This is a genomic window from Sporomusa sp. (assembly GCF_035561255.1).
GTDB lineage: Bacteria > Bacillota > Negativicutes > Sporomusales > Sporomusaceae > Sporomusa.
In genome coordinates this window covers 1-41,821 of sequence record NZ_DATMXX010000149.1, presented here as the reverse complement: position 1 = coordinate 41,821, position 41,821 = coordinate 1, and the positions used below count along the sequence as shown (strand labels likewise).

Sequence of the window (41,821 nt, the reverse complement as noted above, 5' to 3'; positions counted from 1 at the left end):
ATACATATATATGCTTTAGCAAAGACGCTTTTGTACAGTGACAGCAATGCTGACTTAGAAGCGTTTTTTTTATATATGGATATTTCAGGCTGGGGGAGATGCACATGGTACTTAGAAAATTGCGAATAGGTGCTAAAATCAGTCTAGGGTTTGCTATCATGCTCGGCTTGATTATTATGTTGGGGGGCATAACTTATGTGTCCCTGAATTCATTCAGCAAGACCCTGGCTTCCATTGATGCTGCCAATAAAAGATTGCAGCTGGCGATGCAAATTGAAGGAAGTTTTGTTACCGGAGTAGCGGCTGCCCGCGGGTTTATCGCTTACGGGGACGAGAAGTTTGCCAAGCTGCAGGATCAGGCCATGAGCAACACCGTAGTGCTGGAGCATCAGCTTGTCGATGTTGTGGACGACAACTCCCGGCAGGATGTACAGAAGCTTATCCAGTTGACAAGCAAACATGCGGATGGTATTGTCAATGATTTGGCACCGGTTGTTCGCTCCTATCATAAACAGCTGGCTGCGGGAAATGCTGTAGAGGCGCAGCAGCTAAAGTCTGAGGCCTATGCCATTAATGCCCGGATTACTCCCTATTCTGAACAGATTGCCGATATTTTAACAAAAGTGGTTAAAGATAATAAAGAAATTGTCGATGAACATGCCAATAGTGCTTACATAAGTATGGATAGAATCCTGGGCATCACTGCCCTGGTCGCGCTGGTTGCCATCGTTGTTGGTGGTGTGCTCAGCGTACTGCTCACCCGGATGGTGTGCCGGCCGATTGAAAGTATGCTTACAGTTGCCAATAGTTTAGCCGACGGGGATTTAAGTACTCCGGTCAGACAGGTAGCTGATGGTGATGAATTGAGCAAGCTGGCGGCGGCGCTCAACACCATGCAGCACCGTTTTAAAACAACTATCAGGGAGATCCTGGGTTCTGCCGGTCAGGTGGCTGCCGCGTCAGATACCCTGGCGGCTGTTGTGGAGAACTCGGCCCGTGCCGCCAGTCAGGTGGATGAATCAATTGCCCATGTGGCCTCTGATGCCGAGACTCAATTAGCAGCAGCTAATGATGCGCTGGCTGTTGCCGGCCAGATGGCAGCAGGCATTCAGCAGATTGCTGCCAATGCCGGCGCCGTAGTGGCGGCATCGCAGGATACTGCTGCAGCCGCTCAGTCAGGCAGCCAGACCGTGGGTAAGGCCGTAACCCAAATGGAAAACATTGAATCAACAGTGAACAGCTTAGCTGATGTGGTAGGCAAACTGAGTGGCTATTCGCACCAGATTGGTGAAATCGTTAACGCTATATCCGGGATTGCCAGTCAGACTAATCTATTAGCCCTGAATGCTGCGATTGAGGCGGCCCGGGCCGGCGAGCAGGGGCGGGGTTTTGCTGTTGTTGCCGAGGAAGTGCGCAGGCTTTCTGAACAAGCCAGCCTGTCAGCAAAACAGATTGCCGGATTGATTGGTGAGATCCAGGCTGAGACCGGTTTAGCGGTTAAGGCGATGGAATCAGGAACACGCGAGGTCCGGCTGGGGGCTGAGGTCGTTAGTACGGCCGGTGGCGTATTTACTGAGATTGCCACCCATATCGATTCGATGTCGGCAGAGATACGGGAAATATCAGCCGCTATCTCGGAGATGGCTGGTGGCAGCCAGCGAATCGTCACTGCCGTCGAGTCTTTTTCGGCCAGCAGTAAAGATATTGCCAGCCAGACCCAGACGGTAGCCTCAGCCAGCCAGGAGCAGTCCGCCTCCATGCAGGAAATCGCGGCATCAGGTCAGGGGCTCCAACAGATGTCACAGGAGTTGCACGCATCTGTAAGTAAGTTCAAGTTATAATAATTGGCATTTACAGTTCCCCGTGATGAATGCGGGAACTGTTTTTGCTTTTTTTCCTATACTATCCTATAATTAAATATAGGCATTTTTAGCATTTTGTCCTAAACAGCAGGGTTTTACAGCCTGTTAGCGAAGATAAGGGGAGGAAAAGTTGAGGTGTTCACGATGACGATAGATAACTTCCGTCTGGTAATCATCACTGGCATGTCGGGGGCCGGCAAGTCTCAGGTGGTACGGGCCATGGAGGATTTGGGCTACTTTTGTGTTGATAACCTGCCGCCGATGTTGATCCCCAAGTTTGCTGAGCTATGCGCTCAATCAGGGGGGAAGGTTTCAAAGATTGCCCTTGTGGTTGATATCCGTGGCGGGGAGTTTTTCGACACGCTGGCCCAGGTGCTTGAAGGCATGGAAAAACAGGGCCACCTCTATGAGATTTTGTTTCTGGAAGCCTCTGACGCGACTATTATCCGTCGTTATAAGGAGACACGCCGGCGTCATCCCATGGCACCGCATGGCCGTATCAGCGAGGGAATCAGCCGGGAACGTGATCGTCTGGAGCAAATCAGGGGGCGGGCTACTCATATCATTGATACCTCCGGCCTGGCAACACCTGAGCTTAAAGGTAAAATAACGGCATTATTTGCTGAAGAACGCGAGCTTGAGCGCATGACAGTGACTGTCGTGTCTTTTGGGTTTAAATATGGCATGCCGCTTGACGCTGACATGGTGATGGATGTCCGCTTTCTCCCCAATCCATTTTATGTGGAGTCGCTCCGGCGTAAGAGCGGCCAGGAAGCTGTGGTGGGCGAGTATATCTGGAAATGGCCTGTGACCCAGCAGTTTATGGAAAAGCTGTCCGGTCTGATTGATTTTCTTGTTCCCCATTATGTTAAAGAAGGAAAAAGTCAGCTCATCATTGCCATCGGCTGTACCGGCGGTCTTCACCGCTCAGTATTTATTGCGGAGAAGATGTTTGAATATCTGAAGGCAAAAGGCTTTAAAGTCAATGTCGAACACAGGGATATTAAACACAACGTCATTGAATGATAGGGGCTTAGGTGTACCAAATGATTGAATTGATGCAGGTGATTACATGCACTTTTTGAAATGGTTATATCCGGGTATGAAGTTCAAGCGATGGCTGCTGCTGTTTTCGGCAGGTGTAATTTTAGTCAGCTTAGGCTTGGCTATTGTTTTTAACTATAAATACATCGGTGTAGTGGAAGAAGCTATATTCCGGCTGTTTTATCTAACGACAGGCAACTATTATTATGCCGTCACTACTGTCGCCGGAATTACCATTGTTGTCCTGGGGATCGGTATTATGCTGGCGGCCACGCAACAAATCATAAAATCGGTCATCAGTGTGCTGGTACCGGAAGGCTCAGACAAACTTGTTGAAATTATTTTTGAAAAACGTAAGCTTAATCGTGGGCCGGCCATCGCTGTCATCGGCGGCGGCACCGGCTTGTCGGTACTGCTAAGAGGGATCAAGAGCATCACCAGCAATATTACTGCCATCGTAACCGTCGGGGACGACGGTGGGTCATCCGGGCGATTGCGCAAAGATTTTGGCATAATCCCGCCTGGCGATTTGCGCAATTGTTTGGTGGCGCTGGCCGATACCGAGCCACTGATGGAGAAGTTGTTCCAGCACCGCTTTGGCGGCAGTGGCGAGTTGGCCGGGCACAGTTTTGGCAACCTGTTTATTGCGGCCATGACCGAGATTGTTGGTGATGTTGAACTGGCGCTCAAAGAATCCAGCAAGGTATTGGCCGTGCGGGGGCAGGTGCTGCCCTCCTCCACTGAGCCGATACTGCTGGTAGCTGAAATGACAGACGGCACCCTGGTGCATGGCGAGTCACAGATTCCGCTGTCAGGTAAGAAAATAAAAAAGGTATCGATCAGCCCTGAGAATGTAATGCCTGTTAAGGGCGCCATTGAAGCCATCCGTGAGGCTGATGCCTGTATCCTGGGTCCTGGCAGTTTGTATACCAGTGTAATCCCTAACCTATTGGTAAACGGTGTTGGCGATATGCTGCGCGAGAGTGACGCTGTTAAGATTTATATCTGCAATGTAATGACCCAGCCGGGTGAAACCGACGGTTACAGTGCCTCTGATCACATTAAGGCCATTATCGACCATGCCGGACCAGGCTGTATTGATATGGTTGTTGTCAATGTGCAGGAAGTAGCGCCCGAACTCCGGGAGTTCTATGCTCAGCGGGGTGCCCACCCGGTTGTGCCTGATATTGATATCATCGAAGCGCTGGGGGTCAAGGTCGTTAAGGCCAACCTTATCAGCGAAACTAACCTGGTTCGTCATGATCCGGCGCGGTTGTCGCGAACAATTATGTCAATGGTATATGACCTTAAGATCAATTCTGATCGCATGCGGCTGTTAGACTACTATATTATGGCCGAAAGCATCAAAAAATTAAAAGACTAACCAAAGGACTGAAGGCCTTGTCGTTTTCTGCTGAAGTAAAAAATGAAATTGCTCGTATTATCGGCGAGCAAAGCTGCTGCTTAGCCGCTGAACTGGCGGCTTTAATCCGGATGGGTGGCGCTATGTCGATTGGCGGCAATGCCAATCTGGGAATTAATTTCAGCAGTGAAAATGCTGCTGTTACCCGGAAGGTACTTAGCCTCATCAAACGCTACTCGAATGTAAAAACCGAAGTGGTGGTCACCCGCGGCCGGCGGCTTAAAAAAAGTAATACATATCATGTGCGGGTTGTACCCTCGCCGGGTGTTAACGAACTGCTGGCCGCACTGGGCATTATGCGTGGAGATGCTCTTAATGTCCAGTCAGACAGTGGCATTCTCCGGAAAGTGTGCTGTCGCCGGGCGTATCTGCGTGGCGCGTTTTTAGGCGGCGGTTCAGTCAACCGTCCCGAGGGCTCTTATCACCTGGAATTAGTCACAGGCAATGTTGAACTGGCCAAGTCGCTGGTTAGAATCATGAAATCGCTCAGCCTGCCAGGCCGGATGACTGACCGGAAGGACGATTACATTGTATACCTGAAAGACGGTAATGCTATTACCGCTTTTCTTCAGATTATCGGTGCTCATAATGCGTTGCTGATGTTTGAAAATGTCCGGGTGGTCAAAGACATGCGCAACCAGGTTAACCGCCTTGTTAACTGTGAGACCGCCAACCTGCAGAAAACCGTTAATGCCGCCGTGCGGCAGGTCGACAGTATCAGGCTGATTGCCCAGCATCTGGGGCTCGACAAGCTGCCGCCGCCACTGCGGGAGGTAGCCGAGGCGCGGTTGGCGTACCAGGAAGCGACCTTGTCAGAACTGGTAGAGGCTTTGGAAGGGCGGGTTGGCAAATCAGGCATTAACCACCGTCTGCGTAAGCTGGGAGAGATTGCCGACTCGTTGCGGAGCCGCCTGCCACAAGCCGAGCTGGATCGTGATGACTAGACTGTTAAAAATAGCTGCCATTGTGGCGCTTGTAATTATGGTGTGGCTGATGACGCCTGGTGGCGGTGTTCCAATACTGGCTTACCATCAAGTCAGCAGCGTGCCTGAAGTATATAGTATTGACTCCGGACAATTTGAAGAACAGATGCGGTATCTGGCCATTCAGGGCTATACCGCCATCTCTTTTGCCGACTTGTTTGCCGCCAGGGCTGGTACACAGTCGCTGCCACCCAAACCGGTTATTATTACGTTTGATGATGGTTATGACGATAATTACCTGACAGCCTTGCCGGTTATGGCGAGGTATGGCCTGAAAAGTACTGTTTTTGTCATCGCCGGTCAGGTCGGTCAGCCGGGGTATTTAACATGGGATCAGATTAAAAATATGCAGTCTGCCGGGACCGAGTTCGGGTCCCATACTTTCAGCCATGTTGCCTTAAATGAGATCAGCCAGCCTCAGCTTATGGACGAGCTGACGCGTTCCAAGCAGCTGCTGGAGCAAAACCTGGCAAGGCCTGTTGACTTTTTTGCCTATCCCTATGGGCAATACAACTTAGATACGATAGCGGCCTTAAAACAGGCCGGCTATACCGGTGCCTGTACCGGCTTACCGGGTTTAGGCACAACCACAGATGATGCCTATCAGCTCAAAAGGGTTAATATACCCCGGCCTAAATACGGCCTGTGGGAGTTTCGGCTCCGGCTGGTCCGGGCACACCTCTATGCAAAACTGTCGCTGCTCCGGGACCGGGTGATTTGGTAAAATACCCCTGACGGTTGATGGACAGGCCATAGTTTGTTATAATTGCCTGGAAGGCGATTGGCCTGTTAGGAGGTATGCTATTTGTTTAATTGGTTTCGTCAGGCAGGTATTGCAGTCGCTGTCACGATTGCCGTCAGTGTTGTGTCAGATCCCCAGGTTGTCCTGGCTAATCCCGGTCTGCCGGTAAACATGGATGTTCATAATATCACCGAACTTCCGGTTACCATGAGCGAGCAGGGCGGAAAGTTAATGCTTTCAGACAGCCCGGAGATGGTTCCGGCAGATGGTATTATGTACCAGGACACAGTAATGGGTGATGTTCGCCTTTTTTTCCATCATGTCAATGCGACTAAGGAGCTAAAAAAGGTTGTTGTGCTGCTTGTTAATGAATCACGCACTGCGATTGACGTTGTTGTTAATCAGTATGGTTTGGGTGGACCCAGTCTTGACTATTTAGCCGTTGGCAAGCTTGCTCAGCTCAACTATCTGAATCAACAAGAGGTAGAGCTGATTGAAGTACCGGCTAAAGGTACGGCGCTGCTGGAACCTGTGCTTAATGAAACGGTTGTTGCCCCAGATGCGCTGGTCAACGGCATTTATGATTTCCAGACCAAACAGCCGCTGAAAGTGGTTGTTATGATGCTGCCGGTTGATACCGATCCGGCTGAGTTTATTAAGAATGCCAAGGTATTGCCAGCCGATAGCCAGCGGCTGCGGGGAACTTTCCCCGGCCGGGACCGGCTGATTGTACCAAGCCAGGTGTATAACTCATCCCGTGATGGGGTAATGGGTATAACGCTGGCCGACCATAAGCTTGACACCTTCGTGGCCGGCATTGATGCAACTGACGGCTCCCCAACCCTTAATTATGGCAATTATGGTGTTTTGTACAGGGTGTTTCTGCCGACAGCGTTTGAGCAAAAATACGCGGTCTATCTAAATCCCCGGGGTGGGGAATATGCCGGCGGGCTAAAGGTTAAATACCGGCGGCAGGAAGAAGCGGCGGTCGGAACCCCGGCAGACAAGCTGTTTTTTGGCAGCAAAACTGTCACCGATATGGCCCATCTGGGTGATTTTGCCGGTGGTCAGTCGCTGTGGCTGACATTCTCGCCACCTGGTGCTTCCAATTTGCCGGTAAAGCTTATTCTGGCTCCGGTTACGAAGTAATATTAAGGGGGACGGCTCTGCTGACATTATGTCCGTAGAACCGTCCCCCTTGACAGCGCGTTTTTCTATTGCTTCCTGCCGGTAAAACAGCTAAAATAGTATAGTAGCACTTTAACCACATATTGCGTAGGCAAGGAGGGAATTAACTATGAAAAAGCATGTTGTAACAATCAATAAAGCATCACTGGCTCAAACTGTACATACAGGCGGGTGCGGGGAATGCCAGGCTTCCTGTCAGTCGGCTTGCAAGACTTCCTGCACTGTCGGCAATCAGGTCTGCCAGAAGTAGGCCGCAGCATAGCCCCTTGCCCCGAAAGGCCAAGGGGCTATATTTTTGGAGAAGCATTTTTAAGACGTTTCCGTTAGAAAGAGGAAGATAATGCAGGTTCACAAATTTTATTTAAACGGTCTTTATATTGTCCTTGATATTAATAGTGGCGCCGTACATCTTGTCGATAATCTGGCGTATGATATATTGGATATTTATGACGGTTCAAACGCCGATGAGGCCGTTGCCGCACTACAGCATAGATATGACCGGGCCGCAATCAGTGAAGCAGTAAACGAGCTGCAGGAACTGATGAAAGCCGGGCAGCTGTTTGCGCCTGAACTGACTGTACCCTTAACCTTTAGCGATAAACCACTGGTTAAATCACTATGCCTGCATGTGGCCCATGACTGCAATCTGCGCTGTGGCTACTGCTTTGCCGGCACCGGTGATTTTGGTCATACCCGTGGCCTCATGTCCAAGGAGATTGGCGAAAAAGCGGTTGATTTTATTATTGCCAACAGTGGCCGGCGCCGTAACTGCGAACTGGACTTTTTCGGCGGTGAGCCGCTGCTCAATATGGATACTGTCCGCCATGTTGTCAGTTATGTCCGGCAACGTGAGACTGAAACAGGCAAAGTGTTTAAGCTGACCCTGACGACAAATGCCTTGCTGTTAAGCGATCAGATTATTGAGTACTTAAATGCCAATCATATCAGCCTGGTCCTCAGCCTGGACGGACGGGCCGAAACGCATGACCGCATGCGGCCGTGTATCAACGGCAGTGGCAGCTATGACAAGGTTGTTAAGCGCTGTAAGCAGGTTGCTGACTCCCGCGGCGACCAGAACTATTACCTGCGGGGCACTTTTACAGCCTACAACCCTGATTTTGCCGCCGATGTGCTGTCAATGGCCGATCTGGGTTTTAGTCAGCTGTCTGTTGAACCGGTTGTGGCTAAAGAGGCTGATTATGAATTGACCGCAGCGCATTTGCCGGAGCTCTATCGTCAATATGAGCTATTGGCTGAGGAGTATCTGGCACGCAGGCTGGCCGGCAAAGGGTTTGATTTTTTCCATTTTAACCTGGATTTGAGTAATGGCCCCTGTGTAGCCAAGCGCCTGAGTGGCTGTGGTGCCGGGCATGAGTATTTTGCCGTAACCCCTGAAGGAGATCTGTACCCGTGTCACCAGTTCGTCGGACGGGATGAATACAGGCTGGGCAACATCGATGAGGGGGTCAGCAATACCGAACTGCCGGTAAAATTCCGTCAGGCGCATGTGCTGAATAAGCCGGCCTGCCGCGAATGCTGGGCCAGGTTTTACTGCAGTGGCGGCTGCCATGCCAATGCTGATTTATTCCATAATGACCTGCTTAAGCCGTATGAGCTGGGCTGTGAATTACAGAAAAAGCGGCTGGAGTGTGCGATCATGATCCAGGCCAAACTGGCTGTTGCCTACCAGGGATCGGCTGACTGAAGCTAACACTAAGGAGTTTTACCTATGAGTTGTGCAGCAGTTCGTATTCATATAACCGGGATCGTGCAAGGGGTGGGTTTCCGCCCCTTTGTTTATAATCTGGCCGGGCGGTATGGTGTAAACGGCTGGGTTTCTAATAATGCCAGTGGTGTTGATATTGCCGCTGAGGCCAGTTCAGCCCGGCTTACTGAGTTTGTCAGCGCTTTGCAGAACCAGGCACCCCCCCTGGCAGTCATCGAGACTGTTACGGTCAGTAACCAGGCACCCCAGGGGTATGCGGGCTTTACTATTAAAGCAAGTGTCGACGGTGTGCAGAAGACGGCACTGGTTTCACCTGATGTCGCCACCTGCGCCAACTGCCGCCAGGAGCTGCTTGACCCGGGGGACCGGCGGTATCGCTATCCCTTTATCAACTGTACTGACTGTGGTCCGCGCTATACCATTATTGAGGACATACCGTATGACCGGCAGGCGACTACGATGCGTGGGTTTGTCATGTGCCCGGCTTGCCAGGCCGAATATGACAACCCGGCCAACCGGCGATTTCATGCCCAGCCCAATGCCTGCCAGGTGTGCGGCCCCTTATATCGCCTGGTGGACCGGGATGGACAGCCGGTCACGTGTGAACAGGATGTATTTGTCGCAGCAAGAAGGCTGATCGCCACCGGTGCAATCCTGGCTATCAAGGGAATTGGTGGTTATCACCTGGCAGTCAATGCCTTTGATAGTGTGGCTGTGGAGCGGCTAAGGACGCGCAAGGTACGGGAAGATAAACCGTTTGCCGTTATGGCCGGCAGTCTCGGGGTCATCACCACTCAATGCCGGGTGTCTGATGCTGATGAACAGCTGCTGGTCAGCGGGGCCCGGCCGATTGTGCTGTTGGCCAAGGCTGCAGGGTATCACCTGGCAGACCAGATCGCTCCCGGCAATCCGTACATTGGCACGATGCTGCCATACACCCCGGCCCATACCCTCTTACTTGCTGATGACGATATCTGGGTTATGACCAGTGGCAATGTGAGTGATGAACCGATCGCCTATGAGGATGGCGATGCTGCTGAGAGACTGAAGAAAATTGCCGATTATTTTCTCATCCATAACCGGGAGATTCACTGTCCTGCCGATGATTCTGTAGTCAGAACCGTGTTGGACAAGCCCTATTTCATCCGCCGCAGCCGGGGTTATGTACCGGCGCCGGTTAACCTGGGGCGGGAGCTGCCACCGGTGCTGGCCGTGGGTGGAGAGCTCAAAAATACCTTTTGCCTGACAAGGGGCAAACAGGCTTTTTTGAGTGCCCACACCGGTGATCTGGAGAATCTGTCGACCTATCAGGCCTATGTTACTGCCATCGAACATTTCAAAAAACTGCTTAATGTTGCGCCGCAGGTGATCGCCCACGATCTGCACCCTGAATATCTGTCAACAAAGTATGCGGCGACGCTGGTTTTGCCCTGTGTGGCTGTACAGCATCACCATGCCCATATTGCTGCTGTCATGGCTGAGCACCGGTTGACCGGGCCGGTCATCGGCGTGGCTTTTGACGGTACAGGCTATGGGCCGGACGGCACCCTGTGGGGTGGCGAGTTTCTGGTGGCTGACTTAACCGGCTACCGCCGGCTGGGGCAGCTGGCCTGCCTGCCATTGCCAGGTGGGGCCAAAGCAATCAGGGAGCCATGGCGGCTGGCCGGCTGGCTGTTACAAGATCTGTATGGGCAGGATTTTGTAAATCTGGATATACCGTTTGTGCATAACCTGCCGCCAGGCTGGCAGCTTGTCCTGGCAGCTGCCGGCAAGGGGCTTAATACACCGATGTCCTCAGGGGCCGGCCGGCTGTTTGACGCCGCCGCCGCGCTGCTTGGCATCAGGCAAAGTATCAATTATGAAGGTCAGGCCGCGGTAGAGCTGGAGCTTGCGGCCCAGGGCGCCACAGGACGGATACGGCCATATGCCCTTAGTGAGACCGGGGATTCATGGGTACTTGACTTTAAACCGGTGTTTGCCGACCTGTGCCAGTCGTTGCAGCAAGGCCTGCCAATACCGCAGCTTGCCGCTGATTTTCATACCACCCTGGCTGCTGCCACAAGCAAGCTGGTATTAAAGATCAGCAAAACCACCGGCCTTAAGCAGGTCGCTCTCAGTGGTGGTGTTTTCCAAAACGTTACCCTGTTAACTGAAGTTATCGGAATGCTCGCACAATATGATCTTAAAATATATCTTCACCGGCAAACGCCGCCTAATGACGGCGGTCTGGCCCTTGGCCAGGCGATCATTGCCGGGGAAAGGAGCCGGTAGTTATGTGTCTGGCTGTTCCTGCCAAAATCATGGAAAGAACAGAGTATATGGCCACTGTTGAGATTAGTGGCGTAACCCGCCAGGTCAGCATTATGCTGCTGCCTGACGCGGTGGTGGGCGATTATGTGCTGGTCCATGCCGGTTTTGCCATTCAGGCCATTGATGAAGAAGAGGCCCGGCGGACGCTGGAACTATTTAAGGAGCTTGAGCAATATGAAGCTGACAGCTGAAGAGACAGCCCGCGCTGCCCGCTTTTTCACCGACGGGATAAAATGCCTGGCCAGCCGTCCGGTGCGGCTTATGGAGGTCTGCGGCACCCATACTGTATCAATCTTCCGGGCCGGTATCCGTCAATTGCTGCCTGCTACGGTTGAACTGGTCAGCGGACCCGGCTGCCCGGTGTGCGTGACACCAAATGAGTATCTGGATATGGCAATTGCTTATAGCCGCCGTCCTGACAGCATTATCGCGACCTTTGGCGATATGCTCAGGGTACCGGGCTCACAGTCCAGTTTAATGGCGGAAAAGGCGCGAGGCGCCGATATTCGCATTGTCTACTCGCCGCTGGACAGTTTGGTGATTGCCAGGGATAACCCCGGCAAAGCAGTTATCTTCCTGGCTGTCGGTTTTGAGACAACAGCGCCTACGGCGGCAGCTACTGTTCTCCAGGCTGCCCGGCAGGGTCTTACTAACTTTTTTGTCTTGTCAGCGCATAAACTGGTGCCGCCGGCACTTAAGGCCATCTTAGCCACACCGGGAACAAAGATTGATGGTTTTTTACTGCCAGGCCATACCGCAACCATCAGCGGGCTGGAACCCTACCGCTTTGTCGCAAAGGAACACGGGGTGCCTGCAGTTGTCACCGGGTTTGAGGCCCTCGACATCCTGCAGGGGGTCTATATGCTGCTGCAACAGCTGAATAAGGGCGAAGCTGAGCTCCTGAACCAATACCGGCGGGTGGTAAAAGCCGAAGGCAATCCGGCAGCCAGGCAGATTCTGGACCAGGTGTATCAGCCTGACGATGCTGCCTGGCGGGGGTTTGGTGTGATTGCCGGTTCCGGTCTGACACTAACGCCAGAGTTCCGGCACTTTGATGCCAAAGTGGCGCTGCCGCCGGGGACAATCGAATCCCGGGAAGCCGCCGGCTGTCGTTGTGGTGAGGTATTGCGCGGCCTGATTATTCCGGCTGAATGCCCTCACTTCGGCCAGAGCTGCACACCGGAGCAGCCTGTTGGCGCATGTATGGTTTCTGTCGAAGGGGCTTGTGCCGCCTGGTACAAATACGGGCAAGGACGGTGGAGTTATGAATAACCGGGAGGAATGCGTTCTGCTCGGTCATGGCAGCGGCGGCCGCCTTAGTCATGACCTGATTAAAAACATTATTCTGCCGGCGTTCACCAATCCGGCCCTGGCCGAGCTTCACGATGGTGCCCGGCTGGAACTGGGGGGCGCCCGGCTGGCGTTTACAACCGACAGCTATGTCGTTAAACCCCGGTTTTTCCCCGGCGGTGACATTGGCAAGCTGGCAGTATGTGGTACGGTAAACGACTTAGCTATGTGCGGGGCCCGGGCCTTATATCTGAGTGCGGGGTTTATCCTTGAAGAAGGGCTGCCGCTGGCTGAGCTCAGGCAAATTGTCGAGTCCATGCGCCAGACGGCTTTGGCTGCCAGGGTAGACATTGTTACCGGTGACACCAAAGTCGTGGAGAGAGGGGCTGTTGACGGCATCTATATCAACACTGCCGGGATTGGTGTAATGCTGCCTGATGTGCATATTGCCGCCGCCCGCGTTAAACCGGGCCAGGATATCATTGTCAGCGGTTATCTTGGCGATCATGCTGTTGCCGTCATGAGTGAGCGGCATGGTTTGACGCTGCCGGCACAGATTGTCAGCGATTGCGCCCCGCTTAATAGGCTGATTGAGGCGGTGCTGACAGAAGTGCCGCAGATCGCTATGCTGCGTGATCCTACCCGGGGCGGGCTGGCGACGACGTTGAATGAGATTGCCGCAGATGCCGGTGTGGGTATGATTCTGGAAGAAAATATGCTGCCGGTGCGGCCGGAAGTGCTGGCAGTCTGTGAATTACTGGGATTTGACCCTTTGTACCTTGCCAATGAAGGAAAAACCGTTATTATTGTCGAAAAAGAGTATAGTGGAAAAGTTCTGACGATAATGCGGCAACATGAGCTTGCGGCCGCGGCCCGGATCATCGGGACGGTGACCGCTCAGCCGGCAGGGCAGGTTGCGCTCAGGACTACTGTGGGGGGACTTCGCCTGTTGGATATGTTGTCAGGCGAACAATTACCGCGAATCTGCTGACATATTTTCTAACGCTTGTCATAGTATTATGGTATAAGGGCAGGCAAAAAGCCTGTCGGATGCCACAGGGGAGGGTTAACGGGTGTGCAGTTAGACTATGGACTTAAATTAGAAACAACACAGAAACTAATTATGACTCCTCAATTACGCCAGGCAATTGCCATTCTGCAACTTCCATCTATGGAATTGGCGGCTTTAGTGGGAAAAGAACTGTTGGAAAATCCGGTGCTTGAGGCTGATGTTGGCGAAAATGAGAGTGAAAACGAGAACGGTGACGAGTTACCGGCTGTGCCTGAGCCAACTGTCGCGGAATACGACAACCAGCCTGAGGCTGACGGCTGGATTGAATATCTGCTTGGCGGCACTCAGGTGTCTGGCGGTAATCAGACCGGGACAGCGGAGACGACTCAAGCACGGGAAGTGGCTGATGCCCAGACGGTATCATTGCAGGATTACCTTGAAATGCAGCTGCATTTTGCTGTATTTGAACCGGTTCACCTTACGGTCGGCAGATATCTGATTGGCTGTATTGACGATAATGGCTATTTATGCGGTACAACAGCCGAAGCAGCAGCCCGTTTGGGGGTAGCTGAGGCCTGTGTGACCGAGGTCCTCACTATTATTCAAACCTTTGACCCGCTCGGTGTGGGGGCGCGCAACCTGCAGGAATGCCTGTTGCTGCAACTGGCGCAACAGACGCCGTGTTGCCCGGAGATTAACCTGGTTACGGCAATTATCGCTGGGCACCTTGACCAAGTGGCGGGTGGCCGCTATAAACAGATTGCAGACAAGCTGCATTGCACAGCCCATGAAGTCCAGCAGGCTGTTGATATAATCCGCACACTTGACCCTAAGCCGGGCCGGGCCTTTGGCGGCGGTCAACCAGGGTATATTACACCAGATGTTACGATTGAACGCGTGAATAACGATTATGTCATTCATATTAATGACAATCATGTGCCGCAATTGTCGATCAATCCTTATTACCGGCAGATTGTCCGGGACGCCGACAGTGATGCCCGCAAATATGTGGAAGGACGGATTAATGCCGCTGTCTGGTTGATAAAAAGTATTGAGCAGCGTCGCCGCACCTTATATAATGTGACTGAGGCCATTATTGACCTCCAGCGCGGGTTCTTTGATCATGGTCCCAGGTTCCTGCGGCCCTTGACTATGAAAAAAGTGGCCGAGCAGGTTGGGGTTCACGAATCAACAGTGAGCAGGGCCACCGCCAATAAGTATGCCTGTACCCCCCATGGGGTATTTGGCATGAATACCTTTTTTACCGCAGGCCTGCAAAGCACCGGCGGTGAGGATGTTTCGGCCAGCAGGGTAAAGCAGGAGTTAAAAGAGCTTGTTATTGCGGAAAACCAGAGTCAGCCGTTAAGTGATCAGGCGCTGAGCGACCTGCTTAATGGCAAAGGGATTATGGTTTCACGCCGGACAGTCGCTAAATACCGGGAAGAGCTGGGCATTCCCGCATCAAGCCGGCGGAAAAGACATTGATAGTGTGAATAGCTTAGATCTCTAACTGTGCTTCGGCCCTTTGGAGATCTTTTTTATATGAAGTTGTAAATATACCATAAAATGGCAATATTTAAACAAATTCCGAAAGGTATATTGAAATTGTTGGCGAATAAGAACTTGAGATTACTTTAAGGTGGTGATTGTATGGCCCAAAACAGCATTATCATGTCATTAAGTGATGGTTATATTATCCCGGCACCTCGTAACTATGAGGACTTTAAATATGCTATTTCCCATTCTTCAAGCCCGAGTGTCAGCTTATTGTTTGGTGATATTAACATCCTGCCTGAGCTGCTGGCGCAAGCCCGGGAGCACAAAAAACGGGTATTGGTGCACCTTGACTTGTTAGGCGGTGTTGGCAAAGATAAGGCAGGTATTCTCTTCCTGGCCCGTATGGGTGTGTCGGCTATTATCACCACCAAGCCGCAGCTTGGCAAAATAGCCAGAGAGTCGGGTATGCTGGTGATCCACCGGCTGTTTTTGATGGATTCGGAGGCCATTAAAACAGGGGTGAATCTGCTTAAGGGCTACAAACCGGATGCGCTTGAACTACTGCCGGCATCGGTTCCATCCAGTGTAGTTGCTGAATTGGCAGGCTTGACAGGATTGCCTATTCTGGGCGGCGGGCTTATGCATACCAAGGAAGAGGTCCAACAGGCTATTGACAGCGGGCTTAGTGCGGTAAGTGCCAGTAAACGCGAGTTGTGGTAACACTAATTCACAGGAATTGTATGTGAAAATAATAATTTTCACGCAATTTAAAAAGTTGCAGGAATTATCTCCGCCAGGCAGAATATATAATAACAAAGAAGTTCATACAGGGACAGAGATAAAGAGAAGTCCAAATTTTTCGCCGGAGCTGCATTGCTATCCTGTAGGCGTTAATTTGGGCTTTTGTTTTGTTATGAGGAGGTGGAGACAGGGCTAATAGTGTGGGGAAATAACTGGAAATTTTTATCTGAAAATTCTAAGTTATCAAAAAAGAGGAGGGTATTATTTATGACTAATTTATTTGGTGAATTTTTTGGCACGATGGTGCTCTGTCTGTTTGGCTGTGGTGTTGTCGCGAACTGCCTGTTAAGTAAATCCAAGGCTGAGGGTTCCGGCTGGCTAACCATTGTTACCGGCTGGGCCATGGCTGTCATGCTGGGGGCATTTACTGCAATCTCCGCCGGTGCCCCTCAGGCTGATCTTAACCCGGCAGTAACCTTTGCCAAAACATTCCTGGGTGTATATGAGCCAGGTCATGCTATCATGACAATGCTGGCTGAAATAGCAGGCGGCGTTGCCGGTGCAGCCATCGTTTGGTTAGCCTTCCTGCCCCACTGGGAAGTTACTGAAGATAAAGGGATTAAACTGGGCGTTTTCTGTACAGCTCCGGCAATCCGCAATACATTTGCCAACCTGCTGTGCGAAATCATTGCTACTGCCGCTTTAGTTATTATGATTTTTGCAATCTTCTCTAAACCTGTTGGCAGCCTGGCTCCTGGCTTTGGACCCTACCTTGTTGGCATGCTGGTGTGGGCGCTGGGCCTTAGCCTTGGCGGTCCTACCGGGTATGCCCTTAACCCGGCCCGTGATCTTGGTCCCCGTATTGCCCATGCTATTTTGCCTATCGCCGGTAAAGGCGGTTCAGACTGGGGTTATGCCTGGATTCCTGTTGTTGGTCCGCTGGCTGGCGCAGGTGTGGCTGTTGTGGTGGCTAAAGCTGCCGGAATACTGTAAGCGGGCTTTTACCAACAAACACCGGTCTGCAAAATGTTTTAACGCGTTGTATATTGCCTGAAGATTTTAATAAAAAGAGGGAGTTGCTGTTATGACAAAAAAGTATGTACTTGCGCTTGATCAGGGAACTACCAGTTCACGGGCCATTTTGTTCGACCAGGAATCCAGCATTGTTGCTGTCGCGCAGAAGGAATTTACGCAGATTTTCCCGAAACCAGGCTGGGTAGAGCACAATGCCGACGAGATTTGGAGCTCACAGATTAGTGTTGTGGCAGAGGTTGTGGCTAAGGCAGGTATTACTGCTGCCGATATCGCCGCTATTGGTATCACCAATCAGCGCGAAACCACTGTGGTATGGGATAAGACAACTGGTAAACCGGTGTATAACGCAATTGTCTGGCAGTCCCGGCAAACGATGGAGATTTGCAATGACCTTAAAGCCAAAGGCCTGGAAGCCACTTTTCGCCAAAAAACAGGCCTGGTAGTAGACGCTTATTTCTCCGGGACCAAAGTAAAATGGATTCTTGACAATGTGGAAGGCGCCCGCGCCAAAGCTGAACAGGGCGACCTCTTATTCGGAACCATTGATACCTGGCTGATCTGGAAACTGACTGCCGGCAAGGTGCATGTGACCGACTACTCCAACGCTTCCCGGACCTTAATGTATAACATCCGTGAACTCAAATGGGATGAAGAGCTGTTGGCGGCGCTCACCGTTCCGGCCAGCATGCTGCCGCAGGTTCGCCCCTCCAGCGAGGTGTATGGCAATACTGATCCCAGTGTATTCTTAGGTGCTGCTGTGCCGATTGCCGGCGCTGCCGGTGACCAGCAGGCTGCTCTCTTCGGCCAGACCTGTTTCAAACCCGGTATGGCGAAAAACACCTATGGTACCGGTTGCTTTATGCTGATGAATACCGGTGACAAGGTGTTTGAATCCAAAAACGGTTTGTTAACAACAATCGCCTGGGGTCTTGACGGTAAAGTCGAATACGCCCTGGAAGGCAGTATCTTTGTGGCCGGTTCAGCGGTTCAATGGCTGCGTGACGGTCTCAAACTGATTGATGCCGCTCCTGACTCTGAATACTTTGCCAAAAAGGTCAGTGATGCTGAAGGCGTATATGTGGTGCCGGCCTTTGTTGGTCTCGGCGCTCCTTATTGGAACATGACAGCCCGCGGCGCGATCCTTGGTCTGACCCGCGGGACTACCAAGGCGCATGTTGTTCGTGCTACCTTAGACTCCATGGCTTACCAGACCAAAGATGTTTTGAGTGCTATGGAAGCCGATTCAGAGATTAAACTGCAGGCCCTCAAGGTTGATGGCGGGGCTGTAGTAAATAATATCCTGATGCAGTTCCAGGCTGATATCCTTGGCGTTCCGGTTGACCGTCCGCAGGTTACCGAGACGACTGCCCTTGGCGCAGCTTACCTTGCCGGCCTGGCGGTTGGTGTCTGGAATAACAAAGAGGATCTTGTGCAGAACTGGAAGCTTGACACCCGTTTCGAGCCTCAGATGGCTGATGAGCAAAGTGCCAAACTGTATAAAGGCTGGCAAAAAGCAGTCAAGCGCTCGATGGATTGGGAAGAGTAAACCACTGCTGTTAACGACTTAACAATATTGATAACCCGGACTTAGAGATAAAGAGAAGTCCTTCTTGCGCCAGTAATCGGCCCAGGGGGACTTCTCTATCCTTTTTTAACCTAAATTATGGAGGGCTGCCGGAATGGCCGGATACGGATTCCAGCCAGTCCTCCCAAAGGAGTATAAGCTATGCAAGCTACTGTAGTAGTCATTGGCGGCGGGGCAACCGGGGTTGGTATACTCCGGGATCTGTCCATGCGCGGCATAAAAACAATTTTAGTTGAACAAAAAGACTTAGCTTATGGCACAAGCTCGCGCTTTCACGGTCTATTGCACAGTGGTGGCCGGTATGCGGTAAAAGATGCGGAATCGGCCCAGGAATGTATTGAAGAGAACTATATTTTACGTAAAATTGCCCGGCATGCTGTTGAAGAAACCGAAGGCTTTTTTGTCAGGCTGCCGGAGGATGATGCCCAGTTTGAAGACGCGTGGCTGGCAGCCTGTGCTAAAGTAGGTATTCCTGCCATTCCGATAACACCGGCTGAAGCAAAACACCTGGAGCCACAACTTACCGGCAGGGTAGTTTCCGCCTATCGTGTGCCTGATTCAGCCGTTGATGGCTTTAGGCTGGTATGGCAGAATGTTATTTCTGCCCGGAAATACGGCGGTCAGGCGTTGACATATACGGAAGTAACATCCATTGAACATGTAAATAATCAGGTAGTAGGGGTCAGGGTTAGAAACACGCTAACCGGTGAGACCAGCTCGATTGCCTGCGATTATATTGTAAATGCCGCAGGCTCCTGGGTGGGGCAGGTGGCCGGATTAGCCGGAATTGAAGTTAATGTTCAGCCAGACCGGGGGGTACTCATTGCCTTTAATCATCGCTTTACCAGCCGGGTAGTCAACAGGCTGCGGCCACCGTCAGATGGCGATATCTTTGTACCACACGGGTCAATCACGATTCTGGGTACTACCTCATCGGCCGCAGACCGGCCTGACGATACGATTCCGCGGGCAGCCGAGGTAGCTGAACTGCTGCGGCTGGGTCAGCCCTTATTTGAAGATATCTATAACTACCGTATTCTCCGGACCTTTGCCGGCACGCGGCCGCTGTATAGCGCTGACCCCAGCGCAGCAGGACGGGCGGCATCCCGCAACTTTACGATCATTGATCATTCCCGGGACGGGCTCAACGGGTTGGCGACAATTGTTGGCGGCAAGCTGACAACCTATCGTCTCATGGCTGAGAAGATGGCAGATAAAGTCTGTGCACAACTGGGGGTTACCGCCCGGTGCCGTACTGCCGAAGAGGCGATGCTTGATGAAACGCCGGCAGCTGATCTTGAGCAGGCTAAACGTTACTTCCCCGCGTATAGCCTCAACCGGGCTGTAGCGCGGCTAGGTCCTAAACTAGCTGAGGTTGTTAAAGTGATGGAAACCAGTCCGGCGAAACGCCAATTGCTGTGCGAATGCGAGATGGTTACCCTGGCTGAGGTTGAGGTTATGGCTGCAGACCCCACCAGTTATAGCCTGGAGGATGTGCGGCGTAAGACACGTATGGGGATGGGGACCTGCCAGGGGGCGTTCTGTGGCTTTCGTGGTGTAGGTGTTGCAGCAAAAAATGATTTGATCACAGGTAAGGCGGCGCCACAACTGCTTGAGGATTTTCTGGAAGCGCGCTGGAATGGCATTCGCCCGGTGTTGTGGGGCCATCAGCTGCGAGAGGCTGAACTGATGCGCGGCATCTATGCAGCCGCATTAAATATAGATGGAGCGGTTAAACATGAGAACAAGTGATGTAATTGTTATTGGCGGCGGTTTGGCTGGTTTGATGGCAGCAATTGCTGCTGCCGGACAGGGTAAGCAGGTTACGCTGATGACCGCAGGTGCCGGTACGCTGGCCATTGGCGGCGGTACAATAGATATCCTGGGCTATCTTGAGGATAATACCCTGGTCGAGAACCCCCGCGCCGGTCTTGCCTGTTTGCCGGCAGACCACCCCTATAGCAAAGTGGGCAGTCAGGCGGTGGAGGATGCGGTGCAGTTCTTCCTGAATCTTTGCCGGCAGGAAGGCTTTGCTTATACCGGCAGTCTGGATAGCAATCAGTGGCTGCCTACCGCTGTGGGAACCCTGAAACCCAGCTGTTTGGTTCCCTTAGCTATGGATACGGCTCCGCTCAAGGCAGCAGGTCATGTGGTGGTAGTGGGGTTTGCCAGGCTGAAAGACTACTTTCCGGAACTAATCAGTGCCGGGTTAAGCAAAATACCAGGGTATCAAAAAGACTATGAACAGGTGGTTATTGACCCCGGCTTTGTAGGAGGACGGGATGTAACTACCCTTGATATTACCAGATGGCTGGACACACCGGCCGGCCAGCAGGCGTGTTATGAACAACTGGGTAAGTTTATCAGACCAGGCAGTGTTGTTGTCATTCCGCCTGTTCTGGGCTCCCGGCCTGATTATGATGTCAGGAATAAGCTGGAGCACGCGTTAGCCTGCAAGTTTGTCGAAACAGTCATTATGCCGACGGCAATTACCGGGCTCAGGCTGCGGGCCATGCTCTTAAACCACGCCCGGAAACTTGGGGTTAGGATTATGGAACAGGCGCATGCTGCCTGGGCAGTGCAGGACGGCACCCGGGTTACCGCTATTGTTACCAGCAATGTTGACCGGGAGCGGGCCTATCACACCCAGGCGGTAGTTTTAGCGACAGGCGGATTCTTTGGCGGCGGGATCACCGCCGATCCTGACAAGGTGCAGGAAGCGGTTTTACAACTGCCGGTAGCAGCCCCGCCTGACCGGGAAGGCTGGGGAACCTTGAAGCTGTTTAGTGGTGCAGCCCAGCCCTTTGCCAAGATTGGCCTCAGGGTGGATGCCAGCTTGCGGCCGGTTGACGCACAAGGCCGGGTATTGCTCAACAACGTATATATCGCCGGCCGTAATCTGGCTGGTTACGATTATTGCCTGGAGAAGTCAGGAAATGGGGTAGCGCTGGTGACCGGCTACACAGCCGGCTTACGCTGTTAATTTGTTAATTATTGTTATCAATATTCCGCTTTTGCCAGCACATCACCCGCCTGCAAAAGTTTAATGTGTTGTATATAGATAAGTTTACTTTATGTAGATGGAGAGAAGATATATGAAAAAACATCATTATAACCCGGATAGTTGTACCACCTGCACGGCCTGTGTTGTGCATTGTCCTGTCACTCATGCCATGCGCGAGTTTAGGGGGCCTAAGCTTGCCGGTCCGGCGGGTGAACGGTTCCGGCTGTCAGAGGATGATTTTGATGCCGCCCTTGAATACTGCTCTAACTGTAAAAACTGTGATATCAGCTGTCCATCACGGGTGCCTGTTTCTACGCTCAATATGAAGGCCAAAGCCCGGTATTATAAAACCCACAAGCCACCACTCCGGGATTGGCTATTGTCACATAGCGAACAAATGGCCAAGATGGCAAGTGTGGCGCCGGGGCTGGCTAATCTGGGGATGAATAATTTCCTGAGCCGGGCGCTGATGCAACAAATCGGGGTTTCCGATAAAGCACCATTGCCTGCCTATGCCCCCCAAACCTTTATCAAGCAGTTTCAAAAAATTAAACAACAGCCTTTTACCAATAAGGTGGTTTTTTATCCCGGTTGCTTTGTCAACTATAACCAACCCGAGGTTGGGCTTGACGTTGTTGCCGTCTTGCAGGCCAATCAGTTTCAGGTTATTGTGCCGGAGGATGCTGTGTGCTGTGGCTCGCCGCTGGTGGTTAGCGGTTATATGGAAGAGGCTGAAGCCAATGCCCGGAAAAATGTCGCTATCCTAAATAAGTATGTGGAGCAGGGGTATGCTGTCATCACTGCCTGTACCAGCTGTGGTCTGATGCTGAAGCAGGAGTACCAGGAGCTGTTTGAAATCAATGGGGTCGGGGGTGTTGCGGCCCGCATTTATGATATTTCGGAGTTCTTGCTGGAACTTTATGATGAAGGCCGGCTTAATACTAATTTTGTCAAACAGACAGGCCGGTATCTGTATCATGCACCTTGTCACCTCAGGGTTCAGGGGATTGGCAGACCGGGTTTGGAGCTTGTCAGCCTCCTGCCCGGCATTGAAGTGAGTGACGCCGATGCCGGCTGCTGCGGTATCTCAGGCAATTACGGTTTTAAAGCAGACAGGTATGATATTGCGATGGCGATTGGCAGCAATCTTTTTGAAACAATTAAAAGCAGTGGTGTGGCTTTCGTGCTGTCAGACTGCGGTACCTGCCGGCTGCAAATCACGCATGGAACCGGGGTCAGGACAGCTCACCCGATTGCCATAGTTCGCGCAGCGTACGGAATCTAAGCAAGAGGGAAGTTTGCAGAAGCAGCCAGATGGTGTGTTAACCGCACACCATCTGCTGTAGAGTACCCTGCCGGCAATAGGCGTAAATCCCGGTAGTTGCAACAGGGCCGGAAAAATTCCCGGAATCAGTTGATAAGCTGGCAGGAATTTCATCAATCCAGGCGAATACTTGGAAATGTTAAGAGCAATTTTTTTGCCTAAATGGGACACAATTTGTTAATGCGGGACGTTTTATGACCCGGAATGTATCAAATGTAACTATCGGGGTTTTCAAGCTCGCAAAGTAGTTAAAGATAGTAACTCTTAGGAGGAATTTTATGTTAAAAAAGACGAAGATTGTTTGTACTGTCGGCCCTAGTACCGATGCACCTGGTGTACTTGAGCGCATGATTGTTGCCGGCATGAATGTAGCCAGATTTAATTTTTCGCATGGTACACACGCAGACCATGCCCGTCGTATGGCCATGGTCAGGGAGGCTTCCCGGGCTGTGGGAATACCTGTGGCGCTGATGCTGGATAATAAGGGACCGGAAATGCGGTTAGGGCTGTTTGAGGGAGGCAAGGCGGTTTTAACAAAAGGCCAGACCTTCACGCTGACTACCCGGGAGACGCTTGGTAATTCTCAATTGGCCTCGGTTAACCATAAGCTGCTGCATACCGAAATAGCCCCCGGTAATGTGATTCTGCTATCAGACGGGCTCATTAGTCTGCTTGTTGAAAGCGTGTCAGGTCAGGATATCATAACAACCGTTCAGAACAGCGGCCCTATTTCTGACCGGAAACGGGTGGCTGCTCCTGGCGTGTATGTAAAACTGCCGCTGTTATCAGATCAGGATGTGGACGACATTCGGTTTGGTATCAAACAAGGGGTAGATTTTATTGCCGCCTCCTTTGTGCAGCGGGCCAGTGATATTCTGTCCATTCGTAAACTGCTGGAAGAAGCAGGTGTCCAGGGTGAGATTGAGATTATTGCTAAGATCGAGAATGCTGAAGGGGTCATGCGGCTTGATGAAATACTCAAGGTGACAGACGGGGTTATGGTGGCCAGAGGCGACCTTGGGGTAGAGATTCCGGTAGAGGATGTCCCTCTGGTGCAAAAGCAGATGATTGAAAAATGCAATCAGGTCGGTAAAACGGTCATTACAGCGACACAGATGCTGGAGTCAATGCTGACAAACCCACGTCCTACCCGGGCTGAGGCCAGTGACATTGCCAACGCTATTTTAGATGGATCTGATGCGATCATGTTAAGTGGCGAAACAGCGTCAGGCCAATATCCGCTTGAGGCTGTGCAAACAATGGCCAGGCTGGCGGCGCGCACCGAACAGGCGCTGCAATTTGATCAACTGCTGCGGGCTAAGGGGCTTGGGCAGGAGAAAACGACGACTGAGGCGATTAGTCACGCCAGTGTTCAGGTTGCGCATGTATTAGGCGCGTCGGCCATTCTTACCTCTACCCAAACCGGTTATGCTGCTAAAATGGTTTCGAAATACCGGCCGAAATCGGCGGTTGTGGCTGTCACTCCCAGTGAGAAAACACTGCGCCGGCTGTTGCTGAGCTGGGGCGTATACCCGGTGCTGGCGCCGGGTTCGCAGAATACGGATGAAATGGTGACAAATGCTGTGGGCGGGGCTTTATCTACCGGCATTGTCAAAGAAGGTGACCTGGTCGTGATTACTGCCGGGGTTCCATTAGGGGCTTCAGGGACAACCAACCTGATCAGGGTGCATGTCGTTGGTGACATCTTGCTGCGGGGGACAGGGATTGGACATACGGCGGCAACCGGCAGGGTTTGTATCGCCCGGTCATTGAAAGAGATAACAGCAAAGTTTCAGCCTGGCGATGTCTTGGTAGTAAAGGCTGTTGATGAGGAGACGGCTGTGTACGCGGCCAAGGCAGCCGCCATTGTCGCAGAGGAAGGCGGTCTGACTTCGCAGGCAGCGATTGTTGGTACCTGCTTTGGGATTCCTGTGATTGTCGGTGCCGATGGAGCAACCGAACGCCTGACAGATAAGGCGGTAGTTACGGTTGATGCAGCCCGCGGCATTGTCTATAGCGGCGAGATAAACGCCAGATAGATCTGCTAAAGATTTCTCCCGGCCTGCCGGCAGTATATTCCCCTGGGGTGAGTGACCCAGTTTGCAGGCGCAGGCGGGTGGGGCATTAACAACGCTCCGCCGCTGGCGCTTGACTCTCGCTTTTCCAACACACCATCCGCCTGCAAAACTTTAATGCGTTGTAGATAACGGCAGGTCTGTAAATCTTTATTTGATTCAATGTAAATAAAAATTACCTTATATTTGTTTAATAGGCAGGAATTTCATCAGCACAAGCGAATAATATTTAAGATGAAGTAGATATTTTGTTGCTACTACGGGACAAAATATGTTCAACTGGGACAGTTTACGACCCAAAGGGGATTGTTGTGGATAAGATTATTCAGTTACAGCGCAAGATCGCGCCAGAATTAACACAAATTATTGAAGCAAGATATAATCTCCTGCGGTATATTCAGCATGCCCAGCCGGTTGGCCGCCGGGCGGTGGCCACAATGCTGGATATGGGCGAACGCATCGTCAGGGCCCAGGTAGACTGGCTAAAGGCTGCCGGACTTGTCGAGTTTTCTCAACTAGGCATGAGTGTTACTGCTGAAGGCCAGGCGATGCTGGCCGATTTGGCTGAATATATCCGTCTGCTGCATGATTTGGTAGGGCTGGAGGCTGAACTTGCTGCGCGGTTAAATCTGCGGCAAGTGATCATTATTCCCGGTGACAGTGAGGCCGACAGCACGGTACGGCGTGAGCTTGGCCGTGCAGCAGCAGGTGTACTTAGCCAGCATCTGGGAGATAATATGGTTGTTGCTGTAAGCGGCGGCTCCACTATGGCCAAAGTAGCTGAAGCCATCAATTTCAGTGTGCCGACAACGGCTGTTGTCCCAGCCCGGGGCGGACTCGGTGAGGTTGTCGAGTATCAGGCCAACACCATCGCTGCGGTCCTTGCCGGCAAACTGGGCGGACGCTATCGCCTGCTGCACATTCCTGACGGGGTTAGTGAGGAGACACTGGAAGCGATTTTAACCGGTGATGCCAATCTGCGGACTGTAGCCGAAGTCATTAAAAAAGCCAATATATTGGTATATGGCATTGGTGAAGCGGTTGAAATGGCCCAGCGGCGTGGGATGACGACGGAAACGGTTGCGGAGATTGAACGCCGGGGCGCTGTTGGTGAAGCGCTTGGGCAATATTGCGCATTGCCAGGGGAGATCGTTTATGTTACCAGTAGCATTGGTTTACGACTGGATGACCTGGCCGGAATTGGCACAGTCATTGCCGTAGCCGGCGGCAGTGCCAAAGCTAAGGCCATTTTGGCAGTAGCCGGCACCGGCGGGCAGGATGTGCTTGTCACTGATGAAGCTGCGGCCAAGGCCATCCGGTTACTTATAAACACAAATTATATTTAGGGGGAATTTCATAATGACTATTAAAGTTGGTATTAACGGTTTTGGCCGTATCGGCAGGAATGTTTTCCGGGTAGCTGTGAGCAATCCCGATTTCGAAATCGTAGCTGTAAATGACCTGACTGATGCTAAAACACTGGCCCATCTTTTAAAATATGATTCTGTGCATGGCACGATGAACGCCACCGTAAAAGCAGTTGACGGCGGTATTGAGGTTAATGGCAAACTGGTTAAAGTACTTGCGGAAAAAGACCCTGCCAATCTTCCCTGGAAAGATCTGGGTGTTGACATTGTGGTTGAGTCTACCGGACGCTTTACCGAGAAAGACAAAGCTGCAGCCCATGTGAAAGCAGGCGCCAAGAAAGTAATTATCTCGTCGCCGGCCAAAAATGAGGATATTACCATCGTTATGGGTGTAAACCACGATAAATATGACGCTGCTAATCATCATATTATCTCCAACGCTTCCTGCACCACCAATTGCCTGGCCCCGTTTGCAAAAGTGCTGCATGAAAAGTTCGGGATTAAATCAGGCTTAATGACAACAGTTCACGCCTACACCAATGACCAAAACATCCTTGATCTGCCACATAAGGATCTTCGCCGCGCCCGTGCTGCCGGTATGTCCATCATCCCAACAACAACCGGTGCCGCCAAAGCGGTTGCCCTGGTGCTGCCTGAACTTAAAGGCAAACTGAATGGTTTTGCCCTGCGGGTACCTACCCCGAACGTGTCCATTACCGATCTTGTCGCCCAATTGGAAAAACCGGCTACTGCTGAAGCTGTCAACGCTGCACTTAAAGAAGCCGCCAATGGCGAGCTCAAAGGCATCCTGGCTTTTTCTGAAGAAGAGCTGGTTTCCAAAGATTACAACGGTGATGCCCATTCTTCTATTGTTGACGGTTTGTCGACGATGATGGTAGGAGATAATCTGGTCAAGGTTGTTTCCTGGTATGACAACGAGTGGGGCTACTCCAACCGTGTTGTCGACCTCATCAGCTTTATTATCGGCAAAGGCCTATAATCTTACCATACGAAGCAATCTCAGACAGTGTTTGGGGTTGCTTCCTCTCTCTCTAATCTCTAAGACTGGGGGAATAACGCATGAATAAAAAGAGTTTAAATGACATCTGGGTGTCGGGAAAAAAAGTTTTGGTACGGGTAGACTATAACGTACCTATGGATAAAGAGGGCAATATCACTGACGATACCCGCATCAGGGCAACGATTCCTACGCTGGAGTTTTTGCTGGCGAAGAACGCGGCTGTTATTTTGGCCAGTCATTTGGGACGTCCCAAAGGTAAGGTAGCACCCGAGTTTTCCCTAAAACCAGTGGCGCAAAGGCTGTCGCAGCTGCTGTTTGGCCGTGAGGTGCAGTTTGCTGCTGACTGCGTGGGACCGGAAGCCAGAAAACTGACGGCGGCACTTGGCGCCGGCCAGCTGCTCCTGTTGGAGAACCTGCGTTTTCATGCTGAAGAAGAAAAAAATGACCCGGAATTTGCCAAACAACTTGCCGGATTGGCCGACATCCTGGTTAATGATGCCTTTGGTGTCTCGCACCGGGCCCATGCCTCTGTTCATGGCATCACCAAATACATACCGGCCGTATCCGGTTTCCTGATGGATAAAGAGCTTTTGTTCCTAGGGCAGGCTGTTACCAACCCGGCCCGGCCATTTGTTGCCATTATCGGCGGCGCTAAGGTTTCCGACAAAATTGGTGTTATCGAGAACCTGTTAAATAAAGTGGATACCCTGATCATCGGTGGCGGTATGGCCAACACCTTTTTGGCCGCTCAGGGCTATCAAACAGGCAAGTCGCTGGTAGAAGCCGATAAGTTCGATTTGGCCAAAGAACTGATGGCAGCAGCTAAAACAAAGGGTGTCAGTCTGTTACTGCCGGAAGATGTGGTTGTAGCTGATAAGTTTGCTGCCGATGCTGACCGGAAAACGGTTGCGGCAGATCAAATCCCGGCTGAATGGATGGCCCTTGATATCGGTCCGGCCAGTGCCGCCAAGTTTGCCGCTGCCCTAAACGGTGCGAAAACGGTGGTGTGGAACGGCCCGATGGGTGTATTTGAGTTTGATGCGTTTGCTGTCGGCACTGAAGCGGTAGCTCAGGCTGTGGCTGCTTCAGGCGCCAAGAGTATTGTCGGTGGTGGCGACTCTGTTGCTGCGCTGGAAAAACTAAATCTTGCCGGTAAGATTACGCATATCTCGACAGGCGGCGGTGCATCACTGGAGTTCCTGGAAGGTAAAGAACTGCCGGGGATTGCGGCGCTGGCTGACAAGTAAAAAAGTTAAGGAGTGGAGACTATGCGCAAACCCATTATTGCCGGTAATTGGAAAATGCATAAAACCGCCGGGGAAGGCGTTACCCTTGTCGAGCAACTGAAGAAACTAACAAACACGGTTACCGGTGTTGAGATTGTTATCTGCCCGCCCTTTACAGCCTTAGCGGCCATTGCCGGGGCTGTGGCCGGAACGAATATTGGCCTGGGCGCTCAAAATATGCACTGGGAAGACAAAGGCGCGTTTACCGGCGAGGTTTCTCCCGGTATGGTGAAAGATATTGGCTGCACGCATGTCATTATCGGTCATTCGGAGCGTCGGCAGTATTTTGCTGAAACAGACCAAACCGTGAACAATAAAGTCAAAGCCGCCTTCAAAACCGGCCTGACTCCGATCCTGTGTGTGGGTGAAACCTTAGCTGAGCGCGAAGCCGGTACGACTGAACAGGTTGTTGGCACTCAGACAAGAGGCGGTTTAGCAGGTCTTACCGCTGAGCAAGTGGCTAATCTGGTTCTTGCCTATGAGCCGGTTTGGGCGATAGGTACAGGGCGTACGGCTTCGGCTGATGATGCCAACGCAGTATGCGGGTTTATTCGCAGCACGGTAGCCACGCTGTTTGGGCAAGCAGCTGCTGAAAAGGTCCGTATCCAGTATGGCGGCAGTGTCAAACCTGACAATGTTGCTGAACTAATGGCCAAACCTGACATCGACGGGGCGTTAGTGGGGGGAGCCAGCCTGGAGGCCGATTCCTTTAGCAAGCTGGTCAGGTTTTAGGGGCTGGCATAGAACGGCTAAGATAAAGGAGAAAAGAACGATGTCAAAATTAGCTTCGCCGATTGCACTGGTAATTCTGGATGGCTGGGGGATTGGCCGTGAAGACGACGAGTTCAATTCAATTGCCAGGGCCAGTACACCACATATCAATCTCCTGACTGAGCTATATCCTACAGCTAAACTTATTTGCTCCGGGGAGGCTGTTGGTCTGCCGGAAGGTCAAATGGGAAACTCGGAGGTTGGCCACCTGAATATGGGGGCAGGCCGGATTATCTACCAGGAGCTTACCCGGATCAGTAAATCGATTAAAGACGGCGACTTCTTTCAGAACCCGGTACTCTGCCAGGTATGCGAGCAAACGAAAGCCGCCGGCAGTGCGCTGCATCTTATGGGGTTATTGTCTGACGGCGGTGTACACAGTCATATTACCCATGTGTATGCCCTGCTGGAGTTAGCAAAACAGCAGGGTGTAGAGAAAGTATATGTCCACGCCTTTTTAGACGGGCGGGATGTTCCGCCGTCCAGTGCTACCATCTATATCAAGGAACTGGAAGCTAAAATGGCGGAAATCGGCGTCGGTGAAATTGCTACAATTGCCGGCCGTTATTATGCAATGGACCGGGATAAACGCTGGGAGCGGGTCAGCAAGCAGTATCAGGCCCTTGTTCATTGTCAGTGCACCCAGGCTAACAGTGCCGTTGCTGCGGTGGAAGCCTCATATCGTGCAGGCAAAACCGATGAATTTGTCGAGCCTACCGTAATTTCCGGCTGCGGTTATACCGGCATTAAACCTAATGATGGTGTTATTTTCTTTAACTTCCGCCCTGACCGGGCCCGGGAACTAACCTGGGCGCTTACCGACCCTGCCTTTACCGGCTTTGAACGTACCGGCGGCTGCTTTCCGCTCTATTTTGCGAGTATGACCCAATATGATGAAAGCTTAAGTGTGCCGGTGGCTTTTCCATCAAGCCATCCTGCCAATACCCTGGGTGAGGTATTCAGCAAGGCCGGCTATACCCAGCTGAGGATTGCTGAAACCGAAAAATATGCTCATGTTACCTACTTTTTTAATGGTGGTGAAGAACATCCTTTTGCTGGGGAAGACAGGTTGCTCATCCCCTCGCCTAAGGTTGCTACCTATGATTTACAGCCTGAGATGAGTGCGCCTGAGGTCACTGATAAGGTGATCGAGGCCATAAAATCAGGGAAATACGACCTGATTATCCTCAATTATGCCAATGGCGATATGGTTGGCCATACCGGTTTTCTGGACGCTGCCATCAGTGCGGTGACTACTGTTGATCAGTGCGTCGGCCGCTTGACTGAAGCGATGCGCGGCCGGGGCGGGGTTACACTGATTACAGCTGATCATGGCAACTGTGAGGCTATGAAAGATCCAGTGACCGGTGAACCGTTTACTGCTCATACCACCAACATGGTACCCTTTATTATGGTAGCAGAGGCCCGGCGCGGCAGTAAGCTGCGGGATGGTATTTTAGCCGATATTGCGCCCACCATTTTAGACCTGGCCGGTGTTGTCCAACCCCGGGAAATGACTGGGAAAAGCTTGATTGAAAAATAGGGAGGAAATAAAACATGTCTACAACAATTGTTGATATTCTCGCCAGAGAAATTATGGATTCCCGTGGCAATCCCACGGTAGAGGTTGACGTATTATTAGAAGACGGCACAATGGGCCGGGCGGCTGTTCCCTCCGGCGCATCCACCGGGGCTTATGAAGCAGTTGAACTTCGTGATGGTGACAATCAGCGTTACCTTGGCAAGGGTGTGCTTAAGGCTGTTGAAAATGTAAATGAGATCATCACCCCGGAAATTATCGGTATGGATGCCCTGGATCAAATCGGTGTTGATCAGGCCATGCTGGAACTTGACGGCACTCCTAACAAAGCGAAGTTAGGCGCTAATGCCATCCTGGGTGTGTCAATGGCTGTCGCCAAAGCGGCTGCCGCTGCGTCCGGCCTGACCTTGTACCAATATCTGGGCGGCGCTAATGCCAAAGAACTGCCTGTGCCGATGATGAACATCTTAAATGGTGGCAAACATGCGGACAATAATGTCGACGTGCAGGAATTTATGGTATTGCCGGTAGGTGCTGAGAGCTTTGCCGAAGCGCTGAGAATGGGCTCGGAAATTTATCACAGCCTCAAAAAAGTATTAACTGGCCGCAAGCTGGCTACTGCTGTTGGTGACGAAGGCGGATTTGCCCCTAATCTGGCCTCAAACGAGGAAGCCCTTAAAGTAATTATTGAGGCCATTGAAAAAGCAGGCTACAAACCAGGCGAGCAAGTTATGCTTGGTCTTGATGTCGCTGCGACTGAATTATTTAAAGAAGACGGAAATTACCATCTCGAAGGTGAAGGTGTTGTGAAAACTCCGGCCGAAATGGTGGAATACTATAGTCAGTTAGTTGATAAATACCCGATCATTTCAATTGAAGATGGCATGTCGGAAGATGACTGGGATGGCTGGAAACTTTTAACTGAACGCTTAGGCAGCAAGATTCAGCTGGTCGGTGACGACTTGTTTGTTACCAATGTCGAGCGTTTAAGCCAGGGGATTGCAACCAGAACAGCTAACTCAATTTTGGTTAAAGTAAACCAGATTGGAACACTTACTGAAACCTTTGATACAATTGAAATGGCAAAGCGTGCCGGCTACACCTGCGTTATCTCGCACCGTTCGGGTGAGACTGAGGATGCTACTATTGCCGATATTGCAGTAGCCGTTAATGCCGGCCAAATCAAAACCGGCGCTCCTGCCCGGACTGACCGTGTCGCCAAATACAATCAACTGCTCCGGATTGAAGAACAGCTGGGTGATTTGGCCCAATATCGCGGACGGAAAGTTTTCTACAACCTAAGATAAGTTCGCGCCGGAAGGAGGTGAACTAAATGCCGAAGGGATACTTGATTCGATGCAGTGGCTGTGGCTACCTGTACCAGTGTGAGAACGAATTAATGGAGTGCTTAAGTCATAATAAGGTCTGCGAGCATTGCGGCAGTCCGAATATGGAAGTAATCCAGCAGGATGAAGGCCGGTTTGGCTGTACCAGCCGCCTCAATACCCATGTCGTTAATACCGGATCATATGTTGACCATCCAAAACCAGTTCAAACCTCCCCCAAGGCGTAAAAAGCTTTTTATTAAACAGCCGGTTCATTCCGGCTGTTTAATTTTTGACAAAAAGGGGAAAATATGTATGATGAAAATAGTGAAAATATTTACTAAATAATTGTCAAGTATCAATTAAGTGTGTTAGAATATTGTCATGCCTTGGCAGCACATTGTAGCAAGGGATAACGGTATCAGTCATGAAGGGGGTTAATAAAGTGATTACAGGGCTGATGGTTTTAGAGGCAGTGCTTTCGATTGCATTAATTGCAGTGGTGGTATTGCAGTCAGGTAAGAGCGCCGGTTTATCGGGTTCAATTGCCGGAGGTGCCGAATCTATTTTTGGCGGCAAACGTAAGGGCCTTGACGAAATTCTGGCTAAGGCAACAATTATTATTGCTGCATTGTTTGGGATTGTCACAATGGTTTTAGTCAAATTAATGCAGTAGGGTCACTAACCTCAATTGCTGGAGTTTCTCCGGCATATTGAGGTATTTTATGGTGTAGCTCAAAGGGGGAACGTAAGGACATGGAATTATTGTACATTGCGCCGTTTGCAGGTCTTGTGGCGCTGGCATTTGCCGGTTACCTTATGGCTAGTGTTTTAAAGGAAAGCCCAGGTAACGCCAAAATGCAGGAAATTTCCCAGGCGATTTTTGAAGGTGCTATGGCCTTCCTCAATCGTCAGTACAAAACTCTTATCCCATTTACTATTGTCATTTTCTTTATACTATTTTATGTTGATGGGTACAAACTGGCAGTATCTTTCCTGGTCGGCGCCGTTTGTTCGGCAATTGCCGGTTATGTGGGGATGACTGCTACTACTAAATCTAACGCCCGTACTACTGAAGCTGCCCGAACCAGTCTTAACAAAGCACTCGGCGTTTCTTTCCGGGCCGGTGCGGTAATGGGTATGTCGGTTGCCGGTCTTGGTCTCCTGGGTGTATCAGGATTATACATAGTTTTTGGCGACCCTGTTGTTATTAATAGTTTTGCCTTTGGCGCAAGCGCCATTGCCTTTTTTGCCCGTGTTGGCGGCGGTATTTTTACCAAAGCTGCTGATGTCGGCGCTGACCTTGTCGGTAAAGTTGAGGCAGGCATCCCTGAGGATGACCCCCGCAACCCGGCAGTTATCGCTGATAATGTTGGTGACAATGTCGGTGATACCGCAGGTATGGGGGCCGACCTGTTCGAGTCCTATGCCGCTACCGCGATTGCTGCCATGCTTATCGGTCAAACCGTTTTCCCAGGTAATATCAATGGTGTGCTGTTCCCGCTTGTGATTGGCGCAGCCGGTATTTTTGCTTCTATTGTCAGCACCTTCCTGGTTAGAACCAGTGAAGACGGTGATCCGCTGGCTGCTCTAAATAGAGGTATTTGGGGAACTAATATTCTTGTTGCTATTTCTACCTATGCCATTGCCAGTGCTATGCTTCCAGGCAAAGCCATGGGTATTACGATTGCAGTTATCGCTGGTCTGGCTGTTAACGTACTTGTTGGTATGATTACAGAATACTACACGGCTAATAATAAGCCGCCTACCCAGCATATTGCTGATGCCTCGCAAACCGGTCCGGCTACCAATGTTATCGCCGGTATCGCCCTTGGCCTAAGAAGCACCGGCTTGCCGATGCTGGTATTTGCTGTTGCAATCTGGGTTGCTTATGGTCAGGCAGGTATTTATGGTATTGCTATGGCTGCGATGGGCATGCTCTGCACTGCAGGTATGGTTGTTGCGGTTGACTCGTTTGGCCCTGTTGCCGACAATGCCGGCGGTATTGCTGAAATGGCAGAACTTGGTCCGGAAATCCGTAAAACCACTGATAAACTGGATGCTGTCGGTAATACAACAGCTGCTATTGCCAAAGGTTTCGCCATTGGTTCTGCTGCTCTTACCGCCCTGGCTCTGTTCACTGCTTTCGGTGAAGAGATTGCCAAAAACCCAAAACTGTCCGGTCTGCTGGTGAATGGTCATCTGGTCATTAACCTGACCGAACCGGGTGTAATTATCGGTATTTTCCTGGGGGCAACCCTGCCGTTCCTGGTTTGTGCCTTCACTATGGAAGCTGTTGGTAAAGCCGCGTTCGAAATGATCGCCGAGGTTCGCCGTCAGTTCCGTGAGATCCCCGGCATTATGGAAGGTACCGGGCGTCCTGATTATGCTGCTTGTGTAGACATTAGCACCAAGGCTGCCATCCGCGAAATGATGCTGCCTGGCATCTTTGCTGTCGGTTCACCGATCCTGGTTGGTTTTATTCTTGGCGCAAAAGCTCTGGCTGGTTTCCTGGCCGGTGCAACTGCTGCCGGTGTATTGCTGGCACTCTTTATGTCCAATGCCGGTGGTGCCTGGGATAATGCGAAAAAATGGATTGAAACCGGTAAGTATGGCGGCAAAGGTACTCCGACCCATGCTGCCGCTGTTATCGGTGATACTGTTGGCGATCCGTTCAAGGATACCTCAGGTCCGGCTATGAATCCGCTGATCAAAGTTGCCGGCACTATTTCGCTGATCATTGCGCCATTACTCTTTTTCTAAACCAATTGTTAATAAACGCCAAGCTATTTTAGCTTGGCGTTTTGTTATTGTGTCAGATAATGGTATAATACTATTGGTATATATGCTTGCTCTTCAGAGCGTTTGTCAAGCCGGCTAAACGGAAATAATAAAAAGAAAGAATTACTTTAATGCGTATATAGACAAGTAATTAAATATTGGGGGAGTTATTTTTGGCCTTAATGCCAGGAGCTGAGCCCTTTTTTCTGCAAGGCGGTGAAAAAGGCGTATTATTGGTACATGGTTTCACCGGTGCGCCGTCAGAGATGCGCCTGGCAGGAGAATATTTAAATAAACTGGGTTATACCGTGTTTGCGCCGCGTCTGCCGGGACATGGAACCACACCGGAAGAAATGGCTAAAACCGCCTGGCCGCATTGGTATGACAGTGTCGAAGACGGTTATCATCTGTTAGCCGGTATTTGCACCAGTGTTGCGGCGGTAGGGTTATCAATGGGTGGTCTTCTAACACTTAAGCTGGCCAGTGAATATCCGCTGCGGCGGCTGGCTGTTATTAGCGCGCCGATCTATATTGCCAATAAGCGCCTAAAACTGCTGCCACTCTATCGTATGTTTACCAACTTCGTTCCCAAAAAACGCAAACGCCTGTTAGATGTTGGTGAGCAATATTCGATTACTTATGATGTAACACCGCTGAGCAGCCTGTCCAGTCTGCTTGAGCTAGTCAAGCATGTTATGGGGGTGCTGCCGTTAGTCACGGTACCGGCACTCATCGTGCAGTCAACCAAAGAACATACGGTTGAACCGGAAAGCGCCCAGTATATTTATGACAAGCTGGGCAGTGCCGAGAAGCAGCTGGTATGGCTTAACAAATCAGGCCATATTGTCACCCTTGATTTAGAACGTGATTATGTTTTTCAGCTGCTTGACCAGTTTTTGGCGTAAAAAATACAGCGAGGTGTATTATGGACGAGAGTAATCAATGGTGTTTTGCCTGCGGACCGCGTAATCCCATTGGATTGAAACTTGCTTTTCGCGAAGAGGATAATACATATTTGACAACCTTTATCCCCGGGCCTGAGCATCAGGGCTATGACGGTATTATGCATGGCGGGCTGGTAAGTACACTTTTGGATGAGGTTATGGCCCGTTATTTGCATGCAAAGGGTCTCAATGCGGTCACTGCCAGGCTGGATGTGCGATTTCGTCAGCCAACCCCAATCGGACAACAATTGACAGTCAGTGGATGGATTATCGGCCAACGGGGAAAAATGTATGAACTAGCCGGTAAAATTACATTGCCGGATGGAACAATAACAGCTGAGGGAAAGGCGATAATTGCTATAAAAGGAGATGAGTAAAATGGATTTAGCTGAAAGAATACTTGAGTTTATGCGGGAAGAAGTGTATAAACCGCTTACTGCCGAGGATTTGGCAGACGGGTTGAGCATTCGCGGCAAAGAACTGGAGGAGTTCTGGCAGATATTGGACAAGCTTGAAGCCACTGCTGCTATTATAAAAACCCGTTATGGTAAATATGGGATACCTGACCGCATGAACCTTGTTGTCGGTAAGTTTTCGGCAACAACCAAAGGCTTTGGCTTTATTCTGCCGGAAAACCATGACCTTGAGGATGTATTCATCCCGCCTGACGCCATTGGGGGCGCTATGCACGGTGACCGGGTTGTAGCGAGAATGCATAAGCGGCATATGTCCGGTAAGGCTGTGGAAGGCGAGATCATCCGGGTTGTTACCCGGGCAAACAGCAAAGTGGTGGGAACCTTCGAGGCCAGCCGTAACTTCGGTTTTGTTTTACCTGATGACCGGAAGATTGGCCGGGATATTTTCATACCCAAAGAAGAGTTTAAGGGAGCTAAAACCGGCTCAAAGGTTGTTGTTGAAATTACGGAGTGGCCCCAAAAACAAAAAAGTGCCGAGGGCCGGATTATTGAGGTATTGGGCCGTCAGGGAGACCCTGGCATTGAGATATTATCAATTATTAAGAAGCACAACCTGCCTACTGAGTTTCCCCCAGAGGTTGAACAGGCTGCCGACCGTGTTAAAACAACCATTAGTGAAGAGGATCTGGTAGGGCGGCGTGACCTGCGGGATCTCAATATGGTAACAATTGATGGCGACGATGCCAAGGACCTGGACGATGCGGTATATGTCGAACGCCTCAAAAACGGTCGTTACCTGCTAAACGTAAGTATTGCCGATGTTAGCCATTATGTGCGGGAGAATACGCCATTGGATAATGAGGCCAGAGCCAGAGGTACCAGCGTCTATTTGGTGGACCGGGTATTGCCGATGCTGCCACATCGCCTGTCAAACGGCATTTGCAGTCTAAACGCCGGTGAAGACAGGCTGGCCTTGTCGGCACAAATGGAGATTGATGGACGCGGTCAGGTAATAAACCATGAGATATTCCCCAGTGTAATCAGGGTGAAAACCAGACTGACCTATAATGTAGTACGGCAGATTGTTGCTGACCATGATGAGCCTCTGCGGGACAAGTATGCTGATCTGGTTGCACCACTGGAAGAAATGGAAAGACTGTGCCGGATTCTGCGGGACCGCCGGATGCGCCGGGGCGCCATTGATTTTGATTTCCCGGAAATAAAAGTGAAACTCGATGCAGAAGGTCACCCGATTGCCATTGAAAAAAGGATCCGGAGTATTGCCGAATCGATCATCGAAGAGTTTATGCTGGTTGCCAATGAAACAGTGGCCGAGCATATGCATTGGTTAGGTGTACCATCGATGTTCAGGGTACATGAAGAGCCTGATGAAGAGAAGATGAGCAGACTGAATGTCTTGCTCGGTAATTTTGGCCAGCATATCCCCAAAACCCAGGAAATCCAGCCGATGGCACTACAGCGCGTGCTCAGTAAGATTGCCGGCCGGCCGGAAGAGCGTATTATCAGTACCGTTATGCTGCGTTCGCTGAAGCAGGCGCGGTATGATGCCGAAAACCTGGGGCACTTTGGCCTGGCAGCAACCTATTATACGCATTTTACCTCGCCAATCAGGCGCTATCCGGATTTGATTGTTCATCGCATCATCCGTGAAACGTTTACTACCGGCGATATCTCTGCCAAACGCAGTCAGAAACTATCGGTTATGCTGCCGGAGATTGCTTTGCACTCCTCTGAGCGGGAGCGGGCAGCAGCTGAAGCCGAGCGGGCTACCGTGGATTTAAAGAAGGTAGAGTATATGGCCCAGTTTGTCGGCGAAGAATTCGACGGCATTATCAGTGGTGTTACTGCCTTTGGCTTTTTTGTTGAGATTACGAATGGTATTGAAGGATTGGTGCGTGTTTCCAGCCTGGAGGATGATTACTACCAGTATGTTGAAGAACAATATGCCTTGATTGGGGAGCGTACAAGCAATATCTATCGCATTGGCAGCAGTGTCAGGATTGTCGTCTCGAAGGTAAATCCAGCTGACCGTACCATTGACTACCTTGTTGCAACCGATGGCAAGTCTTTGCAGGCTGTTGGCAGTCAGGCCCCGGACCGGAGACGCAGTCGACCGGGCGAAGGACGCAGCGCCGGCAAAAGCCATGCTGTCACCGCCAAAAAGAAGCCGGTTACTACCGCCAAACCCAAGAAGCCACGGGCAAAAAATAAAGTAACTTAATTGACGTAAGGCAGCAAATCAGATACAATAGGTATGCGTATCTGAGGATTCTAAGAGGTGAGAAGCGGTGAGTAAGGAAGCAGGCATAAAAATAGCGACGGAAAACCGGAAGGCCCGTCACGATTATCATATTCATGAGACATATGAAGCTGGGATTGCCCTTACCGGCACCGAAGTGAAATCACTCCGGGCAGGCAAAGCGAATCTGAAAGATTCTTATGCAAGGATTGATAATGCTGAGCTGATGCTGCACAATATGCACATTAGCCCTTATGAGCAGGGGAACCGCTTTAATCATGAACCGCTGCGTACCCGCAAGCTCTTGATGCATCGCTATGAAATTAATAAATTGATTGGCAAGACCAAAGAAAAAGGCTATACACTGGTGCCGCTTAAATTATATTTTACTAAAGGCAAAGTCAAGGTAGAACTGGGGCTGGCCAGTGGTAAACATACATACGATAAACGTCAGGATCTTGCTGAGCGGGATGCCAAGCGAGATATGGAGCGGACACTGCGCGAGCGGCAGAAGGAATAACTATTGTTGCTCCACTGCCTGCGCGCGTTCGCAGTTTCCTGCCCAAAGCTGCAAAATCAATATGCCGCCCAGGATAAGAATGCCGCCGCCAATCTGCAGCGGCGTTATTTTTTCATTAAGCAGCATAACTGACAGCAATACGGTAATTACCGGTTCTGTGGTGCTGATAATAGAGGCATTTGTGGCGCCAATGCGGCTCATGCCGGCAAAAAAGCCCATAATACCGACAATGGTTGGTATTAATGCAATACCAATGATCGCCAGCCAGCCTGGTAATGGCAGACTCCAAATAATTGTATCACTTGCAATGCCGGTCAGAACGAAGATGACGGCAGCGGAAACGCAGACATAGGTGGTAGTAACCATAGCATCGACATTTTTCAAACGCCGGTTGCCAACAACAATGTATACTGAGTAGACTAACGCGGCTCCCAAACCAAAAGTAAAGCCAAGCATGCTGGCATTGTCAAAGGATACGCCAAGCACAAGAAACAAACCAGAGAAACAGACTGCCAGCGCCAACCCTTTGGGCCATGTGTATCGCTCATCGCCAATACCAAAAGACAGCACACTGACAATTGCCGGGTACGTATACAGCAGCATCGCCGCCAGCGAGGCCGGCAGGTGCTTTACCGCCAGGGCAAACAGCAGCGACATGGACCCATAGCCCAATCCGCCCATCAGTGCCAAATCACGCATCAGACTTTTATCAATATTCAGCGAGATGCCACGCCATTTTAGAATAAGTGCCAGGCAAATTGCGGCGAGTACAAATCGTCCGGCCAGGATTGTGATAATATTGGCCCCGGCAGCATAAGCAAACTTAATGAAGATTGCTAAAGTGGCAAATCCGGCTGCCGACGCTGCAACCAGCAGTGCACCGGTATGTTGTGATTTCAAGATATCACCTCCTTCAGCCCAATATATTCGTCATATTCGTCACAGGTGTAATTAATCCTGTATAGGAGTAGTCAACTGGTAAAAGTTTTATTTGGCTGGACACAAGGTTTGTGATATAATAAGTTAACAACGAAGTGTATATAGTAGTTTGCAAAAGATTCAGCAGTAACCCCAGATCCCCTTATAATACGGGGGCGTACTGGTTTCGACAGGGGTAGTTATGGTATAGGTAGCGAGCCGGGGTTCCATCAGCCCGTCAACACGGTGGACCTAAAGTAAAAGCAAACAACGAATACGCTTTAGCAGCTTAATGCTAACGTTCTACCTACGCACTCCCGCGGCCTAGGATAGGACGTCACTTAGTGGGATACCTGAGGCTCAATTCTCGGAGAGCCGACTGGAAAACTTTATCGAGATAGTGTTCAAGCAGCCTGTCTGTGGGCGGCAAGAACGCGAATTTTAAACCACCGACTGCGCTCGGAGAAGCTTATGCAGTAATATTCTTGGACAGGAGTTCGATTCTCCTCGCCTCCACCAATTGAATCTCCCCTCCACCTGAGGTATAATAGTAATATATTACCTTAGGTGGAGGTTTTGCTTTTATGAGAGTAGTTTGCCATCTATGCGGGGTAGAGTTTGATAAACCGGATAAAGAAGTACGCAGACAGCAAAAAGAAGGAAGAGATTATTTCTTTTGCAGCCGCAGCTGGCATGTAAAGACGAGGGGACGGTGGTTGTGTCTTGAAGAAAGATTTATTGAAAAAAACTGAGACAGTACCACCGGCCCCGTGTCTTTCCGTGTCTTTTCCTTGTGGCAAAGATATGCTTCAATTATCTGTAAGGGATATTACTGATAATTGAAGTATTTGCACGGATTTGCAGATATTCCTAACGGCAAACTTATGCTTGAAAAAACGGCAAAGTTATGGTTAAAGTCACAATAGGAAGTCTTGAGAACCGCGAATTGTCTGGCTTTGTGACGGACAGTGAGCGGTTTTTTGCTTTTTGGAGGTGATTTTCTCGCCTCCACCAATTAAATCTACTTTTTATAAGTAATAGGAAATGGCTATTTGCTGTTTAAGATTAGTTGAAGAGAGAAGTATCACTGGTAACAGCGAAACGAGGCCGCCCATAATCACCCATCTGCGGCGTTGGTGTTCCGGGAGCGCACTTGCCGTACTCCCGCGTACTGTCTGCGCGCGCTTCCTCACATTCGCCTAGCATCTGGACAATTTTGAGCGGTCTTTAAGAATAGTGGAAAATTGATAATGGGAACATTCCGTAGTGCCTTCCCTGGAGATAGCGAAAAAAAGCAGAACTCCTGTTTGGTAGGAGTTCTGTCGTGTTTAAGGAAATATAGTAAAAATATAAAATCCCTCTGGCATTTAGCAAGAGCATTCAAGTCAAGAACCGTCCCCGGGTCGTCCCCTGTGACATATTAGACATATTATATAAAGCGAGGTAATATTATATGAGCAATAAAAATATATTTGAAGGCAATCGAGCCGCTTGGAATCAAGCTTCGAAATATCATCAGAAGGCAAGAAAAAATTCATTGCTAAAGGGTTTTGAAAATCGAGATTTCACAACATTTAACAGCGATTATGATAATGTTGTGGTTAACAAATTGAAGCATATTAATTTTGATGGTAAAATCATAGCTCAAATGCAATGCCAAAACGGTAGGGAACTGTTGTCGCTCATGAAGTTTGGCGCAAAAGAAGCGATAGGGTTTGATATTTCTGATATCGCTATTTCCGAAGCCGAGCAGCTTGCCGAAACAGCAAAGCTAAGTGCAAAATTTGTAAGAACCAACATATTGGAGATTGACGATAAATACAATGATTAC

General features: G+C 50.6%; 36 protein-coding genes and 1 other RNA gene. 36 read left to right on the top strand and 1 reads right to left on the bottom strand.

Annotated features, from left to right (window positions below):
* Window positions 1-104: 104 nt before the first annotated feature.
* From VN379_RS08650 to smpB, 33 genes are all read left to right on the top strand, one after another.
* A complete protein-coding gene (locus VN379_RS08650; RefSeq protein WP_325532842.1) occupies window positions 105-1,841 on the top strand; it encodes a methyl-accepting chemotaxis protein in 1,737 nt (578 codons plus the stop codon).
* A 171-nt stretch (window positions 1,842-2,012) separates the two neighbouring features.
* On the top strand, window positions 2,013-2,888 hold the full coding sequence (gene rapZ / locus VN379_RS08645) for an RNase adapter RapZ (protein WP_325532844.1): 876 nt from the start codon (window positions 2,013-2,015) through the stop codon (window positions 2,886-2,888).
* 46 nt (window positions 2,889-2,934) lie between these two features.
* Window positions 2,935-4,290 (top strand): YvcK family protein, encoded by a 1,356-nt coding sequence (locus VN379_RS08640; protein ID WP_325532840.1) that lies wholly within the window; start codon window positions 2,935-2,937, stop codon window positions 4,288-4,290.
* A 17-nt stretch (window positions 4,291-4,307) separates the two neighbouring features.
* A complete protein-coding gene (gene whiA, locus VN379_RS08635) occupies window positions 4,308-5,273 on the top strand; it encodes a DNA-binding protein WhiA (RefSeq protein ID WP_325532838.1) in 966 nt (321 codons plus the stop codon).
* Window positions 5,266-6,036 (top strand): polysaccharide deacetylase family protein, encoded by a 771-nt coding sequence (locus tag VN379_RS08630; protein WP_325532836.1) that lies wholly within the window; start codon window positions 5,266-5,268, stop codon window positions 6,034-6,036. Before whiA ends, VN379_RS08630 begins: the two co-directional genes overlap by 8 nt.
* Before the next feature lie 81 nt (window positions 6,037-6,117).
* Window positions 6,118-7,203: a copper amine oxidase gene (locus VN379_RS08625; RefSeq protein WP_325532834.1), complete on the top strand. Its 1,086-nt coding sequence runs from the start codon at window positions 6,118-6,120 to the stop codon at window positions 7,201-7,203.
* Window positions 7,204-7,351: 148 nt separating this feature from the next.
* A complete protein-coding gene (gene scfA, locus VN379_RS08620; protein ID WP_075757400.1) occupies window positions 7,352-7,492 on the top strand; it encodes a six-cysteine ranthipeptide SCIFF in 141 nt (46 codons plus the stop codon).
* A 90-nt stretch (window positions 7,493-7,582) separates the two neighbouring features.
* Window positions 7,583-8,947, top strand: coding sequence for a thioether cross-link-forming SCIFF peptide maturase (gene scfB / locus VN379_RS08615; RefSeq protein WP_325532832.1), 1,365 nt, complete (start codon window positions 7,583-7,585; stop codon window positions 8,945-8,947).
* A 24-nt stretch (window positions 8,948-8,971) separates the two neighbouring features.
* Entirely contained in the window at window positions 8,972-11,239 is a 2,268-nt protein-coding gene (gene hypF / locus VN379_RS08610; RefSeq protein ID WP_325532830.1) for a carbamoyltransferase HypF, read from the top strand.
* A 2-nt stretch (window positions 11,240-11,241) separates the two neighbouring features.
* Window positions 11,242-11,469, top strand: coding sequence for a HypC/HybG/HupF family hydrogenase formation chaperone (locus VN379_RS08605; protein ID WP_325532828.1), 228 nt, complete (start codon window positions 11,242-11,244; stop codon window positions 11,467-11,469).
* A complete protein-coding gene (hypD, locus tag VN379_RS08600; RefSeq protein WP_325532826.1) occupies window positions 11,453-12,550 on the top strand; it encodes a hydrogenase formation protein HypD in 1,098 nt (365 codons plus the stop codon). Before VN379_RS08605 ends, hypD begins: the two co-directional genes overlap by 17 nt.
* Window positions 12,543-13,559, top strand: a complete 1,017-nt coding sequence (hypE, locus tag VN379_RS08595) for a hydrogenase expression/formation protein HypE (protein WP_325532824.1) — start codon at window positions 12,543-12,545, stop codon at window positions 13,557-13,559. Before hypD ends, hypE begins: the two co-directional genes overlap by 8 nt.
* Window positions 13,560-13,643: 84 nt before the next feature.
* On the top strand, window positions 13,644-15,065 hold the full coding sequence (gene rpoN, locus VN379_RS08590; protein WP_325532822.1) for an RNA polymerase factor sigma-54: 1,422 nt from the start codon (window positions 13,644-13,646) through the stop codon (window positions 15,063-15,065).
* Between the two features lie 165 nt (window positions 15,066-15,230).
* Window positions 15,231-15,797: a glycerol-3-phosphate responsive antiterminator gene (locus VN379_RS08585; protein ID WP_325532820.1), complete on the top strand. Its 567-nt coding sequence runs from the start codon at window positions 15,231-15,233 to the stop codon at window positions 15,795-15,797.
* Between the two features lie 201 nt (window positions 15,798-15,998).
* The gene (locus tag VN379_RS08580) at window positions 15,999-16,811 is read left to right on the top strand and encodes an MIP/aquaporin family protein (protein ID WP_325532818.1); all 813 of its coding nucleotides are present in this window, start codon (window positions 15,999-16,001) and stop codon (window positions 16,809-16,811) included.
* Window positions 16,812-16,902: 91 nt separating this feature from the next.
* Complete coding sequence (gene glpK, locus VN379_RS08575) at window positions 16,903-18,399, top strand: glycerol kinase GlpK (RefSeq protein ID WP_325532816.1); 1,497 nt, start codon at window positions 16,903-16,905, stop codon at window positions 18,397-18,399.
* 180 nt (window positions 18,400-18,579) lie between these two features.
* On the top strand, window positions 18,580-20,190 hold the full coding sequence (gene glpA / locus VN379_RS08570; protein WP_325532814.1) for an anaerobic glycerol-3-phosphate dehydrogenase subunit GlpA: 1,611 nt from the start codon (window positions 18,580-18,582) through the stop codon (window positions 20,188-20,190).
* The gene (gene glpB, locus VN379_RS08565) at window positions 20,177-21,421 is read left to right on the top strand and encodes an anaerobic glycerol-3-phosphate dehydrogenase subunit GlpB (protein WP_325532812.1); all 1,245 of its coding nucleotides are present in this window, start codon (window positions 20,177-20,179) and stop codon (window positions 21,419-21,421) included. Before glpA ends, glpB begins: the two co-directional genes overlap by 14 nt.
* Before the next feature lie 112 nt (window positions 21,422-21,533).
* Entirely contained in the window at window positions 21,534-22,727 is a 1,194-nt protein-coding gene (locus tag VN379_RS08560; RefSeq protein ID WP_325532810.1) for an anaerobic glycerol-3-phosphate dehydrogenase subunit C, read from the top strand.
* 317 nt (window positions 22,728-23,044) lie between these two features.
* Window positions 23,045-24,805, top strand: a complete 1,761-nt coding sequence (pyk, locus tag VN379_RS08555; protein WP_325532808.1) for a pyruvate kinase — start codon at window positions 23,045-23,047, stop codon at window positions 24,803-24,805.
* Window positions 24,806-25,152: 347 nt separating this feature from the next.
* Entirely contained in the window at window positions 25,153-26,187 is a 1,035-nt protein-coding gene (locus tag VN379_RS08550) for a sugar-binding transcriptional regulator (RefSeq protein ID WP_325532806.1), read from the top strand.
* Between the two features lie 13 nt (window positions 26,188-26,200).
* Window positions 26,201-27,208 (top strand): type I glyceraldehyde-3-phosphate dehydrogenase, encoded by a 1,008-nt coding sequence (gap, locus tag VN379_RS08545; RefSeq protein ID WP_325532804.1) that lies wholly within the window; start codon window positions 26,201-26,203, stop codon window positions 27,206-27,208.
* 80 nt (window positions 27,209-27,288) lie between these two features.
* The gene (locus VN379_RS08540; protein ID WP_325532802.1) at window positions 27,289-28,476 is read left to right on the top strand and encodes a phosphoglycerate kinase; all 1,188 of its coding nucleotides are present in this window, start codon (window positions 27,289-27,291) and stop codon (window positions 28,474-28,476) included.
* Window positions 28,477-28,497: 21 nt separating this feature from the next.
* Window positions 28,498-29,247 carry a triose-phosphate isomerase gene (gene tpiA, locus VN379_RS08535; protein ID WP_325532800.1) on the top strand — a complete coding sequence of 250 codons (750 nt, stop codon included), beginning with the start codon at window positions 28,498-28,500 and terminating at the stop codon, window positions 29,245-29,247.
* A 40-nt stretch (window positions 29,248-29,287) separates the two neighbouring features.
* Complete coding sequence (gene gpmI, locus VN379_RS08530) at window positions 29,288-30,829, top strand: 2,3-bisphosphoglycerate-independent phosphoglycerate mutase (protein ID WP_325532798.1); 1,542 nt, start codon at window positions 29,288-29,290, stop codon at window positions 30,827-30,829.
* Window positions 30,830-30,843: 14 nt separating this feature from the next.
* The gene (gene eno / locus VN379_RS08525; RefSeq protein WP_325532796.1) at window positions 30,844-32,133 is read left to right on the top strand and encodes a phosphopyruvate hydratase; all 1,290 of its coding nucleotides are present in this window, start codon (window positions 30,844-30,846) and stop codon (window positions 32,131-32,133) included.
* A gap of 26 nt (window positions 32,134-32,159) precedes the next feature.
* Window positions 32,160-32,399 (top strand): hypothetical protein, encoded by a 240-nt coding sequence (locus VN379_RS08520; RefSeq protein WP_325532794.1) that lies wholly within the window; start codon window positions 32,160-32,162, stop codon window positions 32,397-32,399.
* 197 nt (window positions 32,400-32,596) lie between these two features.
* Window positions 32,597-32,827: a preprotein translocase subunit SecG gene (gene secG, locus VN379_RS08515; RefSeq protein WP_325532792.1), complete on the top strand. Its 231-nt coding sequence runs from the start codon at window positions 32,597-32,599 to the stop codon at window positions 32,825-32,827.
* 80 nt (window positions 32,828-32,907) lie between these two features.
* Complete coding sequence (locus tag VN379_RS08510) at window positions 32,908-34,914, top strand: sodium-translocating pyrophosphatase (protein WP_325532790.1); 2,007 nt, start codon at window positions 32,908-32,910, stop codon at window positions 34,912-34,914.
* A 191-nt stretch (window positions 34,915-35,105) separates the two neighbouring features.
* Window positions 35,106-35,837 carry an alpha/beta hydrolase gene (locus tag VN379_RS08505; protein ID WP_325532788.1) on the top strand — a complete coding sequence of 244 codons (732 nt, stop codon included), beginning with the start codon at window positions 35,106-35,108 and terminating at the stop codon, window positions 35,835-35,837.
* Between the two features lie 20 nt (window positions 35,838-35,857).
* Window positions 35,858-36,253, top strand: coding sequence for a hotdog fold domain-containing protein (locus VN379_RS08500; protein ID WP_325532786.1), 396 nt, complete (start codon window positions 35,858-35,860; stop codon window positions 36,251-36,253).
* Between the two features lies 1 nt (window position 36,254).
* The gene (rnr, locus tag VN379_RS08495; RefSeq protein WP_325532784.1) at window positions 36,255-38,534 is read left to right on the top strand and encodes a ribonuclease R; all 2,280 of its coding nucleotides are present in this window, start codon (window positions 36,255-36,257) and stop codon (window positions 38,532-38,534) included.
* Window positions 38,535-38,601: 67 nt separating this feature from the next.
* Window positions 38,602-39,072 (top strand): SsrA-binding protein SmpB, encoded by a 471-nt coding sequence (gene smpB, locus VN379_RS08490; protein ID WP_325532782.1) that lies wholly within the window; start codon window positions 38,602-38,604, stop codon window positions 39,070-39,072.
* Here smpB and VN379_RS08485 read toward each other — a convergent pair whose 3' ends face one another.
* Window positions 39,073-39,972: a DMT family transporter gene (locus tag VN379_RS08485; protein ID WP_325532780.1), complete on the bottom strand. Its 900-nt coding sequence runs from the start codon at window positions 39,970-39,972 to the stop codon at window positions 39,073-39,075. It lies immediately after the preceding gene.
* A 190-nt stretch (window positions 39,973-40,162) separates the two neighbouring features.
* On the opposite strand from VN379_RS08485, the gene ssrA reads away from it, so the two are divergent.
* From ssrA to VN379_RS08470, 3 genes are all read left to right on the top strand, one after another.
* Window positions 40,163-40,509, top strand: a transfer-messenger RNA (tmRNA) gene (gene ssrA / locus VN379_RS08480).
* Between the two features lie 65 nt (window positions 40,510-40,574).
* Window positions 40,575-40,742: a hypothetical protein gene (locus tag VN379_RS08475; protein ID WP_325532778.1), complete on the top strand. Its 168-nt coding sequence runs from the start codon at window positions 40,575-40,577 to the stop codon at window positions 40,740-40,742.
* Between the two features lie 701 nt (window positions 40,743-41,443).
* Window positions 41,444-41,821: class I SAM-dependent methyltransferase (locus VN379_RS08470; protein ID WP_325532777.1), on the top strand; the 378-nt coding region annotated here is incomplete at its 3' end.

Bases quoted from the DNA above. Each gene is read 5' to 3' on its own strand.
- VN379_RS08500 (WP_325532786.1), top strand. From the start codon at position 35,858: ATGGACGAGAGTAATCAATGGTGTTTTGCCTGCGGACCGCGTAATCCC.
- VN379_RS08640 (WP_325532840.1), top strand. From the start codon at position 2,935: ATGCACTTTTTGAAATGGTTATATCCGGGTATGAAGTTCAAGCGATGG.
- scfA (WP_075757400.1), top strand. From the start codon at position 7,352: ATGAAAAAGCATGTTGTAACAATCAATAAAGCATCACTGGCTCAAACT.
- VN379_RS08605 (WP_325532828.1), top strand. From the start codon at position 11,242: ATGTGTCTGGCTGTTCCTGCCAAAATCATGGAAAGAACAGAGTATATG.
- tpiA (WP_325532800.1), top strand. From the start codon at position 28,498: ATGCGCAAACCCATTATTGCCGGTAATTGGAAAATGCATAAAACCGCC.
- VN379_RS08520 (WP_325532794.1), top strand. From the start codon at position 32,160: ATGCCGAAGGGATACTTGATTCGATGCAGTGGCTGTGGCTACCTGTAC.
- hypF (WP_325532830.1), top strand. From the start codon at position 8,972: ATGAGTTGTGCAGCAGTTCGTATTCATATAACCGGGATCGTGCAAGGG.
- gpmI (WP_325532798.1), top strand. From the start codon at position 29,288: ATGTCAAAATTAGCTTCGCCGATTGCACTGGTAATTCTGGATGGCTGG.
- rnr (WP_325532784.1), top strand. From the start codon at position 36,255: ATGGATTTAGCTGAAAGAATACTTGAGTTTATGCGGGAAGAAGTGTAT.
- glpK (WP_325532816.1), top strand. From the start codon at position 16,903: ATGACAAAAAAGTATGTACTTGCGCTTGATCAGGGAACTACCAGTTCA.
- VN379_RS08510 (WP_325532790.1), top strand. From the start codon at position 32,908: ATGGAATTATTGTACATTGCGCCGTTTGCAGGTCTTGTGGCGCTGGCA.
- VN379_RS08560 (WP_325532810.1), top strand. From the start codon at position 21,534: ATGAAAAAACATCATTATAACCCGGATAGTTGTACCACCTGCACGGCC.
- gap (WP_325532804.1), top strand. From the start codon at position 26,201: ATGACTATTAAAGTTGGTATTAACGGTTTTGGCCGTATCGGCAGGAAT.
- VN379_RS08630 (WP_325532836.1), top strand. From the start codon at position 5,266: ATGACTAGACTGTTAAAAATAGCTGCCATTGTGGCGCTTGTAATTATG.
- VN379_RS08585 (WP_325532820.1), top strand. From the start codon at position 15,231: ATGGCCCAAAACAGCATTATCATGTCATTAAGTGATGGTTATATTATC.
- hypE (WP_325532824.1), top strand. From the start codon at position 12,543: ATGAATAACCGGGAGGAATGCGTTCTGCTCGGTCATGGCAGCGGCGGC.
- glpA (WP_325532814.1), top strand. From the start codon at position 18,580: ATGCAAGCTACTGTAGTAGTCATTGGCGGCGGGGCAACCGGGGTTGGT.
- glpB (WP_325532812.1), top strand. From the start codon at position 20,177: ATGAGAACAAGTGATGTAATTGTTATTGGCGGCGGTTTGGCTGGTTTG.
- pyk (WP_325532808.1), top strand. From the start codon at position 23,045: ATGTTAAAAAAGACGAAGATTGTTTGTACTGTCGGCCCTAGTACCGAT.
- hypD (WP_325532826.1), top strand. From the start codon at position 11,453: ATGAAGCTGACAGCTGAAGAGACAGCCCGCGCTGCCCGCTTTTTCACC.
- VN379_RS08475 (WP_325532778.1), top strand. From the start codon at position 40,575: ATGAGAGTAGTTTGCCATCTATGCGGGGTAGAGTTTGATAAACCGGAT.
- eno (WP_325532796.1), top strand. From the start codon at position 30,844: ATGTCTACAACAATTGTTGATATTCTCGCCAGAGAAATTATGGATTCC.
- VN379_RS08650 (WP_325532842.1), top strand. From the start codon at position 105: ATGGTACTTAGAAAATTGCGAATAGGTGCTAAAATCAGTCTAGGGTTT.
- VN379_RS08540 (WP_325532802.1), top strand. From the start codon at position 27,289: ATGAATAAAAAGAGTTTAAATGACATCTGGGTGTCGGGAAAAAAAGTT.
- scfB (WP_325532832.1), top strand. From the start codon at position 7,583: ATGCAGGTTCACAAATTTTATTTAAACGGTCTTTATATTGTCCTTGAT.